The organism is Pseudotabrizicola sp. (genome assembly GCF_030684215.1).
Classification (GTDB): Bacteria; Pseudomonadota; Alphaproteobacteria; order Rhodobacterales; family Rhodobacteraceae; genus Pseudotabrizicola.
Genome location: NZ_JAUXOV010000017.1, coordinates 1 through 53,976 on the forward strand (window position 1 = coordinate 1; position 53,976 = coordinate 53,976).

A 53,976-nucleotide genomic window follows, 5' to 3' on the forward strand; every position below is an offset into this window, starting at 1 on the left:
CACTCAACGCCAGCCGCTTGATCTGTTTGCGTATGACCAGCTGGCCGGCGCGGTCGAACCCGACAAGATGAAACGTGTCCTTGCCGATATCGACACCGACGACGGCAAGGTCTTCGAAGCTTCCTGTCTTCTTTGCACACATGGCTACTTCTCCTTGTTGCACGGTTGATCCCTCTTCAGGGTAACCCAACTGTGGGGAAGCAGCCGACACATCCCATTAGCGGAACATAACCTATCGCCGGCTTTGGGCCGCGACAACGATGTCGAGCCTTGGGACGTTAATACAGGCTGTTGGCGCCGCATGGCTTATGACCACGCTAACCACATCGCAGACGATGGTTTCGCTGGTTCAGGCCTCGAACACGCTGCCGATCATGGCTTTTTCATTGATAGCCGGGGCGCTGGCCGACACTTATAACCGGCGGCGTATCCTGATTTTTGCCCAGATGGCGATGGTTCTGGCCTCGGCCGCATTGGCAGTGACCGCGTGGATGGACGGTTTGACGCCCTGGATGCTGCTTGGCTTTACCTTTTTGATCGGCTGCGGGTCCGCGCTGTACAACCCGTCTTGGCAGGCATCCATGGGCGATATCGTGCCGCGGGACGATCTGCACAATGCGATCAGCCTGAACAGCCTTAGCTTTAACATGATGCGCAGCATTGGCCCGGCGGCGGGTGGGGTGATTGTGGCGGTGGCCGGACCCTCTGCCGCCTTTGTGATCAACATGGTGCTGACGCTGCCGTTGATCCGCGAGCTCACCCGGTGGCGACCTGATTACCCAGGGTCTGACCTCCCGCCAGAAGATATCGGCGCGGCGATCGGGGCGGGGCTGCGCTATATTCTGATGTCGCCAGCGCTGCTGAAAGTGCTGTTGCGTGGCGCGATTTTCGGCACTGGAGCGGTGACCACACTGGCGCTGCTGCCCTTGGTAGCACGCGATACGATGCAAGGCACAGCACTGACCTACGGCGTTTTGCTTGGCACTTTTGGTCTGGGTGCCATCGGGGGCGGTATCGCCAACACGCGGCTAAAGCAGCATCTGTCAAACGAAGCCGTAATCCGCATTGCGTTTACCGGCTATGCGCTGGCGATGCTGGCGCTGGGGTTTGCCAACTCCATGGTACTAGCCTGTCTTGCGTTGCTGGTCGCCGGGGCCTGTTGGGTGATGGCTCTGGCACTGCTGAATGTGACGGTGCAGCTTTCGACGCCGCGCTGGGTTGTGGGGCGGGCGCTGTCTTTTTACCAGACGGCGACGTTTGGCGGTATGGCGCTGGGGTCATGGCTGTGGGGCAGTGTTGCCGAAGCGCACGGCCTGCCGACTGCCTTTGTCGTTGCAGCGGCTTTGTTGACGGTGGGAGGCCTGCTGGGGCTGTGGTTGCCGCTGGCCGCGTTTCCAGAGGATGATCTGGGTCCGCTGGGGCGGTTTCGCCCGCCCACACCAATGATCGACATAAAGCCGCGTTCGGGGCCGATCATGGTAATGATCGACTACGACATCGGGCTAAATGATACTCCGCGCTTTCTGGCCCTGATGCGCGAGAGACGGCGCATTCGCCTGCGCGACGGGGCACGGCAATGGACATTGATGCGCGATATAGAGCGACCGGAGACGTGGATCGAAAGCTATCATGTGCCAACGTGGATCGACTATATGCGGCACAATCAGCGCCGCACTACGGCGGACGCCGACAACCTCAACCAGTTGAACGCCCTGCATAGGGGGCTGCAAGGCCCGCAGCGCGTGCATCGTCTGATCGAGCGGCAGACCGTGCCATTGACCGATGATCTGCCGCCCGTTACCAGCGGGACGATTGATATTTAACGCAGGATATCTGGCGATGCTCGTGAAAGTGAAGGCATCGCGCCGACGGGCCTTCGCATTCTTTCCTGTCGATGCTAGCGTGAAAATCAGTTTGCAGAACGGATGATCCATGGCCCGCGAGCAGCAATTTCTTTCCCGTGTAAGGGCGGCACTGGCGACACTGGGTCCGGCCGAGCGTAAGCTTGGTGATCTGGTCGCAGATTTTCCCGGTGAACTGGCCAGTTACAACGCGTCAGAATTAGCCGCGCTGGCAGGTGTTTCAAATGCCACCGTGACCCGGTTTGTCCGCAGGCTTGGCTATGCGTCTTATGAGGCGGCACGGGTGGATGCCCGGCAAGAGCTTGTGACGGGGTCGCGTCTGTATGCCGTGGCAACCACTGCAGATACCTCGGACACCGCCGCCTATATTAGCCGCGACAGCCACAACATCAGCCAGACGTTGGGCGCTGTCGATATGGCGCAGGTTGACCGTGTGGGCACCGCTCTGCTGGGCGCGCGAAAAGTCTGGGTGGTGGGCTACCGTGCCTCGGCGGCCTTTTCAGCCTATCTGCACTGGCAACTAACGCAGGTTATAGAGTCTATTGTGGCCATTCCCGGCCCCGGACAGACCATGGGCGAACATCTGGCCAGTATGCGAACTGGCGATATGGTGGTGTTCTTTGCGATGCGCAGGCGGACCGCACAGACCGGGGCATTGCTGCGGCAGATGCACAGTCAGGGCGTGCCGGTCATCATCATTTCCGATGAGGGCATGGAAACCGACCCGCAGGCGTTTTGGCATGTGCATTGCCAGACATCATCCCCCGGCCCACTGTTCAGCCATACGGCGGTGATGGGGCTATGCAGCCTGATCGCCAACCGAACGATCCTTGTGGCCGACCGCGCGGGACGGATCCGGCTGGCCGAGATTGAACGTCTGAACGACGTGCTGGACGAACTTTGACCAGCGCCCGAAACGCTCGCACGGCGCCAGATTTTTCGCTCTTTCTGCGGTCACTGCGCGAAGTTTTCTGAAAATTCGTTTTCGAAAGATCAAAAAACTCTGCAGAGTTGTGAAAATATGTTTTCATGATGGCAAGCGAATCGGTCTTCAATGAAAACATAATCAACAGGAGTTATCATGCGACGCTCACTTCGTCTTACGGCCTGTGCTCTGGTGCCTGCGCTTTTCCCTCTTGGTACTTTCGCCGAAACGGTCACGCTTCGGGTGCTTGGCCAGCCCTCTGGTTCCGGCCTGATCGCCCAGCAAAAGGAGATGCCCTATTTTGAGGCGCTGGCCGAAAAGACCGGGCTGGATATCAAGATTGAATATCTGCCGGTGGATGTGGCGGGCATTCCCGACACCGACGGCTTGCGGGTGCTGCGCTCTGGGCTGTTCGACATTGTGTCGATCCGTGGGCCGCAGGTCAGCCGGGATGAGCCTTCGGTTCTGGGGCTTGACCTTGTGGGCCAGAATACCAGCTTTGAGGCCGGGCGCGCCCATGTGGCGGCGTTCCTACCCTATGTGGACAGCCGCTTGCAGACTGCCTTCAACGCCAAGCTGGTCGGCATGTGGCCTGCCGGACCGCAGGTGATTTTCTGCAAGCCCGAGGTGGCATCTTTGGCCGATCTTTCTGGGCACAAGGTTCGCGTGGGCGATCAGTCGGCGGCGAATTTCGTGGCAAAGATGGGTGCGACCGGTATTTCGATGCCGTTTGGCGAGGTCCAGCAATCGCTGGCGCGCGGCGTGGTGGATTGCGCAATCACCGGTCCGGCGTCGGCCAATTCCGGCGGCTGGCCAGAGGCCACAACCACCGTGCTGCCAGTGGCACTGCAACTGGCAATGAACGGCTATGCCATCAATCTGCGCAGCTTGGAAAAGCTGTCGCCCGATGAACAGGCCAAATTGATTGCCGCGTTAGAGGCGTTGACCGCAGAGATCTGGGATTTCTCGGAAGAGCTGTATGATGATGCGATGCGCTGCAACACCGGGGCAGAACCTTGCGAGCGTGGTGTTTCCTATAACCTGACCGCAGCGCCAGTGTCAGACGCCGATCTTGCCGCTGTGTCGGCCGCTGTGACAGAGATCTCATTCCCGGTTTGGGCCGAGCAATGCAACGCCGTCGCCGCTGACTGTGCCGAGACCTGGCAGGCGACAGTCGGTGCACTATTGGCTAAATAGGGGGCAAAGGTGATGGAACGCTATTCCCGCATGCTTGGCATTATCTTCGGGATGCTGATGCTTTTGCTCTCGGTGGCGATCACCGCCGAGACGCTGCTTCGAAAGCTGTTTTCCGTCACCCTTGGCGGGATCGACGAACTGGGCGGCTATGCCATTGCGGTGGCCGCCCCGCTGGCCTTTACCGTGGCGCTGATCGGGCGTGGTCATATCCGTATCAACCAGGTCAGCCGCCTGTTTCCGCGCCGGGTGCAGGCGGTGCTGGATGTGGTGGCGGTAGTGTCATTCGCGGCGCTGTCGCTGTTCTTCTTGCACTTTGCGATACAGACCGTGATTGACACCTATACCTATAAATCCATCGCGCAGACCCAATGGGCCACGCCACTGATCTGGCCACAGACCGTGTGGCTGATCGCAACCGCGACCTTTCCGACTGCCGCCGTGATCTTTGCGTTTCGGGCCGTTGTGCTGCTGGCGCGTGGCGACTGGCAGGGCATTGCGCGCAGCTATGGCACTGTGGGCGCGGCAGAGGAGTTGCAGGAAGAACTGGACGATCTAAGGCGGCGTGAAGTCGAGGCCGGATTGCCAGCACGCGAAAAAGAGGTCTTGTCATGAGCATAGCAATCGTCGGACTTGGCTTTGGCGCCATGCTGCTGTTGATGTTCCTGTCGGTTCCGATTGCGGTTGCGATCATCGCGGTGGGCGGCTTTGGCGGCTGGATGATGTATGGCATGCCGCTGGTCGATATGATGGGCGGGGTGATCTGGTCCAGCCTGAACAGCCATTCGATGCTGGCTATCCCGTTGTTCATGCTGCTGGGTGAATTGCTGCTGCGCGGTGGCATTGCAGACCGGATGTATGATGCGATGGCAGTCTGGCTATCGCGGCTGCCGGGCGGCTTGCTGCATTCCAACATTGCCACTTGCACGCTGTTTTCGGCCACATCTGGGTCTTCGGTTGCGACTGCGGCAACCGTGGGCACCATCGCCCTGCCCGCCTTGCAACAGTATCGCTATCCGGTTGGCCCGTCGCTGGGATCGCTGGCTGCGGGTGGCACGTTGGGCATTCTGATTCCGCCATCGATCAATCTGCAGGTTTATGGGTCCATCGCCAATGCGTCTGTGGGTCAGTTGTTTGCAGCGGGTATTGTGCCGGGCATCATGTTGGCGCTGTTGTTTTCCACCTACATCGCGATTTTCCATGGCAATGCCGGGGAGGAGGCGACCGAGCTGGTGCAGATGCCACTGCGCCAGAAGCTTGCGCTGAGCAAGCATCTGATCCCGCCATTTGTGATCTTTGGCGTGGTCTTGGGGTCGATCTATGGCGGGCTTGCCACGCCGACGGAATCGGCGGCCATCGGTGTGATGATCTCACTTGGGTTTGTGGCGCTTGGCGGGCAGCTCAGCTGGGATCTGCTGGCCAATTGCGCGTATCAGGCCGCGCGGACCAGTGGCATGGTGATGATCGTGCTGGTGGTGGCGCTTTTGCTGAATGTCACAATCTCGATGACCGGGGCGGCGCAGGCGGTAACGTCGTGGATCGCGGCGTTCGATCTGGACCGACTGACGCTTCTGTTGGTGCTGTTGGTGTTCTACGTCATCCTTGGCACCTTCATGGATGCTATGTCGATGATGGTGCTGACAGTGCCGATCATGATGCCGGTAATCCTTGTCGCGGGGATTGATCCGATCTGGTTTGGCATCTTTGTGGTGATCATGTGTGAGATTGCGTTGATCACGCCGCCGGTGGGGATGAACCTGTTTGTCGTGCATGGGGTGCGCACCGATGGCGGCAGTTATGGCGATGTGATCCGTGGGGCGTTTCCCTATGTCATTGTCATGATGGGATTTACCATCGCACTGATCATCTGGCCCGAACTGGTGATGTGGCTGCCCAACATTCTGGCAGGGCGCGGATGAAGGGAGAGATACAGCCTTTGGGCCTTGATCTTGAGGAGGCGCCGCCACGGCGCCTTCTGATTGTGAACCCCAACAGCAGCGTAGAGGTCAGCCGTCTGATCCATAAAACAGCCCTTTCCGTCCTGGCCGATGGGGTGACGATCCGCGTTATCCAGCCCGACACCGGCCCGATGGCCATTCAGACGCTGGCTGATCGTCGCATCGCCGAACCGCTGGCGCTGGACCTGCTGGCGGCCAATGCCGATCATGATGCCTATGTGATGGCCTGTTTCGACGACATCGCGCTGGATCAGGCGCGGCGGTTTCTGCCGGTGCCGGTGGTGGGCGCGGTCGAGGCATCTGTGGCCCTTGCCCGCCTGTTTGCCGCGCGGTTTTCGGTTGTCACGACGGTGCAAAGCGCCATTCCCGGCATTTGCAGCGTGTTGGAAGGGTTAGGTGCGGCCAGCCAATGCAGTGTTCGTGCAGCGGGCATCGGCGTGACCGAGGCCGCCGACGGCGGCGCAACAAGCGAAGCGCGGATCGACGCCGCGATTGAGATGGCGCGCAACATTGATGGCGCGCAGGCAATCATTCTGGGGTCGGCCGGTCTGACCGGGCGCGCCGCTCAGCTAAGTCGCAAGCACCGCATCGTAGTCATCGACGCGATGGAGGCCGCCGTGCGTCTTGCGGTTGCGGCAATCGGCATCAGCGCGCGCCAAAGCCAGATGAAGGCGAGGCGCTGATGTCGGATGTGGCGGCACTCCTGCCGCTAGGTTTCCGATGCGGCAGAGCGTATCCGGTTCCCTGTCTTTGCGTCAAACACATGCAGTTTGCGCCGGTCAAAGCGCAAGTGCAGGTCCATGCCCCGGGCGACCGGAACCTCAGGCGACAGGCGCACCACGGCCATGGTTCCCGCAATCTTGCACGATACCATCGTGTCTGATCCCAGCGGCTCAAAAACCTCTACCCTGGTGGTCAGATCGGCCTGTTCGGCAGAGGTCAGCATGATCGCTTCGGGCCGGGCCCCCAGCCGGACCGGGGCGCCGGGCGTGGCTCTGACCGGAATGGCCAGCCGGATGCCATCCAGTTGAACGCCGCCGCCATCGGCCTCTACGGTGCCGGAAAACATGTTCATCTGAGGCGAGCCGATAAATTCGGCCACAAACAGGTTGGCGGGTTCTTCGTATAGCGTCAGTGGCCGGCCTTCTTGCATGATGCGCCCCTCTTTCAGAATGACCACGCGGTCGGCCAGCGTCAGCGCCTCCACCTGATCATGGGTGACATATACCGTCGTGCGCCCCAACAGCCCGTGCAAACGCTTGATTTCGGTTCGCATTTCTACCCGCAGCTTGGCATCAAGGTTTGACAGCGGCTCGTCAAACAAGAACGCCGATGGGCGCCGCACAATGGCGCGGCCCATGGCAACCCGCTGGCGCTGCCCGCCCGAAAGCTGACCTGGCCTGCGGTCAAGCAGCGGCTCAATCTGCAAAATCTGCGCCGCCTCGACCACACGATTGGCGATATCGGCAGCGTCGGTTTTGCGCATTTTCAAGCCAAAGCCGATGTTCTGCGCCACGGTCATGTGCGGATACAGCGCGTAGTCCTGAAACACCATCGCCACATCCCGATCACGCGGCTCCACCGCGTTCACCACCTTGTCGCCGATCGACAGAAGGCCGCCGCTGATCTCCTCCAGCCCGGCAATCATCCGCAGCAGAGTTGACTTGCCACAGCCAGACGGGCCGACCAAGGCCACGAATTCCCCATCTTCGATGGCCAGATCAATGCCGTGAATCGTCTGCACCGCGCCATAGCTTTTGGCGACTTTTTCCAGCGTGATTGTGGCCATCTGCCCATCCCCTCCGTGACGACAAAGGACTTGTCAGCCCCAATTGTTGCTATTATCAATATTGATAATGATAACGCAGATCAAGTGAGTCGACATGGCTGCCGAGAATTTTTCCCAGATCATGCCCCAACCTGCCGCCGCGCCGCGTGCCTTTGCGTCGCGTCGCAGCCACCTGATTTATCGCAGCCTTCAGCGTGAAATCGTGCTGGGTCTGCTGGCCCCACGCTCTGCCTTGCTGGAACTCGAACTGGCAAACCGGTTTGAGGTCAGTCAGGGCACCGTGCGCGAGGCACTTTTGCTGCTACAAGAAGAAGGTCTGGTGCACCGCATGGCGCATCGCGGCACCGTGATTGCCGATTGCCGGGCTGAGGATGCCGAGGAACTGATCCGCCTGCGCCATGATATCGAATGCCGTGGCGTGCAGCGGGCGATGGCGCGGCAGGGCGCAAAGCTGGCCGATACACTGCGCCGTCACCTTGCAGCCATGCAGGCAGCGGCACAGGCGGGCGATGAATATCTGCTGTCGGTGCATGACCGCGCCTTTCATGCTGACCTGTTTGAACAGGCCGACTTGCCCCCGGTGCAACCCGTACTGGCGCGCTGCCTGATCCACGCGCACCGGTTCAAGATCCTGCATCCCGAACAACAGCGTGATCTGCTGGAAACCGCCAACCGCCATCAGGTGATTATTGAGGCCGTTGCCGCGGGCGATGCCGCCGCCGCCGCCGCCGCCCTGTCGCATCACATCACCACGATTGTTGATTTCGGGCCCAGCGTTCTGGGTGCATCCACGGGTAACGGTCCATGAGCCGGAGCCAGCCCTCGCCAGATATGGCCGCCATTCTGGCACGGCTGGCGGCTGAAGATGCGGGCCTGCCCGACCCGACCCAACTGCTCGCCGCGCAAGGTCGCGCACAGGCCGCACAGGCCAATGCGCGCTGGAACCACGACTTGCCAGATATGGCGCAGGTGTCCGAGGTGCTGGCCCAGGGTCCGGCTGGCCCTTTGCCCTGCCGTGTTCTGGTGCCACATGGCCCGGTGCGCGGCACGATCCTGTATCTGCATGGTGGGGGCTGGGCGTTTTGCGACCGCGATACCCATGACCGCGCAACACGCGTGCTGGCGCAAGAGGCTGGCGCGGTTGTGGTCAGCGCCGATTACAGCCTTGCGCCTGAACACCCGTTTCCCGCCGGGCTGGAGGACGCCCGCGCGATCTGGGCCGCGCTGTGTGCAGGCGATGTCCCCTTTGCAGGGCTGACCCGGCCCTTGGCGATTTCAGGCGACAGTGCGGGCGCGAATATAGCGCTTGCAGTTTTGCTCGACAAAGCTGCGCCGCGCGCGGATTGCGCCTTGTTGTTCTATGGCGTGTATGGGGCTGATTTTACCAGCCCGTCCTACACCGCCTTTGCTGATGGTCCGGGCCTGACGCGGGCCAAGATGCAGCGCTATTGGGATTGGTATGCACCACAAACCCCGCGCCACGATCCGCAGCTTGCGCCCCTGCTCGCGCCTGATGCGGCACTTGCTGATCTGCCCCCGCTGTATCTGAACGCAGCCGAGATTGACCCGCTGCGGTCAGACACCGAACGGCTCTACGCAAGACTTATGGCCCTTGGACGGGCCGACCGGTTTCGCCTGCATGGCGGAGTTGTTCACGGCTTCATGCAGATGAGCCTTGAACTGGAGGAGGCGCGCCGGGCGCTGGCCGATGCAGGGGCAGCGTTTCGCAGCCTGACCAGCCAACCGTCGCGAAACATTACAAAAAGGGAGAGAGACACATGATCACCACCCGTATGACCCGCCGTGTTGCGGCGGCGCTGATGGCCAGCACCCTGCTTGCCGGGGCGGCCAACGCGCAGACCGTGAACTTTTGGTATCACTTCGACAATGCCGACAACCCGATGTCAGACCTTGTTGCCAAGTTTGAGGCGGAGAACCCCGGCATCAAGGTCAATGCAGAGAACATCCCATGGAACAGCTATTACGACCAGCTTTACACCTCGCTTGCCGCTGGCACCGCCCCCGATGCGGCACTGGTCAAGTTGAACGCCCTGCCCCGTCTGCTGGAGATGGAGGCGTTGGAGCCACTGGATGCCCGCCTTGATGCCTGGGAGGGCAAGGCGGAAATTCAGGACAATCTTTTGACCCTGACCGCCGCCGCAGATGGCGGGCATTACTACCTGCCCGTGCAATATGTGGTGCTGTATCTGTATTACCGCACGGATATGTTTGCAGAACTGGGCCTGACCCCGCCGGAAACCTGCGAACAGTTCCGCGATGCCGCCATCGCGCTGACCCGCGACACCAATGGCGACGGGCAGACCGATGTATACGGCTTTGGCTTCCGCGGCGGGCGCGGCGGGCATGACCATTGGGCCAGCTTCGTGCTGTCCCGCGAGGGCGTGGGCTTTGGTCCGGGCGAGCTGACCAGCGCCGCCGGGGTGGAAGGGTCGCAGTTCGTCGTCGATCTGTTCCGCACCGACAAGGTGTTCCCGCCTTCGGCCCCGAATGACGGGTTTCAGGAAATCATCGGCGCGTTCAAGAACGGCACCACGGCGATGACCATTCACCATATCGGGTCGTCTGCCGATATGGTCGCCACGCTGGGCGATAATGTGTCGGCGGTTCCGGTGCCGGAGTGTGGTGGCGGGCGCTGGACCTCCTTTGGCGACGAAAGCACAGCGATCTTCTCGTCGGCGCAAGACAAGGATGCGGCGTGGAAATGGATCAGCTTCCTGTCCAGCCCAGAAAACAACGCGGCCTTTAACGTGGCCACGGGTCAGCTTCCGGTGACAAAGACCGACAGTGCCGCATGGAACCTGCACGCAGAACGCTTTGTCGATGCAACCGTGGCATCCTTGCCCTTTGCCAACTTGCTGCCCAACGTCAGTGAAACGGCAGATTTCGCCAACACCGTCTGGCCCGTTGCCATGCAGCGCGCCCTGATCGGTGAGATCAGCGCCGAGGCGATGAACACCGAGATCGACTCGCTTTACAACAAGTGACCAGGTCACTTTGAAAGAGTGACCCCGATCACCTAAGCGAGCCAAGGGCAGGCCGCACCTCCCCGGCCTGCCCCCCTTTAGCTGCAAGGCAAACTCATGTCCGCACTTCAAGCCCCCCCTGTCCCGCTGTCGCGCCGCGTGCTGCCCTATGCAATGCTGTCGCCCGCCGTTCTGGTTACGCTGGCCATTGTGTTTCTACCGATGATTCAGGCCGTCTGGATGAGTTTGCATGATTATGTGCTGTTCCGTCCGCGCGTGTTTGATTTCGTCTGGTTCAAGAATTTCCAGACCGCACTGGCCGATCCGGTGTTCTGGATATCCCTGCGCCATACCGTGATCTGGATCGCCATCACCGTGCCCGCGCAGATGCTACTGGGGCTGGCCACCGCGCTGCTGCTCAATCAGGAATTTCCGTGGCGGGGTTTGGCACGAGCCTTGGTCATCATCCCTTGGGCGCTGCCCTCGGTGGTGATCGCGCTGATGTGGGTGTGGATTTATGACAGCAATTACGGGGTGTTAAACGATCTTTTGCTGCGGATGAACCTGATAACAGCATCCGTCCCTTGGTTGGCAAATCCCGATACCGCCCTTTACGCCATTATCCTGACACTGACGTGGCAGGGGTTCCCATTTTTTGCGGTGATGATTTTGGCGGGCCTGCAAGGTATCCCGAAAAGCTACTATGAGGCCGCCGCTATTGATGGCGCATCCAACTTTCGCCAGTTCTGGCACATCACCCTGCCGGGTCTGGCCGGGGTATTGATGACCGCGACGCTGCTGCGCATCATCTGGGTGGCCAATTCGATCGACGTGATCTTCGTGATGACAGGCGGCGGCCCCGGCTATTCCACCTATACCCTGCCGCTCTATGCCTTCATCAACGCGCGCACGGGGTTGAACTACGGCTATGGCTCGGCGCTTGCGGTCAGTTTTACGCTGGTGCTGCTGGGCTTTGTCATCCTCTATCTGCGCCGCGCGGGAAGGAACATCGGATGATGGTGCGCAATAGGTCCGTTGTCAGGCGCATCCTCACCGTCGATCTGCCGGTACTGCTGATCCTGTGCTTCACGCTGTCGCCTTATCTGTGGATGGCGCTGACCTCGGTCACTGAAAAATCGAAGCTGTTCACCGAAGGCCCATCGCTGGCCAGGGCCACACTAGAGAACTACAGCCGCTTGTTCAGCACGGTGGGCTTTGGTCGCAATCTCTTGGACAGCTTCATCGTCGCGGGCGGCACGATGGTTGTGGGGCTGGCGCTTGCCGTGCCAGCTGCCTATGCGTTTTCCCGCTTTCGCTTTCGCGGGCGGCGGCTGCTGATGTTGCAATTCCTGCTGATCAACATGTTCCCGCTGGTGCTGCTGATCCTGCCGCTGTTCATCCTGATGCGGTCGCTTGGTCTGGTCGATACCTACCTTGCGCTGATCATCGCCAATTCCACGGTTGCGATCCCGTTTTCGGTCTGGATGATGACCAGCTATATCGACAACATCCCAAGGTCTCTGGACGAGGCGGCGATGACCGATGGCTGCACCCGCTTTGGCGCGCTGTTCAGGGTGGTGCTGCCGCTGTGCACCCCCGGCATCATCGCGACGGGCGTTTATATCTTCATCACCGCATGGAACGAATACCTGTATGCGCTGACCCTTGGTGGGCGCAGCGTCAAGACGATCACCGTCGCCATCCAAACGCTGATCGGAGAGTACCAGATCGAATGGGGCCTGCTGACGGCAGGCGGCATTGTGGGCGCAATGCCGGCCACGCTGCTGTTCCTTTTCGTGCAGAAACGTCTGATCGCCGGGATGACCCAAGGCGCGGTCAAGGGATAAGGAGACCATCGTGAAAAACCCCATTGGCATCATTTCCATGCAATTCGTGCGGCCTTTTGTCGGCACCGATCTGGGGCTGTTTGCGCAGATCCGTGACATGGGCTTTGACTTCATCGAAATGCTGGTGCCCGAACCTGAAGACGGGCTTGATCTGGCCACAACCCGCCGCGCGCTTGATGATGTGGGCCTGTCGGTTGTGTTGGCCGCACGGGTGAACCCGCAACGCTCTATCGCGTCCGACGATGCCGGCGCGCGGCAGGGCGGGTTAGAGTATCTTGCCCGTTGCATCGAGGTGGCCGATGGGTTGGGCGCGCAGATCATTGGTGGGCCGCTTTATGGCGAACCAATGGTGTTTGCGGGTCGCCCCCCCCTCTCCCGGACAAGCGATGAAATGAAGGCGCGCGCCGACCGGATGATCGACGGCTTGCAACGGCTGGCCCCGCAAGCGCGGGCGGCAGGCAAGGTGTTTGCGGTGGAACCCTTGAACAGGTTTGAAACCGATATGCTGAACACCACCCGCCAAGGCATTGTGCTGGTCGATGCAGTGAATGATGCGGGGCTTGGGCTGATGCTGGATACCTTCCACATGAACATGGAAGATCAGTCGATCCCCGATGCCATCCGTCTGGCGGGCAAGCGCACAGTGCATTTTCAGGCCAATGAAAACCATCGTGGCTTTCCCGGCACCGGGAACATGGACTGGCCCGCCATTATGCGCGCGCTGTCGCAGGTCGGCTATACCGGCCCGGTGTCGCTGGAACCCTTCCGCCGCGACGATCAGCGCCTTGCCCTGCCAATCGCCCATTGGCGCGCGCCTGCCGAGGATGAGACGGCGAAACTGAAGGCCGGCCACGCGCTGATCCGTGCCGCCCTTGACTTTGCGGAGTATGCGCAATGACCACTCGCCCGTTGAACATCGGTTGGATCGGCTGCGGCCGCCACGCCCGCTGGATGCTGCTGCCACAACTGGACAAGGCCGGGTTCCGCATCGCCGCATTGTGCGACAGGGACGAGGCGGCAATGCAAGAAACCGCCGCGCATTACGGCGTGACCAAAACCTATACCGACTGGCAGCAGATGCTGGACCAGCCGGGGCTGGACGCCGTTTTCATGGCAGTGGGGCCACAGGTGCATTACGCTGCCACCCTTGCGGCCTTGGCAAAGGGCATTCCGGTGTTCATGGAAAAGCCTCCAGCCGCCAATCACGCACAGGCCCTTGACCTGCAACGCGCGTCAGAAGCGGCAGGAAAACCGGTCTATGTCGGCTTTATGAAGCGCTACTCCACCGGCAACCGTATCGCGGGCAACATTCTACGCGGCCCCGATTTTGGCCCGGTTCTGGGCATCACCGGCACCTATATGACCGCGCCAACCTATTTCGCAGCCGAGGAGGATTACACCGGCTTTTATCTGCATCATTGCGTGCATTACATGGACCTGATGCCATGGCTGGCGGGCAGCCCGCTGGCCGACATCACCCTGCGCCGGATCAGCCCGGCCAAGGGGCGGGTGCTGTTCCACATGGGCTTCACCTGCGAAAACGGCACCATCGGAAATGTGGTGATGGGTACGCTGCAATCACGCGGCACGCCGATGGAGCAGATCACCGTGATGGGCGATCACAACCGCGTGGAAGTGTCGAATGTCATCAACGTATCATGGCACCGCGACCCCCCGTTCAAGGCGGAGGACCCGGCCGCCACACTGGACGGCGCCTGCGACACCCTGACGTGGACCCCGAATTTCACCGCCGCCGCGAATGAGGATCACAAGGGCTATGCCGCGCTGCTGGCTGATGTCGCGGCGGGTCTGGCAGGCCAACCCACCACCGCACCCACCATTGCAGATGGGGTCACAGCCATGGCGATGCTGGACCGGATGATCGCCCTGCTGGAATCAGACGCGGCCCGGAAGACAAGCGCGTAACCGTGCAGGGAGGCACGCAAAAGGCCCGCGCGGGATCCTGTCCTGCCTAAAAGCAACGGCGCGACGCTGGTTTGCCTTGGCCTGATCCCGCCACGCTTAATCGTGATTGGCACGATTAAGCGTGGCCAACGCCGCTGCACAGTTCAGGAAAGCCCCGTGACAGGCCAGCGCAGTTACACTGCGACTGCCTCGTTTGTAAGAAATGCACCCGCACGAACCGGCCCGTCAGTTCTCGCGGCAGGCAAGATCGCGCCGTTGCCGGTGCCATTGTGCAGGTAGCCGCGATACAGCAGCTGCACGCTGGCCGGCCTATGTCCGCTTTGCTCGGATAGACCGCTGTGAAGGACGCCGCGATAGATCAAATCCTGCGGACTACTTACCGCTCGCAGATCAATGCCGTCATGTTCAAAACCACGATAAATCAACCTGGTCATCATTCTGTGTATCCTCCCATGGTGTTCGCGCCCTGCGGCTTTCTGGGTGGCGGCAATGCGCCCTGTCCCGTTTTTGTCGTCTGATATAAATCAGGCCAACGTCAATCAGGCTACATCAGGCGCATCAGGCGGTCTGGACCGGAGACGAAATGACAGGACGGTTTGCGCAGCGTTTTTCCTGTGCCGGATCGCGAAACACCGCACGCAGGCTATCAGACGCGGCGGCCTGCCACGTCTGTGGGCGACTCACCGAATGCCGCCTTGTAGAACCGCGTGAAGCGACCGGGATTGGCAAAACCAAACCGAAGCGCAACCTCGGTAATCGTGGTCCCCGCATTGCCCGAATGCAGCGCCTCTCTGGCTGCTTCAAGCCGGAACTGACGGATGGCCAACAGCGGCGTTGTCTCTCTGAACTTGCGAAACGCCATTTGCAAACTGCGCACGCTGCACCCTGCAGCTTGGGCCACTTCATGCAGCGCAATCGGCTCTTCGACATGCGCGCGCATATATGCCTCTGCCCGTCGCAGGGTTCCTGGCGTTGCAAGAGCGCGAGGCCTGGCGATCTCGTCAGAATAATTATTGGGCAGCGCCCGCAACATCGCGTAGATCAACAGGTCGGAAAAAGACCGGTTCGCGGCTTCGCTTCCCAAGACGGATGGAGCGGGGGATTGAAGCTCGCTCATAAAAAGCTTGATGAGTTGGCGCAGGGCGGCCGACTTAGGTGCCAACCAGTCGAACACTGGCTGAAATCTGACCTCCCCACGGGCAGGGGCACCCATAAGAGCGGCAAGTCTTTGCGCGACGCTTTCACCGGGGATCCAGATGGCCAGTCGTTCCTGAGAGCCGACCGATGCCAAGGTTGTGCCAGGATTTCCCTGATAGACCAAGCCGCAGGTCGGATCGACCGAGGCAGATGAACAGCCTTCCCCCGAATAGACAAGGTTGCCCTGCCCCACCATTGTCAGACAATAGTCGGGCAAACCCGGCCCAGCGATCAACATCTTTGCTGCAAGCCGGTCAGCAACAAAGGCAACGTCAAGTTCGCCTGCCTTGCTTGCGCCACGCAGAGAAACCGGGCCGGTTCCCACATCCGCCTGTGCTGTTTGCCCGAGTATGGTGTAACGGATACGGTGAAATTCAGGACGTTGAAAATACGGGCGAAGCTGCGGCCAGTATGACCCGCTTTCCAGATCACGCAGGTGCTGGATTGGTGCGAGCTTGAACCCCCGTGGCGGACTGCCTTTGAAATCTGATGGAGGTTGCTCCATTTGTTGACGCTCCTCTCATCATTGATCCCTGACTGCTCCACCTCCTACATTGCACCTATTCAGATAAATTCGACCGGCCGTTCCCATTGGATAAGCACCACACAACCGGGCACTGACCAGACCCGATGCTCTGACCCCGCGGGGTTGAACACCAGATCACCTTCGCCAAAGGTGCCGGTGTCATCACTTTGCGTGCCCGTCAGAACCAGTATGGTTTCCAGCCCAAGATGCCGGTGCCGCGGCACAGATGCGCCGGGGGCATAGCGAAGCAGCGCCACATCCGGGATGCCCTGCCACAGATGGCATATCTCGACACCCTCGCGGAAAGGCATGAACTCCATGTCCTGCCAGCCATCCGGCAGCAGTTGCGAAATGCTTTTGGGCTTAGTCATGCAGGGCTTCCAGAATGGTGGCGGTGGGCGCGGCCCAGCCAACGATGCCGCCTTGTGCTACGATCATCTCGATGGCGCTGGCCTTGAAATTGGCAAAGTAGCTTTCTGTGGCATCTGTTGCGATCAACCCATCGTAACCGCGATCATTGGCTTCGCGCATGGTGGTCTGCACGCAGACCTCTGTGGTGACGCCCGCAAAAACCAGTTGGCGCAGGCCAAACCGTTGCAGATGCAGTCCGAAATCTGTGCCATAAAACGCGCCTTTGCCGGGCTTGTCGATGACAAGCTCTCCGGGCAAGGGGGCCAGTTCGGGGATGATGTCAGCGCCGGGCTCCCCCGCAATCAGGATGCGGCCCATCGGGCCCGGATCACCGATGCGCAAGGCGGGGTTGCCCCGGTCGCGCTTGGCAGGAGGCAGGTCGGACAAGTCAGGACGGTGACATTCGCGGGTGTGGATTACCGGCAGGCCCGCAAGACGAAACCCCTCGATCAGGCGACGCGTGGTCGGGATAATGGCCTGCAACAGGCTGACATCATTGCCAAGCGAGGCACCAAAGCCCCCCGGTTCGACAAAATCGCGCTGCATGTCGATGACGACAAGACCGATGGTGGCACGGTCAAAGGTGAAATCGAAAGGGCGGGCGTGAATTACAGGCATCAGGCGTGCCCCGCCATGTAGTGGCCGATTTCGGCGACATTTGCAGTGGCGATGGGGGTCTCGAACGCGATGTGACCTTCGGACATCACGATGATCCGATCTGACAGCTCCATGATTTCATCCAGATCCTCGCTAATCAGCAAGATCGCCACACCCCGGTTGCGCGCCTCGACCAAACGGTCACGGATGGTGGCGACCGCAGAGAAATCCAGCCCGAAACACGGGTTCGACACGATCAACACCTCGACATTTCCGGTCAGTTCCCGCGCCAGCACCGCGCGCTGCACATTCCCGCCCGAAAGCGACGAGATCCGCGCGCTGGGGCTGGATGTCTTGACGTTGAAAGCGGAAATCAGGGAGTCGGCGTTGCGGGCCATCGCGGTGCTGTCTTTCCAGAAGGCCGGCTTTTCCCCGCCATTTTCGTCAAAGCTGCGAAAGGCAAGGTTTTCGGCCACGCTCATGCGCGGGGCGCAGGCGTTGCGCATCGGCTCTTCCGGCAGATACCGCACCTTGTGTTGCTTGGCTTGCGCGCGGGTGGCGGTGTAGGGTGCGCCGTTCAGGATGATCTTGCCAGAGCTCAGATGGCGCTGGCCGGTCAGGATTTCCATCAGCTCCATCTGTCCGTTGCCCGATACCCCTGCCACGCCCAGAATTTCGCCTGCCCGCAACGCAACGCCGTCGATCGCGATCGGCTTGAGACCAGAGCGATCCATCGCCCGCACGCCATCGAGTTGCAGCACAACTTTTCCCGACACCGTTGCGCGCTGGCGGTTCGACGGGGTTGGAGCCTCTCCCATCATCATGGCGGCCATATCGGCCGGGGTCAGGTCGGCCACCTTGCCGCCGCCAACCCTTTTACCACGCCGCAGGACAGTCAGATCATCGGCAAACGCCATCACCTCGCGAAACTTGTGGGTGATCATCAGAACCGTTAACTCGCCTGCACGGGTCAGCGCGCGGACATGGCCAAGCACCTCGTCCGCCTCAGCCGGGGTCAGAACCGACGTCGGCTCGTCAAGGATCAGGAAGCGGTGACCAAGGTAAAGCTGCTTGAGGATTTCAAGCTTTTGCTTTTCCCCGGCAGCCAGTCGGTTGACAGGCTGGTCCAACGGCACGCTAAAAGGCATCCGCGCGAGGAACGCCTCAAGCGCGGCGCGTTCAGTTTTCCAGTTGATGATGGCGGGCGCATCGGCGCGACTGATCACCAGATTCTCCGCCGCAGTCAGCGAGGGGACCAGCGTAAAATGCTGGTAAACCATCCCAAGGCCCAAGCTTTGTGCCACCTTTGGGTCGGTCATCTCGACCTCGCGGTCGGCGACAAGAACGGTGCCCGCTGTCGCACGGTAGAACCCCATGATCGCCTTGACGATGGTGGATTTGCCCGCACCATTCTCGCCCAGAAGGGCATGAAAGCTGCCCGCCTCGATCTTGATCGACACGTCATCAAGGGCTGTGAAATCGCCAAAGCGCATGGTCATGCCCAGCGCCTCGACGCTGAAGGCTCCTTGGGGGGTCTTGAACCGCCGGCTCATGGCAAGACCGCGATCAGCGACGCGCTGTCAGACACCGCACCAAACACGCCGCCCTGCATCAGCACCATCTTCAGCGCCGCATCATGGTTGCCCTTGTCGGTAGCGCCGCAGCAGTCCGACAGGATCACACATTCAAAACCCCGGTCGTTGGCCTCGCGCATTGTGGTGTGCACACAGACATCGGTGGTAATCCCGGTAAGGATGATGTTGGCGACGCCGCGCGTGTGCAGGATCATTTCCAGATCGGTGGCGCAAAACGACCCCTTGCCGGGCTTGTCGATAATGATCTCGCCCGGTGCGGGGTACAGGTCGGGGATGATGTCCCACCCCGGCTCGCCCCGGATCAGAATGCGCCCACAAGGGCCGGGGTCGCCGATCCCAGCGCCAATCTGTTGCGACCGCCAACGCTTGTTCGCGGGCAGGTCGGACAGGTCGGGCCGATGGCCTTCGCGGGTGTGGATTATGGTGTAACCCCCGGCCCGCATCGCCACCAGAACTGCCTTGATCGGTTCAATCGGCGCGCGGGTCAGAGAAAGATCATAGCCCATCGTATCGACATAGCCGCCAGGACCGCAAAAATCGGCCTGCATGTCGATGATGATCAGCGCCGTGTTCTCGGGGCGCAGATCGCCATTCCACGGCCAGGCATAGGGCTGGCTGGCAATCGTGGTCATTCGGCAGCCTCCTGTGTGGTTTGCCCGAACATTCGGGTTGGGGCCGGAAAGCCGCAAGAGGTGCCGTCGGTAACGCGCACGGTGTCTTCCCACGGCAACCGATAAGCTCTGGCGGCAAGGTCGGTCATGTAGGTATAGGGGCAATCTTGCGCGCCGCCCTTGACCGCGACATAGCCGCGATGCCCGAACTGATAGGGGTTGTTTTCCACCCCCCAGCCAGCGCGCGCCTCGCGCACTAAGTCGGGGCGGACCTCGGCGGTGATGATCTCATCCACCCGGCCTGCGGTGCCGTGGGCGATGACCGCGCCGTCAAAGTTGACAATCATGCCTTCGCCCATGGAATCAAAAGTGCCATCCGACCCACACATGCAGACATTGGCGGTGACCATCAGGTTGCAAAAGCTGTTGGACTGGTTGGTGAACCGCCAACTGTCACGGATCGGCGCGGTGTAGCCTGCGGTGCGGATCATGATCTCGGCACCCTTATAGGCGGCTTCGCGCGACATTTCGGGGAACATGCCGTCATGGCAGATGATCAGGCCAATCTTTGCTCCCTTTGGCCCGGTGCAGACAGGGATGCCGATATTGCCCGGCTCCCACGGCTCAACCGGAACCCAAGGGTGCATCTTGCGGTAGTAAAGCTGCACCTTACCCTTGTCGTCGATGATCAGGCCGGTGTTGTAGGGATAGCCACCGGGATTATGCTCCATGATCGAAAAGCAGCCCCAGATCGCATTGTCGATGCAGGCTTGCATCAGGGCGGCAACCTCGGGCCCGTCCATCCGGCACATGATGGCGGGATTGGTGTCCATCGACAGGCCGTGCAGCATGTATTCGGGAAACACGACCAGATCCATCGTGCCCAGATTGCGCCGTGCTTTGGCAACCAGCTCCACCACCCGCGCAGTCTGGCGGGCAAGGTCGGCGGGGGTGATAACCACCGGCAGTTGCAACTGCACAAGGCCGATCACCACGCCATTTTCCGATTTGTTCAGCCCACCCAACCCGTTCATTCCGAACCTCCTATTTCGTGATGCTCAATTCGGCGGGTGCGCCTTGCATGGCACGCTCCGGCGATGAGGTTGCGATCAAAAGCCCCAGCGTCAGCACATAGGGGGCGGCGAAGAACAGATAATAGCCTTGGGTCACCCCCACCGATTGCAGCGCCGGGCCAAGCGCGCCAGCCCCGCCAAACAACAGCGCCGCCCAAAAGCAGTTGATCGGATTCCAGCGGGCAAAGATCACCAGCGCCACAGCCATCAGGCCCTGGCCAGAGGAAATCCCTTCATTCCAGCTGCCGGGATAGTAGAGAGACAGATACGCCCCGGCGACTCCGGCAAAAGCTCCGCCTGCCGCCGTTGACAAAAGGCGCACGCGGTCGGCGTTCAGGCCCATGGCGCGGGCGGCGTCGGTGCTGTCACCAACAACGCGGATCACAAGGCCGACACGGGTAGAGCGGAACATCCACCACAGAAAAACCGCAAGGATAGCGCCCACGAGGAACAGCACATTGACCTGCAAGGCAGATTGCACCTGCGGCACATCCGACCAGCCGCCAAGGGAAATTGATGGCAGCTTTGGTGCGACAGGCTGGATGTAGGGCTTACCAAAAAAGAACGCGAGCCCGGTGCCCAGCAGCATCAGCGCAATGCCGATGGCAATGTCGTTCACGCCTTTGAACTTGCAGATCCAGCCATGGACCAAGCCAAAGACCACCCCGGCCAGTGCCGCCGCACCGACACCCAAAAAGGGCGACCCCGTTTCATAGGCCACTGCATAGCCGGACATCGCGCCAAAGATCAGCGTGCCCTCAAGGCCCAGATTGATGCGACCAGACCTTTCCGTCAGACATTCGCCCAGTGAGACGAACAGAAACGGAGTCGAGACCCGGATCGCTCCGGCAAGGATGGCCAGCGGCACACCCCAAAGGCCAATATCGACCGGGTCCATCAGCGGACCTCCCAATAGGCGGGGGTGAAGATCTTGAATCGGCCATAGACTGTTTCCGACAGCAGGATGGCCACAAAGATCATACCCTGAAACACCAGAATCGTGGCATCCGGCAGGTCCATCCGGCGCTGGATCAAGCCGCTGGACGCGGCAAACCCGCCCAGCAAGATCGCCACCGGGATGATGGCCAGCGGGTTGTGGCGGGCAAGAAAGGCCACAAGGATACCGGTATAGCCATAGCCCGCGATCAGCGACCCATTGGCCGACCCATGCACCGCTGCAACCTCAAAAAACCCGGCCAGCCCGGCAAAGGCCCCGCCAAGCGCAGTGAATCCGACCACCAGCCGCCCGACAGGCAGACCCTGAACCTGCGCCGCACGCAGATTGTCGCCCGCGATGCGCGCGGCGAAACCAAGGGTCGTCCGCTCGATCAGCACCCAGCAGGCAATACAGGCGAGGATGCCGACCAACACGCCCCAATGCGCCGAGATCAACGGCATTTCGCCGATGCGCAAGCCTTCGGTCAGCGGCAGGGTCGAGGGTTTGTTCAGGCTTGCCGGGTCACGGAATGGCCCTTCGACCAGATGATTGAACAGCGCGATCGCGATATAGGCCATGAGGAGCGAGGCAATGGTCTCGTTCACCCCCCGCTTGATACGAAGCGCTCCGATGCTAGCGATCCAACCAACGCCCAAAGCCATCGCGCACAGGGCCATAAAGCCAAGCCCGGCTGCGGGCGGCCAACCGGTGGCCTGCGTACCCGCCACCCCGGCGGCCAGACCCCCAAGCACGATTGCCCCCTCGCCTCCGATCACGACCAGACCCAGACGGGCGGGCAGGGCAACGCAAAGGGCCGCGAACAACAGGGGCGCAACCTGGGAAAGCGTGTTCTGCCAGGAAAATGCCGTGCTGAACCCGGCCATCCACACCAGCCCGAAGAACGTTACCGGCGATTTTCCAACCAGCAGAAGAAACAGACTGAAGGCCAATGACCCCGCCAGCAAGGCCGCAAACGGGATAACCAGACCCTCTGCCCGGGGCATCAGCACCGAAATCGTCGATGCCCCGGACGGATGGGCTACGGGTTGTTCCACGTTGGCCACTGTCAGCTCGTTGAGCCGATGACGCCTTCGACCAGATACCCGATGCTTTCGATTGCCACATCGGTTTCGATCAGGCTGCCACCAGCGGGCACAACTTCGGCCCCGGTGTTGTCCTTCAGCGGGCCTTTGTAGGCGGCAAATCCACCGGCCATGATCTCGGCCTTTGTTGCTTCGAATTGCGCGCGTCCGGCGTCGGACACCGCCGGGCCAAGCGGGCTCATCTTGATGAAGTTCTCGGCCAGACCGCCGCGCACAAAGTTGTCGATGGTGCCGCCGCTTTGCACGGTTTCGATCATACCAGTATAGACACGGGCCCAGTTCCACTCGGCCCCGGTCAGATACTTGTCACCGGCCAGCGCCGTCTGGTCAGCGTGATAGCCGCACACAAAGGCACCGCGTCCGGCGGCGGTTTCACACACCACCTTTGGCCCGTCCACATGGCAGGTGATGACATCGCAGCCCTGATCGCACAGCGCGTTCGTCGCCTCAGCCTCTTTCACGGCCAACGACCACTCACCGGTAAAGATCACCTGACAGGTGATTGATGGATCCACAGACCGCGCGCCCAGCAGGAAGGAGTTGATGTTGTTCACCACCTGCGGAATTGGTTTTGCTGCGACAAAGCCGATCTTTTTCGTCACGCTGGCATGACCGGCCGCCACCCCGTTCAGGTACTGGCCCATGCCGATGTAGCCAAAGTAGGAACCGATGTTTGCCGGGTTGTCAGGCGTCCACAGACCGCCTGCGTGCTGAAAGCGCACATTCGGAAATTTCGGTGCAAGTTCAAGGATGTGAGGGTTAAAATAGCCAAATGACGTCGGGAAGATAAGCGTTGCACTGTCAAAGTTGATCATCGATTCCATCGTGTTCTTAACATCGACAGATTCGGGCACATTTTCTTCTTCCAGAACGGTTACACCCGGCATGGCCTTTACCGCGGCCGCACCTTCGGCATGCGCCTGATTATAGCCAAAATCGCCCTTTGGGCCAACGTAGATGAAGCCGACGGTCAAAGGTGTCTGCGCCAGCGCTGACCCGGCACCAAGCACACCGCCCATCGCAGTCGCGCCAGCCAGCGCAGCCGACGACCCAAGGAATCTGCGGCGAGATATTGCTGAGAAATCAGTCATTGAGTTCGCTCCTGTCGAGGCTGTCTGACCGGCTACGGCCATAGGAATCTGTTCCTGCCTTGAAAGGTAAGGTGATTTATCGCTTCTGACTTCTGCTATTTTTTCGCAAGAGCGGTGCATAAAATGCAGCGGTCAGCGAGGTCTCAGGCTATCGCTTCCAGAGCAAGCCGCAGACTTTGCGCAAACCGCGCCGATGCAACCGGCAGGGTGCGCCCCCGCATCTGGCCAAGCAGAAGATTGCCCGACGGGACGTCCCGGCTCGACAGGGGCAGCGCGACCATGCCCGAGTCGGGCCACAGCCGAAGCCCGATCGGAATCTGGAACGCGATGGCGTTTTCGTGGATTACATAATGGCGCATGAAATCGAACGAGTCCGCCTCGACCACCGGCGCGATGGCCCGTGTTCCGCGCGCGGCGGCAACATCAAGCAGATGACGTACACCATATTGCCGGGTTGGCACGACATGCGGATGGTCAAGGCAATCGCGCAACCGCAGAACACTTTGCCCGGCCAGCGGGTGATCGTCGCGCATCAAAACGCAAATCGTTTGTGGCGCCGACATCAGCACCTCGAAATCGACCAACAGGATCGGCTCGAACACAAGCGCAAGATCGCTTCGAAAGGTGCTCAGATCCCGCTCGGCCGCCTCGCGGTCGCGGACGCTGACCGAGAACGTAACGCCGGGGTGGCTTACGCGGTAGCGGGCAATCTGTTCGGGCATGAAGTAGGGGATCAACGCCTGCGAACAAGCCACCGACACATGACCCCGCCTTATACCCGACAGATCGGCCACCTGGCTTTGCACCCGACGCAAATCTGAGACCTGCGCACGGAAGTGCTGGACCAGCATTTCGCCAGCCGGATTCAGCCGCACGCCACGCGGCAGGCGCTCGAATATCTCCGAACCGAACTCTTCCTCGAACCGCTGGATACGACGGTTCAGCGCCGAGGCGGTGATATTCATGTCATCTGCTGCTTTGCGGATCGACCCGGCCTGCATCACCGCTTCGATATAGGCGAAATCCTGCAAGTGCTTCATCGTGCCCCCACGCCCGCATCCAACAAAAGAAGTGATGCATTTTTTGCACCACTCTAGTAAATTCTTATCATTTAATTTGGGCACGTTGAAGCGTGACCATGTTTCAGCCAGAAGGATGCGCCAAGAAGGCCAGACCGTGACCTAAGGTTTCACACCGGAGCATTGGTATCACCTCCCGAATTGTTGAGTGCACAGTCACATCTCGATGCTATATACCTGCAATAAGTGGAGTGATGCCCGTGACCCAGCCAACCCGAAGGACGTTCCTGTTTGCCATTGCAGCGCTTGCCGTGGCCTCGCCTGTTTTTAGTCAGCGTGATCTGTCAATTCATGTTGTCAAAGATCCGGGGTGCCCGTGCTGCAATGCCTGGATCGGTCACCTTCGTGACAACGGATTTGCTGTCAGCTTTGAAGAGCGGAGCATTGAAGATCTTGCGGCGTTCAAACGGCAGCAAGGTATCCCTGACGCGCTTGTGTCCTGCCATACTGCGACGATCGGCGGATACACGATTGAGGGGCATGTGCCTGCCGCCGATATCCGCAGACTGCTGGAGGAAGCCCCGGATGCCATCGGGCTGACGGTGCCCGGGATGCCCTATGGCTCTCCCGGAATGGGCCCGGAATCCGAGCGAGAGGCGTATGACGTCATACTCATCGCACGGGATGGTGTTGGCTCGACCTTCTCACGGTATGACGCTGCCTGATACGGTCTGTCGGCAACAATTGCCGGATTGGACCGGGCAGGTGAACGCACACCTGCCCGTGCCGATTGCCTTCAGAGGCCGCGCGCAGCGAGCCAGGCATTCATCTGTGCAATCTCGGTTTCCTGTGCGGCGATGACGGCTTCGGACAGCGCGCGGATTTCGGGGTCTGTGCCAAATTCCAACTGTACCTTGGCCATCGCCACCGCTGCCTCGTGGTGCGGGATCATGCCTTTGACAAAGTCAACATCGGCGTCACCGGTGTAGGGGATCATCATATCCGTCATCATGACCTCCATTGCCGCCGCATAGGCCTGAACGGCAGGGTTGTCGGCCAACTCGGGTGGGATTGCGACGGCGTGGTTCATCATGCCCATGCCCTCCATTCCGGCCATGCCAGAGTGGCCCATGGCAGAATGATCCATACCCTCCATCGTGGTCTGGGCGAGTGCCAGCCCGGCCACAATTGCAATTGCGCCAGCGGCCAGCGCGATGTTTTGCTTTTTCATCAACATCTTCCTTTTCTTGATTATCAGTTACGCAGGCGCAAAGCCGGCATCCGCCAGCACGGCGGCCAGCCGCTCACGCGGGGCGGTCGTTGTCACGTCAACCTTGTGGGTCGCGGGGTCGGCTTTCACTTCGGCCGCCGGATCGACGGATTGGATCGCCTTGGTGACACTGCGCGCGCATCCGCCGCAGGTCATGGCTTCGATATGGAACTGCATGAGTAACTCCTTCGAGATTTCGTCTCATGCCATCCCAAATAGGGCTTCCAACGGTTGTAAGGTCAAGAGCACAAGACTGTGAAACTGGCTTTTTTGCCAAACCCCTTGACCTTACCATGATAGGAAGGCCTATCTGCATAAGCGGAACAGAGTCGAAAAGGTGGTCCGCCATGAACAGCAACCCTAAAACCATGCAGCCCGACCTGCCATCAAGGGTCGTCCTTGATATCGAGGGCATGACCTGTGCGTCCTGCGTCGGGCGGGTGGAGCGAGCTTTGAACGCGCTGCCGGGGGTTGATGCTGCGTCTGTCAACCTTGCGACCGAACGCGCAGAGATCCTGGGCCATGATCTGGACCGAGCGGCGCTGGTGAAGGCGGTCGAGGATGTCGGCTATGATGTTGCCTCTCCTCCGATCGATCTGGAGATTGAGGGGATGACCTGTGCGTCCTGTGTCGCGCGGGTGGAACGGGCGCTGAAATCCGTGCCGGGCGTAACAGAAGCCACAGTCAACCTTGCGACCGAGCGCGCGCATGTGACGGGACAGGCCGATGTGGCCAAGCTGATCCGCGCCATCGCCGACGCTGGGTATGACGCGCATCCTGCGATATCGGCCGTGTCAGATGAAACCGCGTCCCGTAAAGCCGTCGAGGAAACCTCTCTCAAGCGCGATCTGTCGATTGCGGCTGTGCTGTCGCTGCCGGTCTTTGTGCTGGAGATGGGGTCGCATCTGTTCATGTGGATGCATATGGCGGTGATGAACACCATCGGCATGCAGAACAGCTGGTATCTGCAATTCTTGCTGACCACGGCGGTGCTGATTGGTCCCGGCCGTCGGTTCTACGCCAAGGGCTTTCCCGCGCTTGCCCGGCTTGCGCCTGACATGAACAGCCTTGTGGCCGTTGGCACATCGGCGGCATACGGTTATTCGCTGGTCGCGACCTTTGCCCCCGGCCTGCTGCCCGCAGGCACGGTGAACGTGTACTACGAAGCTGCAGCGGTGATCGTGACACTCATCCTGCTGGGACGATATCTGGAAAGCCGCGCCAAGGGCCGCACGTCCGAAGCGATCAAGCGGCTGGTGGGTTTGCAGGCCAAGACCGCCCGCGTGATCCGCAAGGGCACCGTCGTTGATCTGCCGATAGCCGAGGTGCGGCCCGGCGACCTTGTCGAGGTCCGCCCCGGCGAGCGGGTTCCCGTAGATGGAGCAGTAACGCAAGGGACCAGCTGGATCGACGAAAGCATGATCTCGGGTGAACCCCTGCCGGTTGAAAAGACCACCGGCAGCGCGGTCACCGGCGGCACGGTCAACCAAACCGGCGCCTTCACCTTCCGCGCCACGGCGGTAGGCGAGGCCACAATGCTGGCGCAGATCATCCGCATGGTCGAGGCGGCGCAGGGCGGCAAGCTGCCTATCCAGACGCTGGTGGACCAGATCACACTATGGTTCGTGCCCGCCGTGATGGCGCTGGCCGCGCTGACCTTTGCCGTCTGGCTGATCTTTGGCCCTGACCCGGCGCTGACCTTTGGCCTTGTGAATGCGGTGGCGGTTCTGATCATCGCCTGCCCCTGTGCCATGGGTCTGGCCACCCCGACCTCGATCATGGTCGGCACCGGGCGGGGGGCGGAACTGGGGGTGCTGTTTCGCAAGGGTGAGGCCTTGCAGGCTTTGCAGGACGTGCGGGTTGTGGCCTTTGACAAGACCGGCACGCTGACCGAAGGAAAGCCCCGCCTGACCGACTTGCACCTTGCCGCCGGCTTTGACCGCGCGCTTGTGCTGGCCGCCGTTGCGGCGGCAGAGGCAAAGTCCGAACACCCGATTGCGCGCGCCATCGTTGCAGCGGCGGTCGAGGAGGGCCTGACGCTGCCAGAGGTGACCGGGTTCGCCTCGCTGACCGGCTATGGCGTCGAGGCGCAGGCGGGCGAAAGCCGGGTCGAAATCGGCGCTGACCGCTATATGACCAAGCTGGGTCTTGATGTGGCCCCCTTTGCCGAGGTCGCGGCCCGACTGGCGGATGAGGGCAAGTCGCCCCTTTATGCTGCTATGGACGGCCAATTGGCTGCTATCCTTGCCGTGGCGGACCCAATCAAGGAAACCACACCACAAGCCATCCGCGCCCTGCATGCGCTTGGCCTGAAGGTGGCGATGATCACCGGCGACAACGCCCGCACGGCGCAGGCCATCGCGCGCCAGCTGAGCATTGACGAGGTGGTGGCAGAAGTGCTGCCCGACGGCAAGGTGCTGGCGGTAAAACGGCTTAAGGCACCGGGACCGCTGGCCTATGTCGGCGACGGCATAAACGATGCCCCGGCACTGGCCGAGGCGGATGTTGGTCTGGCCGTCGGCACCGGCACCGATATCGCGATTGAGGCGGCGGATGTGGTGCTGATGACGGGGCGGCTGACGGCAGTGTCTGACGCCATCGCGCTGTCCAAGGCCACGATGCGCAACATCCGGCAGAACCTGTTCTGGGCCTTTGCCTATAACGCGGCGCTGATCCCTGTGGCGGCGGGTGTCTTGTGGCCCGCCTTTGGCATCCTGCTGTCGCCGGTCTTTGCTGCCGGGGCCATGGCGCTGTCATCGGTCTTTGTCCTTGGCAACGCGCTGCGGCTGCGGCGCTATTCCCCCGCGCAATCCTGAAGGAGACTGGCCCATGAACATCGGTGAAGCGGCCCGCGCCTCGGGCGTGTCAGCCAAGATGATCCGCTACTACGAATCCACGGGCTTGATCCCGGCGGCAGGACGCACCGGCGCGGGGTATCGTGTCTATTCGGACACCGAGGTGCAGATGCTGCGCTTCATCCGCCGGTCGCGGGATCTGGGGTTTCCGGTCGAGAAAATTCAGGAACTGCTGGCGCTATGGCGCGACCGATCCCGCCACAGCGCCGACGTCAAGCGTCTGGCGCAGGAACAGATCGACGGGCTGGAGCGCAAGATCGCCGAGATGCAGGCTATGAAGGAGACCCTCCAGAACCTTGCTGACGCCTGCTGCGGCGATCACCGGCCCGATTGTCCGATCCTTGCGGACCTTGGCAGCGGACCAAGCCTGATGGCGCGCACAGACAGGGCACGGTCGAGTGACCAACAGCGCAGCCAACCAGAACAGCATCGGTCTACGGATTAACCCGGCCCTGATCAGACGGCCTTTGGCCAGCGGCGATGCAGGCCTTCAACGACCGGAGCAAAGGCCTGAACGCCCTACACATCGCCATCCTATACGACGTTCTTCTTTGAACGGCAGTAGCAAGACGAGCGGATTGGCACCTCTGCCCTTGCGACAGCTTGATCCAGTTGAAGTCTGAATGCCGCCGCTAGACAATTTTCCCGCATCTGTGAAGGCATTCGTACAGCCCGTGCAGGCTCCAGACATTGGCAGATGCTGGCACGGGCGCGGCGAAGTCCTGCCGCAAGGGATTCGGCGCAATGTTGAAGGCGTGGTCACTGTCGGTGGTGCGCTTGAACTTCCGGCTGCGGATGACCCGGATGCCGTTCTGGCGCAATGAGGAGGATCAGAAATCAGTCCGGGGGACTGTTTTCCCGATGAACACGACCAACCCGGCCCCTCTCGCGGTTTGCCTGCAAACCGCTGCCGGGCAATGGCTGTCCGACGCGGATGCCCTGCTCGTTCAGCTCCTCGGTCATCCGTGGTCTGCCATAGCTGCCCAAGCTTAACCGGTGCTTATCGCAGATATCGGCCAGGAACACCATGTCACGCCGCTGACGATACGACGGGGGGCGGTGCGTCAAGGCACGGAGCCCGCGCTCCGAAACACCCATCAGGTGGCACAGATGGCCACGGGTCAGGGTGCCGCGATACTCGGCAATATCTTGAAACGTTACGGCTTTTGAGATGCGCAGAACATCGCAGTTTTCTTTTGAACCTCCCTCCATTCGCCGGAAAATCAGTCCCCCGGCCTGTTTCCTTGCGCGGCTCAAAACCGGAGAATGCGGCTCTCTTTGCGAAGTCGTTCGTTCTCGCGCAGAAGCTCAGCATCATGTGCAGGCACTTTGGATTCTTCGGAAAATGCCCGAACCCATTTGCCAAGGGTCGAATGCCCAACCCTCAAATTAGACGCAACCTGATGCCGTGTCAGGCCACTGGTGAGCGCAATGCGAACCGCATCCCGCTTGAATTCGTTGCTGTGTATCGCTGCCATAGCCGGTCTCCTTGATGGCGAGTATGGCTCTCAAAAAAACTGGAACAAAGCCGGTGCAGGTCCTGTCGCCTTGCCACCGGTCCCATAGCCGGTCACCAAAAAGTCCAACCTCTCATCGGCAAAGTCACCGATGATCTCACGAGCGGTGGTCGCCTCATGAATGTCGGCATTGGCAGAGGTCTCAAACTGGCAGACCAGAAGCCAGCTGTGCTTCTCGGCCAATTCAAGGTAGGGCGATTTCGGATGCCAGCATTTCAAGCTGCATCAGGTCAGCGCGACGCGAAGTTGACGACGATGGCGAGGCACATACGATCATCGGGACCATTCATGACCGGTGATTTCGCTTCGTCGCAGATGTCGTGGAGATGCCCCCCGCGCATGCTTTCTTACGAGAGATTTCCCAACCGAAAGGTCCACTGACTGGCAGGCTCTCGATTGCCACCCTCCGTTTCGCCCACTTGCCATGGCCCCCGAACTTGCCATGCTGGCAGAGGCAATCCGTTGTGAGATCACACAAGCGCTGTCGTGCATGCGATGGCTGGCGGTGATCGCAGGCGGATCGTCTTTCCGGTTCCGGCAGGCCGAGCCAAACATTTATCTTGTCGCAACCGCCTTGGGCGCTCCCTATGTCCTGATCGGCATTATCGAGGCGCGCAATCACACCCTGGCTGTCCCGCTTGAACTTTCTGACAGTTGCACGAACGAAGCGATATCAGCTGACAGCCCCTTTCGACAACATCGACGATCTGCGCAGCCAGATCGTCACGCACCTTGTCACCGCACTTGAGGTCTATATTCCGCTGAATGAGGCGCGGGTCGCCCAGATGGCCGGGATCGAAACGCTGGATACCTGGGCGAACTACCATTTAGGGCTGCAGCATCCTTATCGTTTTACCGCTGAAGACAACTTGCGCGCCAAGGGCTGTTTTGAACGGGCAGTGACGCGCTGGACCCACAACTCGTCCACGCCCATGCCGGGCTGTCGTTCACCAGCTTTGTCGAGGCTTTCCTTCAGCTTGGCCCAAATATTCCAGAGGCCGCGCGACGCCATGCCGAGCGCGGACTGGAACTGGACCCGCTGTACCCGTTCGCGAATTTCACCATTGGGCGTTCCTTCTGTCTAACGCAAGACCTAGATGCTACAGTCGTCTGGCTTGACTGGGCCACCACGCTGAACCCGCAATATGCGCAGGGGTTCTATTCTTCGGCCGTCACCTCGATGCTGGTCGGGAATGCTTCGACAACAAAGGCCGGGCTGGATATCGCCATGCAGCTTAGCCCGCTGGGTCTGCTGTTTTACGGGTTTCACGAAGTCCGGGCGCAGATGCTGGTGCAAACCGGCGACTACCAATCTGCCGCCTGCTGGGGGACAGGGCCGCGAGTACACCACGCGCATTGCCTGATCACGATGATAGCGCTTGCGGCCAACTCTCTGGCCGGGAACCACGATCAGGCTGCACAATGGCGGCGAGAGGTGCGGCGGCGCAAGGCTGCTGCAACGACCGCGCATTACACAGCAGCCTTCCCGACCAAAGATACCGCCTTAAGATCGCTTATCATGGCCGAACTGCGCCGCCATGGGTTCTGAGCAGTTCCCGATTCCATTCTCGCATTTACAGCGACTCCTGCATTTGCCCAAGGTTGGGTTGTGCTGCCAATTGCCGGTTGGTGGCTAGACCACGGCGTGCAGAAGACTTTGGCGGGTCAGCCGCGCCTGACTTCGCGGCCACTCACAGAACCTCTGCATTTTTGGCCGGATCGTGCCACCTGCCAAAGCAACCTTCATCACGCGAAAGAAAATTTGGTTATGAGCCTTGGGGGCGCAAGCCTAACCCGCATGCTCAATATCAAATGGGAGCACCTGAGATGACAAGTCTGAAACGCGACATGATCGAGCATGACCTCCCCGGTGTCGGCAAATTCTCCGTCACTTAGCTTTGCTGTGCGGTGCGGGCATCCAATCAGGCGCTCAGCACCATCGGCCCTGCCATCCAGTGGCAGCACAGCTATGTGGCTGGCGACAAGACCTTCTGCATCTATCTTGCTGACGGCGATGCCTCGATCCGCAAACATGCCGAACTCAGCGGGATTCCATTTTCGCGGATCACCAAAGTGTCGCAAATCATCGACCCGCTGACCGCGAACAATTGAGCTTTTCGACAGGCGGGGCGCCTTGCCGCTTAGCGTGACCACGCCACGGTCACGACCATCGTTGCTTTCTGATAGCCTTGCAGACTTTGCAGCACCTTTTGCAGACCCTGCCGGATGCACATCGCTTAGAGGGCTGCGCGATCAGGTCTGGCGGGACCGGTTGCCAGCCATATGTCAACCGAGCCCCGCCCTGCGGTTCCGATGAAGCGCACTCAACCCTTACGTTGTTCGGGCAATCGGCGACTTGCCCGCCTTGCTATGGACCTGCTCGGCCCCAAAGTCGCCAGTACCCGTTCGGGTATGCTGCATATCTGCCCGTGATAGCGCGACGCCCCGGCGCGCAGCGGTGCCCGCCTGTTGCGCCAACGGCCCATACTGGAGCGCAAGCGCTTTGCGGCCCACATTCAGGCAAAATGGTCTGACCAAAAGCACCGGCTCCATGTTTGCCGATCCTCAAGCGTCAGTATCTGAAGCCCCAAAACAATCGGAGAACTCTATGTCGATTCACACCAATATCTCTTCAGCCGTTTCTGCTGTGCCCGACAATGCGCCCCTTTATGAAGAACGTCCCTGGGGTGCTTTCTGGAGCCTTGATCGCGGCGCAACACATCAGGTCAAACGCATTCGTGTCAGCCCAAACGGCCGGTTGTCTCTGCAGTATCATCACCACCGCGCCGAGCGTTGGGTTGTGATCGAAGGAACCGCCACTATCACCGTTAACGAAGAGGTGGCCACGGTACAGCCCGGCAGTGTTGTGATGATTCCCAAAGGGGCTGTTCACAGGCTGGAAAATCTGACCAATGCACCGGTCGAGATTATCGAAGTGCAGATGGGCAATTATCTGGGTGAAGACGATATTGTGCGCGTTGATGATGTCTATGACCGGCCAGCGCGTGAGATGCGGGCCTGACGGTCTTGCAAGAACACCTGCACCAAGGCGGATCAAAGGGCAAAAAACCTTGAACCGTATTGGCTGACAAACCGGCTTGCCCTGTTCTGCAATAACCGCGTTTAATCGAACGAAAGGAGCCCGGACAATTTGTCCACCTGAGACAGCAAGTTCCTATCCAGAGAGCGTGCCGCAGTGTTAGATGGTACAAAAAACAAAGATGCCCTGCAGGCCCGTAAGGCTGATCTCGGCCATGAGGGCCGCAGAGCCAGGCATCCAACAAGATAAGGCGCTGAGGGCGTGCAGGCTGAAGGACAAAATGCCATAAAGGGTATTCCACGGGCTGACGAAAGCCTGAGTGGTATCTTTTTGCTGTGTCTGGCGATCGGGATGGCGGTGATGACGCACGGCGCGTTGCTGCCGTTTACCCATGGCAACACCTATGATGCGTTCATTCACATGTTCTTTGGCGAACACTACGCCCGTAGTTGGTTCGACCCATGGGAGCCGCGCTGGTACACCGGTTTTGCAACGACATCCTACCCGCCGGGCACGCATATGTTGATCGGTGCGCTGTCGAAACTGATGCCTTTGCGCGCGGCCTTTGTTCTGACCATGCTGACCGGCATTTTGCTTCTGACGCTAGGAACCTACCGATTTGCGTTGATGTGGGTGCCGCCAAGAGCGGCAGGCTATGCTGCAATTGCCTTGGTTCTGTCGTCTTCAGTGGCCGAGGCGGTGCATCTTTTTGGGCAACTGCCCACCATCTTTTCGCTGGGTGTGTTTCTGAATGGCCTACCTTGGGTCTATCGGTGGATCGTCGCGGGACATTGGCGCAACTTTTTTGCGGCGGTTGTCTTTGGCGCCGCAACCACGGCCGCGCATCATGTGACAACGTTGTTTGGTGCAATCCTGTTCATCATCCCGCTGGGGCTGCTTGCCTTGCGCACGGCCGCCGAACTGGCGCGGGAAAAGCGCGACGGTGCGCCCTATAGCCGGATGCTTCGGATTTTTCACGGATTTACACCGTTCTTCTGGCCTGTCGCCAGGGGGCTATTGTTGGCTGTGGCACTTGTTGGGGGGATAGTTCTGACCATTCTGCCGCATTGGCTTTGGTCAGTTTCAGACCCGATCACGCAAGTGTCGATCCCACATGGCAGCAGGGAAAGCTTTCTTGACCGGCCTGATCTGGGCCTGATCTTTTTTGTCATTCCGTGGGGGGCAAGCCTGATCGCTTTGCCCTATGCCCTGTATAAAGGCATGACCAGCCGGCTTTGGCCCTTGGCCGGTTCAGTAATGCTGTGTTTTGTCCTTGGCACCGGGGGCACAACGCCGTTTCCAAAGATGCTGCTGCGCGGTGCTTTTGATATTCTGACGCTGGACCGCTTTACCTATTGGGCCACGATCCTGATCCTGCCCTTTGTCGGGTTGATGGTGGATGGCTTGATGCATGGCCGCTCGGGCCAAATGATCCTTTCGGTCTTTGGAATGGTTGCGCGCTATGCCACTGTGGCCGGGCTTTTCGGATTGTATGTGCTGGGTGCTGTTTTCACTGCCGTCTTGCCGACCATCCGCCCGATGCAACCGGCTTTTGTCGATCCGGCCCCCATCGTGGCGTTTCTAGAGCAAGACAATCACGATCGCTGGCGCTATCTGACGCTGGGGTTTGGTGATCAGTTCGCCTATCTGTCGGCTTTGACATCTGCACAATCGGTCGATGGCAATTACCATTCGGCCCGACGCTTGCCAGACCTGACCCGCTATTCCGTCGAACGGTTGGAAAACGCCAAGTACATGGGTGTTCCGGGTCTGGGTTCCTTGCAACAGTTCCTGATCAACGCAGACCGCTATCACCTGAAATACATTTTTTCCAACGATGCATTCTATGATCCGCTTTTAACCTTTACTGGCTGGAACCAGTTGAACCGGTTGCAAAATGGCATCGTGATCTGGGAACGGCCTGATGTCAAACCGCTGCCGCTTTTGCAACCACGCCGTGAGATTCCGCAAAGCCACCGCTTGATGTGGGGCCTTTTGCCGCCCTTTGCCCTGATCCTTGCCGCGCTGGTTCTGGTGGCCGCCATAGGTCGCCGGGGCTTTGGCAAAGCGCATGCAACCGACCGGCCGATCCCAAGATCTGCCTTTCTGCCAGACGACCGTTTTGCCAACCCAAAGCGGGCGCGGCAGGTGGTCTTTGCGCTTGGCATGCTGTGCGTGATTGCCGTTGGCGCAGGTCTGATCCAGGGCTACCGCATTTTGAATAAACCGGCATCGGCCGAAGACGTACTGCGTGAATACTTCAACGACCTTGATTTCCGCCGCTTTACCGATGCCTACAAAAAACTGGACCCGGAAAGCCGCGGCACATTTGAAGAGGCGCGGTTTCCCTGGAACTGGCGCGGCGGGCTTATTGCATCTTATGGCAAGCTGGTGGATTTCTCGGCTCAACCGACCGCCGTTTCAGCAGATGTGATCGACTGGCAGGTCAGTCTGGACTGGTTTTCCTCGCTGGATGTTCAAAAGGAAGATCTGACCCTGCGCACGGTGCGCCGAAACGGGCTGTGGTATGTCGTGCCCGTGTCCCTGCGGCCAGTGCAGACACCGGTGCGCATCAGCCGACAAGACACAGTTGCCTGGAATGTCACAGGCCGCCGACAGCCACGCTTTGAATCGGATTTGCACCGCGACCGGCTGGACCGCCCGCAGATTTTGCTGGGTCCGGCCCGGTTGGTGCGGCATGCGGGGCGCTATTCGGTTGTGGGCAGTGTTTTTGTCAACGATGCCGACCCAGCCCATATCACAGTGACAAGCCAGTTGCTTTCGCCGGGTGGCAAGCCGCTGGCCACCACAACGGGCGGCACCCTGGCCACCCATCGCCTTTTGCCTGGCGAAATGGGTGCTTTTCGGATCGCGTTTGAAGGGATCCTGGCCTTGGATGATGCCGATGTTGCAGGCTCGTTCGATCCAAAGCTTTTCATCCCGCCAATCCTGTCGGAAACCCCGGACGAAGCGCAGGTTTCAGCTCGCGCGCTGGTCGTGGCACAAAACCTGTATCGCGGCATTGCTTTGAACGGAGTCACCTTTGGTCAGACTGAAGGCGGCGGGCTGGAAATTCGCGGAACAGCGGTGAACACAGGCACCGAGATTGCGAGCATTACCCGGCTGCTGGCATCGGTTTTTGAGGGCACGGGCAAGCCAGTCTGGGTCGAGGCGGCCTTTGTTTCCACCAACATTCAGCCCGGACAATCCAGCCCCTTTCACTTTCACCTGCCGCCCAGCGCAACAATCGAGGTGATTTCCGATGTTGATCCGGCAAAGCATGAAGTCAACGGGTCGGGCCTTGCGGCCTTTGGTGCCGATAAGCTTGCCGCGTTGGCCGCTGCCCCGGCGGGTGCAATCGCGTTGAATGGGCTTGGGGGCTATCAGTTCATCAGGCTGGACATTTCATCCATGACCTTTGATCCGGAGTTCTGAGATGCAGCCAATCATAGCCTTTGTTTTCTATCTGGGTCTGTTGGCCCCGGTTCTGGCGCAAGACCTTGTGGGCGATGCCTGGGGATTGGCAGACTCTGCAGACACAGACCGGGCAACCTGGGCTGGTATTCGACTTGCGCCATCCGGGGTGGGCAGCATTGTGGCACCCGAAATGCCGCATGATATCGTGCTTTTTGTCGGGCAAAAGTCCTTGGTCGCGGGTCAGGATATCGGTCAGGCCGCAGCCCTGATTTTGGACCGACACGGAAATCTGGCCCAAGACGGGACAAAGGTCACCATCACGCTGGATGAACGGCCGTTCCCCGTAACCAGCAAGAACGGTCTTGCAGTTCAGCTCGTGGAGAGCACCCGCGCCGGGCATTACCACTCGGGGGCTGCAACAGAGTTTGTGCAGAGCAACCGGGCCGAATATGACGTGATCCCACATTTGCTGTCTGTTGTTCCAATGCTTGCGTCCGACAATGGCCTGGCCTTGGTAGAGGCCTTTCACGACTTTGGAACGCAGCCTTTGACCGACCAATATGGCAACCTTGTTCTGGGCGGCACGTCGGCCAGTTTCATGCTGACAGCGGCGGATGGATCGATCACGCTTTTGCCGGGGCAGGCCCTGGGTGGTGCCGGGACGGCACGGATGCTGGCCCGTGATCTGGGCGAAGAGGTAGCCTTGTCAGGCCAGTACACCGTGCTGGTCGGCAACCGCGTGTCCGTGCCGTTGCCCTATGCTATCCGCCCGATCCGAGCTTCGGCCCCCTTGGCGATCGATCTGACGGCGGTGCCTGATCTGGGTCTGGCCAGAATGACCATCGGGCCGTTCATGACCAACGCCGGGCATTACCTGAACGACGGCGCGCCGATCTTGGCGGTCGCGACACTTGGCAACGGAATAACGCTGACACATGAGGCTTGGGTTCAGGATGGCCGGATCGTGATTGACTGGCTTTTGCCAAAAGCCGGCGTACTGATTTCGGTGGCCATCGATTCACCTTTGGGCAGGGCCGAACAGTCCTTTTCACCAGCCAAAGCGGGGCAACCTTGATGCTGCGGTTTCGCCAGTCGCACCTGTTCATCAGTCTTGTCTTCCTCTCCTTTCTTGGTGGGGCAGTGTTTCTGTCGGCGCTTGGGTTTGCTGCGGCCATGGAGCGAACCACGACGTTTCGCTATTTTGATCAGGCTTTGTCAGGCTTTTCGCAAAGCCCCGATATCGTCGTCTGGCGGCAAAACAGCGATCTTGACCGGCCTGTAACTCCACAGGATGAATACGAAATAGGCAAGGCCGTGGCCGAGGCTTGGGCGCTGTATGCCGCGGCGCTTTCCACCGGAGACCCGCAGTATCTGCCTGACCGCTTTAGCGGCCCAGCCCTGATGCGCACGAAACACGCAAGCCTGACGGCACTGATGAACAAGCCACAACAAGCCCAAGGGTCTTCGGTGGCGATGGCCGTGCTGCATCACAACCCAAGACCGGTGTTTCACCATATGGACGGCTCGGTTCTGGTGCTGGAAGACCGTCGCCTGACTGCGCGCCTTGGCCTTGATGCAGCGCGCAATCTGACTGACCTGCGCCTTAGCCTTGATGACACCCTGACGATTTTGATGAACGAATCGACCGGCTGGCACGTCTTTGCCCATGAAATGCAGGGCAGTACCTTCCTTGCCCCGACGCAGGCCCAGCCATCACCCGCGCGGCCCAGCGTTGATCTACCGCGCCTTGCGGGGCTCAATTATTATCCCGCCGCAACGCCCTGGCGCCAGTTCTGGCCAAGCTACGATGCGGCAATCATTTCAGCCGATCTTGATCTGGTGCACGACCTGGGTGCCAACACGATCCGCATCTTTTTGCCGCGCAGTGATTTTCTGGACCCGGAAGCGCAGCCGACAAACCTTTTGCGACTAGAGGCGCTCCTGTCTCTGGCGCACGAACGGGGCCTGAAAGTGATGCCAACCCTGTTCGATCTGAAAGGCGATTATGCCCAGCATCTGTGGGCGCATGACGATGCGATGCTGCGGGAAGTGATCCCTGTTCTTGCGGCGTCACCGGCTGTTGTTCTGGTTGATCTGAAAAACGAGCCCGATCTGGACTATGAAACCCATGGTCAGGGTCTTGTGCAGGCATGGCTTGCGACAATGGCGGCAACGACGCGGCAAATCGCGCCCGATCTGCCGCTGACAATCGGGTTTTCCGCAGCCGGGCCTTCCGTCGATCTACCAGAACAGGTTCAGGGTTGGCTGGATGTTGTCAGCTATCATGATTATGCGCCCATCGACGGCGCGGCAGAAAGGTTGGCCACCACAATGGCCAAAGCGGAGGGGCGTCCGGTGATGATCACCGAAATCGGAACCAGTTCCTGGACCTTGTTGGCTGGCCTGCCATCATCAGAAGCGGACCAGGCCGAAAAGGTTGGCGCACGGCTGAACGCTTTGGCCAAGGCCGACGGGCTGCTGATCTGGACCCTGCATGATTTCCCGAACCCCGATGCCGTTGCGGTGGGCGCCTCACCCTGGGTGCGAAAGCTGCAATCGCATTTTGGTCTTTATGATTCTGATGGCCGCGAAAAGCCCATCGGAGCCGTTTCGCGCAGCTTTTTTGCCAAGTATCTGTCGGAGTCTTTGGATGAATGAACGTTCCAGCCTGAAAATTGCTTTGGTCAGCGCCTTTCCGCCCGGAATGCTGTCGTTGAACGAATACGGTCTGCACCTTGCCCGCGAACTGGCCGCCCATCCGCAAGTGGCCGAGGTGGTCATTCTTGCAGACAAGCTTCCCTTGGCGCTGGATGAACTGGATCTGGGGCCAAAACTGCGGGTGGAGCGGGTCTGGCGTTTCAACAGTCTGGCGACGCTGCCCGCGCTATTGGCGGCGCTGCGAAAAGAGAAGCCGGATGGCGTGATCTTTAACCTGCAGACCGCGACCTTTGGCGACCGCGAGGCAACGGCAGCCTTGGGTCTGCTGTCCCCTATGGTGTCACGGCTGATCGGATGCCCAAGCGGGGTCATCGCGCATAACATCATTGCCGGAATCGATCTGGATACGACGATCCTCAAAGGGCAAAGGCTTCGGCAAGGCATCGTGCGAGGCGGGGGCCGGATCGTGACGGCCGCGATGTGCAGGGCCAGCTATCTGACCACCACGTTGGCCAGCTATCGTGATCTGCTGGTGGCAGCGCAACCAAAGCGCGACATCAGCCTTGTTCCGCATGGCACCTTTGATTCCACACCCCGCCCATGGCTTGCCTTGGCCAGCCGCCCAAAGCGGATTGTGACCATGGGCAAGTTTGGAACCTACAAACGGCTGGAAACGCTGATCGCCGCCTTTCAGCAGTTGCGGCTTGATCCGCGGCACCAAGACCTTGAACTAGTCATCGGTGGCACCGATCACCCGAACATGGCCGGGTATATGGCGGGTGTTGCAGCCACCCACAGTGCCCAGCCGGGCCTGATTTTTCGCGGCTATGTGGCCGAAGACGATATCGCCACCTTTTTCGAATCGGCCCGTGTCAGCGTTTTCGACTATGATTCCACCACCGGCTCGTCCGGGGTCTTGCATCAGACGGCCTCTTATGGGGCGGTGCCGGTGTTCCCCCATATTGGCGACTTTGTGGATCTCTGCCGCGACGAAGGCCTGAACGGCTACAACTATGAACCCGGTGACGCTGCGGGGATGGCCTCAGCGATCGACCTTGCCCTGTCATCGCCCGAAGCCGAACATCTGGCGCGGGCCAATCGCGATGCGGCCATGGGCATGCCACTGGCTCAGGTGGCCGCCTTTCATGTGGAAAAGATCGCACGGCTTTCGGCTGGCAAAATGCGCTGCTGATCCGCACCCACATCTTTTGCTCGATCAGATGAACGCGCATGGCGATCGCTGTGTGACACTGCCGCGTCACATGGGCCGGTGCGCGAAAGGTCATGACCTGTTCCTGTCAGCAGGCCCGGCGCGAGCAATGGTAAATCAGGATACGGCCCTATCCTGTCGGGTATAAGGGCACCCATTTTGGGGCAAATTGTGAACGATTGTCGGCCGGCCGCTATCCGATTTTGGCGCTGTTAGATGCCGACGCGGATTAGCTTTGAAGGGGGTGGTTAGGGAAAACAGGGTTAACAGAAAGAGGCCCTGCCAATGACCATGCATTCCACAAACCTGATCAACATGATTATACCCGGCCCGGCATCTTCCGCTGCGCCAAAGTCAGGCATCGAGGTCGCCTTGGTCATGCCCTGCTACAACGAGGCCCTGCGCCTTGATTCAGAAACAATCCTGAATTTTTTGCACGGTCATCCGGCTGTTCATCTTATTCTTGTGAACGATGGAAGCACCGACACGACCCTATCACTGCTGGTGTCGATGACCCACGTTCTACCGCGTCAGATCACCGTCGTCGATCTGTCGGTCAACAGTGGAAAGGCCGAAGCGGTGCGCCAGGGCTTATTGCATGCACTGGCAATGGATGCCCCTCTTGTGGCCTATTGGGATGCCGATCTGGCAACCCCACTGGACGCTGTCGAAGACTTTGCCCGCGTCGCCAAACGTCATCCGGAAATCGCAGTCATGTTCGGTTCGCGCCGTCAGATGCTGGGACACCGCATCCGCCGCACATTCATGCGCAAGGTTATTTCCCGCACCTGTGCAACGATGGCCCGCATGGCCCTGTCTCTGGCGATTTCCGATACCCAGTGCGGCGCCAAGTTGTTGCGCGCCAATGATGCGCTACGCGAGGCCGTCGCGACCCCATTCACTGCCGGTTGGCTGTTTGACGTTGAACTGTTCGCGCGTGTCCGCCGTGCCGCTCACCCTGCCGAGAACGGCTTTTACGAATTCCCCCTGCCACAGTGGGACGAAATTCCAGGCTCCAAAGTCTCGGGTCGGGCGGTTATCAAGGCGGCGATCCGCATGTTGGGCCTAATTGGCGAATATCGGCTTGGGCTTAAAGCCAGCCAACAGGCCAAAACTGCCACGACGCCAAGCAGCAGCCCCCGGCTGTTCCGCGGGGGTCGCGCGATCGACCTGCCGTTGGCCTTTGCGGCAATAGAGTGATGCACATGGTTGCCAGCATCACCCAAGGGTCCGGTTCGCGGCGCGGCGCAGGCCTTTTGGCCCTTTTGGCGAGCCCGGCGGTCGCTGTCTTTCTGTCGCACAATATCGCGAATGCTGGAAATCTGTTCTACAACATGCTGTTCAGCCGGTGGTTGGGCCCTGAAACTTTCGGGGTTCTGGCCACCCTTCTGACGCTGAAACTGGCCATTCTGGCGCTGTTGAACGCGTTGCAGATGGCTGTCAGCCAGCAGGTGTCGCGCGGGCACAACCCGGTCCTGACCAAGGCTTTGGCGGTGCTGGATCGCCGCATGATCGTCGGCCTGAGTGTTCTTGCCCTGCTTTTGCTGCCTCTGGCGATCAGTGGTCAGCTGACATCAGCCTTGGGTCTGCCGCAAGGGGCTGCAACTGCCCTTGCCATCTTGTTGCTGGCTGTGCCAATCACGGCGCCTTTGTGCATTTGGCGGGGCATTGCCATGGGGCGGCAGAGAACCGGAATTATTGTCGCCTCTGGTCAGCTTGAAATGGGTGTCAGACTGCTTGGTGGGGCGCTTGCCTGGGTCGCAGGTTGGGGTCTGACGGGCGTTGTCGCGGCGCTGGTGTTGTCATTGGTTGCGGGCTGGCTTCCGGTTCGCCGCCTAGGCCTCGCACATGGCAGCCGCGACGCGCCGACGGCAGATCATAAAGCCGAGATGCGTTTTATCCTGAAGCTGGCCCTGCCATTTGCCGCATTGCAAGCGGCCCAGGTTGCCCTGATGGATGGCGATGTGCTGGCGGCATCGGTCTTGTTGGATCAGCGTGACACCGGCTATGTTGCTGTGCTGGGCCTGCTTCAACGCATTCAGTTTTTCGCCTGTTTCGGGCTGGCGGCAGTTTTGTTGCCCTCCGTCACCGCTGCATCAATGCGCGGCGAAAGTGGCCTGCGTGAAATGCGTCCGATTGCCTTTCTGTTTGGCGCAACCGTGCTGCCGCTGCTGGGTGTGATGTATCTTTTCCCGGCCAAATTGCTGGTGATCGTTGCAGGGCCCGAGTTTGCAGGCGCAGCACCTGCCTTGTTGGCGACGGGTCTGGCGGCTGCGGCCTTTACCGGGTCTTATCTGATGGCAACGATTTTGGCGGCATGGTCTGACCGCCGCGGTCTTGTGCTGTTTGCGCTGGCGGTGCCGGTTCAGTTTGGAAGCTATGCCATACTGTCGAAACTTTGGCCCGATTTTGAGCTGACTCACCTGATGACCACCAAGGCCATTGTCCAAACCTTGCTTGCACTTGGACTGTCGTCGCTTGTCGCGCAAAATATTTACACGCGTTTCGTGTCATTAAAGGCTGGAGTCTGACGTTGATCGGTGTCCCATCGGTATAAGACTTTTCCAGAACCCCCGTTTGGGCACCCGTCAGACCAAGTCTGCCGCAAAATAGCCCTGGGCTATCGGTGTTTGCGGTGCAAACAGCTGCCAGTGGACGCTGGGCACCGACGTCTTGCGCCAATCAGATCATGGTCTTTTCACACTTGATCTCTGTCACCCCCATATTCGCACTGAATGTCACGCTGTGGTCGTCACGCGCCCTTATGCCGTTCATTGCCTGTGCGCTTGGATCGGGATTCCTATCCGTTTGGGACAAAGTAGGGTGCAAAGGGTCGCCCGATGCATCCGGGGGCGCAGTAGCCCTTTTGCCAGATTGCGTGGCACAAAGGATGTAACAAATGAAAGTTTGAAAGGAACACAGCGATGACCCCGATTACCCCTGTTCTGCTTTGTGGCGGTTCTGGCACCCGTCTGTGGCCCATGTCGAGCAAAGACCTGCCCAAGCAATTTGGCCGGCTGTTGGGCGAAGAAACGCTTTACCAGTCGGCTCTGACGCGGCTTTCTGGGCCAGGCTGGGCCGCCCCTGTTGTTGTGACCGCTGACGACTATCTGAACATCGCCCGAGATCAGGCCAAGGCGGTCGGCATTGCTCCATCCTGCCTGATTGTCGAACCCTCCGCCCGCAATACGGCCCCAGCAATTTTGGCCGCAGCAGTCCACTTGTTCAGCATGGACGCCAATGCGCTGGTTCTGGTCGCTCCGTCAGATCACGCCATTCCCGATGCTGCTGCGTTCCGCGCCGCCGTCGAAGCAGGCACGCAATCGGCCCGAAAGGGCCAGATCGTCACCTTTGGCATCCGCCCGACCCGCGCGGAGACCGGTTATGGCTGGCTGGAACTGGGCGAAAGCCCTGAAGATTTCCTTCCACGGCCCCTGTCGCTGAAAGGCTTTGTCGAAAAGCCAAAAACACCGCAGGCCGAGGCGATGCTTGCCTCTGGCAAATATCTTTGGAATTCCGGTATCTTCTTGGCCGAAGCGCGCACGCTGATTGCGGCCTTCTTGGCCCATGCCGAACACATGATGATGCCGGTGATCGATGCGGTCATGGATGCAAAAGAAGCCAAGGATACGCTTCATCTGTCGGCCACATCCTGGAGCAAGGCAGAAGACATCTCGGTTGACGTTGCGGTGATGGAAAAGGCGACGAACCTCTGCGTCGTCCCATTTGCCGCTGGTTGGTCAGACCTAGGCGATTGGGACGCAATCTGGCGCGAAATGACGTCAGAAGCCGGTGGTATGGTGACACATGGGGACGTGACCGTCATCGGCTGCGAGGACAGTCTGCTCAGGTCTGACACGCAGGGTGTTGAATTGGTCGGCATTGGTCTGACGAACATGATCGTTGTGGCGATCGGCGATGCCATTCTTGTGGCCCACAAAAGTCGTGTCCAAGACGTGAAAGAAGCCGTTGCCAGGCTGAGTGCGCGCTCTGTCGGTCAGTCAGAAGGGCTCCGCTCGCGGATCACCAAAGGCGTCGTACCACTTTTCTTCCGGCCGCACAATCACAGACCACCGATTGCCGCCCTTTGCTGATCAACCAACCTACCCGATTGGATAGGTCGGGTGTCCGGTTGCGCGCTATCAAACCGCCCCCACTCTGTTATCGTTCCGCGTGTGAGGGCAGGTATGAAAATTTCGACGGTACAATCAAGCGCAACAAGCGCCTTTAAGGCCATTTCCGAGATCGCACTGCGACTTGACGTTGAGCGTAATGGCAGACCTGATTTTCTGGCTTTGCACTTCGGTGTTGGCAGTTCAGCCAATCAGTTGCGAGCAGAGGCGATGGCGCAGTTTGAGACCGCTGCGCTGCATGGCGGATCTTCTTGTCTTGGGATCATGACGCATGAAGGCGTAAACATTGCCAGTGGTGCCGGGGTGGGTGCTTTTGCGATTTGGGATGACGAAGGCAGTTTCGGCACCGGATCGGCCGATCTGGGCGCAGATGCCTTTGACAGTGCTCAGCGCGCCACAGCGGCGGCGCTTGCCGCAGCAGGGCGTCCGGGGGAAATCCCTGATCTGGTTTGGCTCACCGTGGCGCCCGGCCGCGAAGAACAGGTTCTTGATGGCATCCGTGCCGTGATCGGACATGAAACCCCGATTGTGGGGGGCAGTGCAGCCGACAATGATGTCAGCGGAAGCTGGGTGCAGTTCGGACCTTTGGACAACCACAGCGATGGTGTTGTCGTGTCAGTCCTTTTTCCTTCAACCAGCATCTCGTCAGCCTATCAAAGCGGCTACGCGCCGACCGGCGACAGTGGGTTTGTCACGCGGGTAGATGGGCGCCGCCTTTTTGAAATCGACGGCCAGCCTGCGGCGACCGTTTATCATGGCTGGACACAGGGTGCGGTTCCAGTCGCGACCACAGTGCCGGAAGCAATTCTTTCCTCAGCCACTCTGTGGCCTCTGGGAAGGGTTAGCCGGCAGATAGCAAGTGTACCATTTCACCTTTTGGCCCATCCTTCGGTTGCCAACCCAGACGGATCGCTTGACCTTTTCGCAGACGTGGAACTGGGTGACCAGCTTTGGCAGATGCAGGGTTCTGCAGACAGTCTTGTTGCAAGGGCTGGACGTGTGGCCCGACAAGCCCGTGACGACCTGTCGGTTCCTATGGCCGGTGCATTGGTCGTCTATTGCGGAGGTTGCATGCTGGCTGTCCGCGATCGGATGGACGAAGTTTGCGAAGGCATCAACGAAGCGCTTGGTGAGACACAGTGGATTGGGGTATTCACTTTTGGCGAACAGGGCGTTCCACTTGGTGCCGTCTCCAAACATGGAAACCTGATGATTTCTTGCACCGTTTTTGGGGCGGACACATGAAAGGGATGGTATTTGTCGAGCTTTTGGCCATGGCCGAAGATGCTTTCGGAGAAGCCGCCGTAGACAGCGTTATTGACAGCGCAGATTTGCCTTCCGGCGGGGCCTACACTGCTGTGGGCAACTATTCCTGCGACGAATTGATGGCGTTGGTCCGAGGATTTTCACAGCACAGCGGTATCCCAGCCCCCGAATTGCAGCGTCTTTTTGGCCATTGGATGATGAACAGTTTTGTGCGTCACTATCCCGACTTTTTTGTGGGCAGGAATGGAAGCCTTGATATGCTGGCCGCCATCGAGGATGAGATTCATGTTGAAGTCCGCAAGCTTTACCCGGATGCCGATCTTCCCCATTTCGACATCCATCGCCCTGATGCGCATCAGATGCATATGACCTATCGTTCACCCCGCCCCTTGGCCGATTTCTGCCACGGCCTGATCGAAGGGTGTGTTTCCCAATTTGGCGAGACAGCGGTGATCAGTCGTGAAGATCGCAAAATTGACGATGCAACCGAGGCCGACTTCCAGATCCTTATCAAGAACAAGGCATGACAGAACAGGCGGACGACAAGCCGGTTTCACGGGCACGGTACGAACGGGAAAAAGCCGCGAGAGCCGAAGCCGAAGCCCTGCTTGAACGCAAGAGCCGAGAGCTTTACGAAGCAAACCAGCGCCTGATCCTCGAAACCGAAGCCGTCCGTGCTGCTTTGACGGAAACCGAAGCGATCCGCCTTCGCGAGGCCGCGGCATTGCGGGAGCGGTTTATCCTTTCAGAAGTGCTCGCAGCGCTTTCGGGCAAATCGAGTGCGACAGAGGCCATGCAGACGATGCTGCACGTGCTGCGAACCGAATTCGCAATCTTTGATGCCTGTTTCGTTCAGGCTGCGGGTACCGAGGTTCGTATAATTGCAACGACATTACCTGATCACGCTGGCCTGCTGTTGCCATTGCAGGCAAGTGTTCTGGAACGACCACGTCGATTGACAGGCCTGTCAAAGCTAACGCATGGTAAGGTACTGCCAGGTGAATTCGCCAAATTCGCGTCAGTCATCCTTGCACCTTTGCAAATACCTGACGAAAGCGCGAGTGCGCTCTTGCTGGGCTGTAAGCAAGGCGGGCGCTTTTCATCCGCTGATCTGCGTGTTTTGGAACGGGTTGCAACCGTTGCGGCACAAAGCCTGATTGCCCTGCGTGAAGCGCGCCGCAACGCACTTTTGGTGTCCATGATTGAAGGTCGCCAGATTGACAAGATTGGGCCAGGCGTGTTGGACGCGCCGCTTGAGGCCGTTCACCGCGCCTTTAGCCGTTTGACGGACATGCAAGGCGAAGTTGTCAGCATCCTTGACAGTCTGCTGGGAGCACCCTTGGCCACGGCGGATGCTGCGATTGATACGGCCCTTGCCCGTATGGGCACACTTACCCGAACCGACCGTGTCTATGTCTTTCGCCTCCGTGCCGGTGGTGAATTTATCGACAACACGCATGAATGGTGCAGCAGTGGCATCGAACCGTCCCAAGAAATGCTACAAAACATCCCTGCCGAAATGATCGACCACTGGCGCAAGGAATTTGAAGACGGGCGCGAAGTACTGATTTCAGACGTGCAGGCGATGAATGATGCGGCACCGGAAAAGGCGATTCTGCTGGAACAGGGCATCCGGTCGCTATTGGCGGTCCCGATGTTTCAGGACGGAACCTTTCAAGGTTTTGTCGGCTATGACGCTGTCCACCACCCGCGCAAGTTTCTGCCCGGCGAGGTGCATCTGATTCGTTCGGTTGCCAAGGTCATCGTATCCATTCTGGGGCGGCGTGATGCAGAGGCGGCTTTGGTCGCCGCCCATGCCGAAACAGCCGCACAACGCGCACAGTTGCTATCGGTACTTTCGGCCATGCCTGATCTGGTTGTCGAACTTGATCGTTCCGGTCGCTTCATTGCATGGCATTCCGGGGCGATCATCGTCCCCAAGGTTCTGAGCGAGGCCTTTTCCGGGCGGACCCTTGAAGAGGTCTTGCCGCATGATCTCGCCGTCGCGGGGCGAAAGGTTCTCGCGGAGATTGACAAAGGGATCAGGCCCGGAGCGCGCAGCTTTCCCTTCACGCTGCCGGGGGAATCAGAACGATGGTGGCAACTGTCTGCCTCGGCGATGGGCAACCGCGGATATCTTTTCGTGCTGCGTGACATCACCGTTGCGAGGGCTCAGACAGCCGAAATCGAACGCCTTTCGGAAATCGCCCGCCGTACGACGAATCTTGTCATTGTCACAGATGCCTCGCGTCGGATCGAGTGGGTAAACGACGCCTTTGAAAGAACGACGGGCTGGACGCTGGACGAGGTGAAAGGTCGCAATCCCGCAAGTTTCTTGCAGTGCGATCAGACCGACCCTGAAACCGTACTGAAACTGCGCGCCGCCTTGGATCGGGGTGAAGGGGCGCAAGTCGAAATCCTGAACCAAGATCGCAGGGGTCAGAAGTATTGGCTGGCGCTGGATATCCAGCCCCTGCAAGATCGCTCCGGACACCTACGGGGGTTCATGGCCGTTCAAACGGACATTACGGAAAGGCGCATGCAGTCAGAGGCGCTTCAGCGCTCGGCCAGCGCCGCAGGCCACGCCCGCGCCACCCTGGAGGCCGCTGTCAGCGCCCTGCAGGACGGGTTTGTTCTTTATGACGCCGATGACCGGCTGGTCATTTGCAACGACCGTTACCGTGAAATCTATCCGCGCACTGCGCATGCTATTGTGCCCGGCGCGACCTATCGCGATATCCTGCAAACGGGTCTGATCCATGGCGAATATGCCGATGCGGTTGGCCAAGAAGAGGCCTGGCTTGCCCAGCGCATGCAACTCCACCGCGCCCCCTTTAGCGAATTTGAACAGCAAATGGCAGACGGCAGCTGGCTGAGGGTTTTTGAAAAGGCGACTCCCGATGGCGGCCGTGTCGGTTTGCGCGTCGATATCACCGCGCTGAAGCTGGCTGAACAGCGGGCACTGGCAGACCGTTCCGCAGCGATGGAGGCGAGCCAGGACGGCATTGCCATTACTGATGCCGAGGGCCGCTATCTCTATATGAACCGCGCCCATCTGGCGATGTTCGGATTTTCGACCGAGGCCGAGGTGATCGGCAAACCGTGGACGATTGTCTATGGCCCGGAGGAAGCCGATTGGATGCTCACAAATGCAATGCCGCGTTTCTTGGCCGAAGGTCATTGGGCTGGTGAGATTGCCGGACGGACCCGCGACGGACAGCGGGTGGATCAGGACATATCGCTGACGTTGAAAGACGATGGTGGCATTCTCTGCATCGCGCGGGATGTCAGTATGCGACGGCACGAGGCCGCGGAACGAGAGCGGCTGCGCGAAGAGTTGCACTTAGCACAGCGGCGCGAGGCAGTTGGCCAGATGGCGGCTGGTCTGGCACACGATTTCAACAACCTACTTGCTACGATTGGGGGGAGCGCAGCCCTGATCGAGAGAGCCGCTGAACCTGATGGAATGATTGCTGCGGGGGCCGCCAGAATTGAGGCCGCCACAAATCAGGCGGCCAATCTGGTCAAGCGACTTCTGACGATGGGCGCCCGCCCTGCCGACCGTAAAACACTGGATTTGCGCCAACCCGTGCGGGACGCGGCCGAACTTGCGCGCGCCAGTCTTAAAGCTGCGCATCGCTTAACACTTACGCAACCCGACAGTCCCATCGAGGTTCTGGTCGATGCCACGGATATTCTTCAGGTCGTGCTGAACCTTGTGATCAATGCCCGCGACGCCATGGGCGACCAGCCGGGCGAGATTACGGTAACGGTGACCGAAGCCGCCGAAAGTGACCTGATGGGTCCGTTTGCAGTGGGCACGCTTGATCCAAAGCAGCGACACGTTTGCCTTAGCATCAGCGACACAGGACCGGGCATGGATGCTCAGCTTGCGGCCCGGGTCTTCCAACCCTACGTGTCGACCAAGGGAAACAAGGGGACGGGCCTCGGTCTTGCAATCGTCGCCTCTGTCGTAACGGCAAATGGTGGCGCGGTCCGGTTGGATACGGTGCCAAAGGAAGGCGCGCGTTTTGCCGTATTGTGGCCCGTCCGCGTTGAAACACCCAAACTGGTCAGCGCGCCGATTCAAGGTCTGACCGGCAGACTTGATGGCCGCACAATTCTGGTGGCGGATGACCATCACGACCTGCTTGAGGTGCTGACGGCCCTGCTGGAGGCAGCCGGTGCCGAAGTCGCTCCGTCGACAGACCCCGCCGACATTTTGGCAGCTGTTGCTGGCGACCCTACGGCCTGGGATCTGGTCATCACGGATTTCGATATGCCCGGCATGACGGGGGCCGAGCTTTCCGATGCGGTTCATCTGGTTGCACCACACATGCCAGTCGTTCTTGTCACGGCACTGCCCGGAATTTCTGGCCGCGAGGGTGCAAGATTCGATTCCATCCTTTCAAAGCCTGTGGATCGCGCTGCACTTGTTATGGCGGCGGAAACTGCCATACTGAGATCAAAATCAAAGGTATAGTGCTATGCGCGTCCTGATTGCCGATGACCACGATCTTTTGCGTGACACCCTTGCCCTTTGGTTTCGCCAAGAAAACATAGACGTCACCCTTGCCCGAGACTTGCCCTCGGCGCTTGACGCCGTTGCCAAGGCTGATGCGCCTTTTGATCTGATCCTGCTGGATTACGGCATGTCGGGGATGAATGGTCTGGATGGTTTGGAACTTGCCCTGCGCGAGGTAACCGGGGCTCGTATCGCCCTGATGTCCGGAACTGCGCCGCGCGAAATTGCTGAAAAGGCACTTGAAATGGGGGCTGCTGGCTTTCTGCCCAAGACGCTTTCAGCAAAATCACTGGTCAATGCAGTTCGCTTTATGGCGATGGGGGAACAGTTCGCGCCGATAGATTTCATGACGGCTCCCGCCGAAGTCGCCCCTTTGAATGCTTTGGCCGAAAAACTTTCTCCACGCGAAACGCAGGTCCTGAAAGGTCTGTGCGAAGGCAAAGCAAACAAAGAAATCGCGCGTGACCTTGGGATTCAAGAGCCAACGGTCAAACTGCATATGAAGACTCTGTACCGCAAGATCGGTGCTCACAACCGGACTCAGGCCGCCATGATCGCGAAAGAGGCGGGGTTGTTTTAGGGGGCGTCTGTGCCAGCATTCGAAATACCCTTGAAAAAATCCGGTTGCTGCCCTGCCAATTGAGCCCCCTGCGGAAAAGGGGTTCACGCGGCGCATTCCCTGTTTGAGACTGTCAGACGACCATCGGGGAGAGCGGCTCTTGTGACCGCAACCCGGTAACGACCACATCGTCCCGATGCATTTTACCTACCCGAATGAACGTGCGGTGTTATCCTGCCGTGCTCAGGGTGCATGGCTTGGTCTGTGCGATGAAAGCCTTGAGTATTCATTCCAGATTGACCCTGCGATGATACGCATCAGCGCCGCAAACACCCATTGACCCGCCCTCGTCGGGCTTTGTAAGCGCGGCTGAAGCCGGTCGAAAGCCTCCACCTCTTGTGTGTCGTGGCTCGTATTTGCTTTTTGGTGGCGCTTTATCGCTGATCTCCCCATCTGTCAGCCGCGCTACTGAACGCGCATTTACGTCCAATAATTGCATTTTTCGGTCGCACGCTGGCCGCCGCGCGACCGTGATTGCTCCCTTCGGTCACCGCTCAATCTGTCGAAACTATGCAGAGAGGTTTGGCCATGGTAAAATCGTCCAAAAAGGGTGAGATAGCTCAAATGCGCACGAGAGCCGTGACGATCCTCGTCGGAACCAGCAAGGGTGCTTTTCTGATCTCGGGTGGGCCTGACCGCAACGGATGGGCGGTCACCGGGCCTTTCTGTGGCGGTTGGCCAATCAACCATGTGATCGGGGACCCAGACACCGGCGACCTTTGGGCCGGAGGAGGCGGCGACTGGCACGGCGCAGGGATCTGGCGGTCAACCGATGGCGGTGCTTCATGGTCTGTCATCAGGCTGACCAAAGGCACAATGGACAATTGGGCCGCCAATGACCAGGATTTCGCCAAGATGATCGGTTGGAAGGACGAAGCGCTTCCCTTCACGAATTTCTCGCAGATCTGGTCACTGGGTCTCGCACACGGCACGCTTTACGCTGGCACCAAACCCGCCAATCTACTTGCGAGCCACGACCGCGGCCTGACATGGGAGCGGATGGAGGGCCTTACCAAGCACCCGTCCGCAGGTAGCTGGGACGGCGGCGCTGCAGGCCTTGTCTTGCACAGCATCGTCGCCGATCCGGTAAACCCCAACAAGCTTTGGATCGGCATTTCTGCCGCAGGGGTTTTTGCCTCCGAGGACCGTGGCAAAATCTGGGAACGGCGCAATCGTCTTTCGAACGCCGAGGCCTGTGCGCACCATGATCATCCTGCCGCACCGCGAAATGGCGAAACCGGCCACTGCGTGCACAACATGATGCGCGCGCCGGGCGGAGAGGATGTCCTTTACCAGCAGAACCACCACGGGGTCTGGCGATCCACCAATGGGGGGCGGAGTTGGGACGACATCGGACAGGGTTTGCCGTCGACCTTCGGCTTCCCGATCCGCGTCCATCCCCGTGACCCCAACATGATCTGGACGCTGCCGCTTAACGGCGATAGCGCGGGGCGCTATCCGCCGGATGCCGCCGCAGCAGTCTGGAAATCCTCTGATGGAGGCAAGAGCTGGGCCGACAAGCGCGACGGCCTGCCCCAGACTGCCTGCTTCTTTACTGTCCTGCGCCAAGCTATGGGCGGCGATCGTCAGGATCCTGCGGGCATCTACTTCGGCACCAACAGCGGCTCGATCTTTGCCAGCCTTGATGAGGGAGACAGCTGGAGTGAGGTCGCGCGCCACCTTCCGACCGTCCTTTCAGTCGAAGTGCTGGACCGGAGCTGACCGTCAGCGTGACGCGAAAAGCAATTGAAATAGAAGATAACTTTTAGCAGGGAACGCTAAAGAGCAAGACGCGGCTTTGCTACTGGCTATGGGTGCAGAAGGGGAAGTGGGCTTCGGTCGAAGATACTGCTGGCGTGGCCGCTGAAAGGCTGGACGTCGGCGAGACTATCGATCTGCCGCACTTCCTGATGGCCGAATTGCCGGTCTGCTAGGCGCCAATGATGGCCACGGAGTGAACTGAACCCCTTAGGTCGGGAAAACCCGCCTTCATTCACCTTAAAATGTCATCAACCCTGCAGGTCTTGCCAAACCGGTGCAGGACCAGACGCGCCCCTGCGGCCATAGGTTCAAGCACCGGCATGTCGATGGCATCAGACACCGCACTCGCAGCGCGGGCCAACAGACCACCACCGATCAACACCGACGCAGCGCCATCGGCGGCGCAATCGCGGGCGATGGCGGCAAGGACACGTTGCAGGCTGTCGGGATCGACCATCACCCGATCACGGCGGACAAGCTGCGCGGCCTTCACCCCGGCGGCGGGATGATGGCGACCTACGACCCGGTGGGACGGGGACGTGTGCAATTCCTCGACGTGCCGGGGGATGACGTGGTGCAAGGGGTAGTAGCGGTGGACGAATTGGTCCGGATCTCCCGTCTGGATCCGGATTTCTCTTGGTCGCGCACAACCATCATCTCTCGCGACTGGCGGCGGCTCGGGCCGATGCGGGCCTACGCCGCGAAACTGGGTCTTCAGTTCGAGATGGCCAATGCAAAACTGCCACGCGTCTGGCGGCCGCGCGAGATGCAAAACCTGTTGGCTGGGTGGTGTCAGACCAATGCGAACCAGTCTCCGGTTTCCCTACCCAGCCTTGGCGTCAGGCGGCGAAGAGACCGCGCCACTCGGCGAGAGCGGCGGTGCGGTTGGCCTTGAAGTTGTCCCGACTGTGTAGGGCGCGCTCCTGATTGAAGAGGTTGTGAACAGAGGAATGGACTGCGACAAACTTCTGTAGGGTTCGCATACGCCTGAAGCGCTGCATTGCTCTTTCGCGCCTTCGAAACGGAAGGTCGGAATTTTCCGCCCGATTGTTCTGGCGAT

48 protein-coding genes and 2 pseudogenes are annotated in these 53,976 nt (G+C 59.8%); 33 read left to right on the forward strand and 17 right to left on the reverse strand.

Going from position 1 to position 53,976, the window contains the following annotated elements; genetic code table 11:
* The first annotated feature begins 227 nt into the window (after window positions 1–227).
* The 6 genes from Q8K08_RS01535 to Q8K08_RS01560 all read left to right on the forward strand — a co-directional run bounded on the left by Q8K08_RS01535 (window position 228) and on the right by Q8K08_RS01560 (window position 6,622).
* Window positions 228–1,823: an MFS transporter gene (locus Q8K08_RS01535; protein ID WP_305249011.1), complete on the forward strand. Its 1,596-nt coding sequence runs from the start codon at window positions 228–230 to the stop codon at window positions 1,821–1,823.
* 109 nt (window positions 1,824–1,932) lie between these two features.
* Window positions 1,933–2,766 carry a MurR/RpiR family transcriptional regulator gene (locus Q8K08_RS01540; protein WP_305248985.1) on the forward strand — a complete coding sequence of 278 codons (834 nt, stop codon included), beginning with the start codon at window positions 1,933–1,935 and terminating at the stop codon, window positions 2,764–2,766.
* 177 nt (window positions 2,767–2,943) lie between these two features.
* Window positions 2,944–3,984, forward strand: coding sequence for a TRAP transporter substrate-binding protein (locus Q8K08_RS01545; protein WP_305248986.1), 1,041 nt, complete (start codon window positions 2,944–2,946; stop codon window positions 3,982–3,984).
* A gap of 12 nt (window positions 3,985–3,996) precedes the next feature.
* Window positions 3,997–4,596 carry a TRAP transporter small permease subunit gene (locus Q8K08_RS01550; protein WP_304801625.1) on the forward strand — a complete coding sequence of 200 codons (600 nt, stop codon included), beginning with the start codon at window positions 3,997–3,999 and terminating at the stop codon, window positions 4,594–4,596.
* Window positions 4,593–5,900: a TRAP transporter large permease gene (locus tag Q8K08_RS01555; protein ID WP_305248987.1), complete on the forward strand. Its 1,308-nt coding sequence runs from the start codon at window positions 4,593–4,595 to the stop codon at window positions 5,898–5,900. Before Q8K08_RS01550 ends, Q8K08_RS01555 begins: the two co-directional genes overlap by 4 nt.
* Entirely contained in the window at window positions 5,897–6,622 is a 726-nt protein-coding gene (locus Q8K08_RS01560) for an aspartate/glutamate racemase family protein (protein ID WP_304797116.1), read from the forward strand. Before Q8K08_RS01555 ends, Q8K08_RS01560 begins: the two co-directional genes overlap by 4 nt.
* 26 nt (window positions 6,623–6,648) lie before the next feature.
* Here Q8K08_RS01560 and Q8K08_RS01565 read toward each other — a convergent pair whose 3' ends face one another.
* Complete coding sequence (locus Q8K08_RS01565) at window positions 6,649–7,728, reverse strand: ABC transporter ATP-binding protein (protein ID WP_305248988.1); 1,080 nt, start codon at window positions 7,726–7,728, stop codon at window positions 6,649–6,651.
* Window positions 7,729–7,822: 94 nt separating this feature from the next.
* On the opposite strand from Q8K08_RS01565, the gene Q8K08_RS01570 reads away from it, so the two are divergent.
* From Q8K08_RS01570 to Q8K08_RS01600, 7 genes are all read left to right on the forward strand, one after another.
* Window positions 7,823–8,536, forward strand: coding sequence for a GntR family transcriptional regulator (locus tag Q8K08_RS01570; protein ID WP_305248989.1), 714 nt, complete (start codon window positions 7,823–7,825; stop codon window positions 8,534–8,536).
* Window positions 8,533–9,510 (forward strand): alpha/beta hydrolase, encoded by a 978-nt coding sequence (locus tag Q8K08_RS01575; protein WP_305248990.1) that lies wholly within the window; start codon window positions 8,533–8,535, stop codon window positions 9,508–9,510. The genes Q8K08_RS01570 and Q8K08_RS01575 overlap by 4 nt, the downstream gene beginning before the upstream one ends.
* Window positions 9,507–10,733, forward strand: a complete 1,227-nt coding sequence (locus Q8K08_RS01580) for a sugar ABC transporter substrate-binding protein (protein WP_304802772.1) — start codon at window positions 9,507–9,509, stop codon at window positions 10,731–10,733. The genes Q8K08_RS01575 and Q8K08_RS01580 overlap by 4 nt, the downstream gene beginning before the upstream one ends.
* Window positions 10,734–10,829: 96 nt before the next feature.
* Window positions 10,830–11,729: a carbohydrate ABC transporter permease gene (locus tag Q8K08_RS01585; RefSeq protein ID WP_304802774.1), complete on the forward strand. Its 900-nt coding sequence runs from the start codon at window positions 10,830–10,832 to the stop codon at window positions 11,727–11,729.
* A complete protein-coding gene (locus Q8K08_RS01590; RefSeq protein WP_305248991.1) occupies window positions 11,726–12,559 on the forward strand; it encodes a carbohydrate ABC transporter permease in 834 nt (277 codons plus the stop codon). The genes Q8K08_RS01585 and Q8K08_RS01590 overlap by 4 nt, the downstream gene beginning before the upstream one ends.
* A gap of 10 nt (window positions 12,560–12,569) precedes the next feature.
* Window positions 12,570–13,457, forward strand: a complete 888-nt coding sequence (locus tag Q8K08_RS01595; RefSeq protein ID WP_305248992.1) for a sugar phosphate isomerase/epimerase — start codon at window positions 12,570–12,572, stop codon at window positions 13,455–13,457.
* Window positions 13,454–14,485: a Gfo/Idh/MocA family protein gene (locus Q8K08_RS01600; protein ID WP_304802581.1), complete on the forward strand. Its 1,032-nt coding sequence runs from the start codon at window positions 13,454–13,456 to the stop codon at window positions 14,483–14,485. Before Q8K08_RS01595 ends, Q8K08_RS01600 begins: the two co-directional genes overlap by 4 nt.
* A gap of 173 nt (window positions 14,486–14,658) precedes the next feature.
* Here the strand turns inward: Q8K08_RS01600 and Q8K08_RS01605 are convergent, their stop codons facing one another.
* The 11 genes from Q8K08_RS01605 to Q8K08_RS01655 all read right to left on the reverse strand — a co-directional run bounded on the left by Q8K08_RS01605 (window position 14,659) and on the right by Q8K08_RS01655 (window position 24,666).
* A complete protein-coding gene (locus tag Q8K08_RS01605) occupies window positions 14,659–14,922 on the reverse strand; it encodes a hypothetical protein (RefSeq protein ID WP_305248993.1) in 264 nt (87 codons plus the stop codon).
* Between the two features lie 209 nt (window positions 14,923–15,131).
* Window positions 15,132–16,187 carry an AraC family transcriptional regulator gene (locus Q8K08_RS01610; RefSeq protein WP_305248994.1) on the reverse strand — a complete coding sequence of 352 codons (1,056 nt, stop codon included), beginning with the start codon at window positions 16,185–16,187 and terminating at the stop codon, window positions 15,132–15,134.
* Between the two features lie 59 nt (window positions 16,188–16,246).
* The gene (locus tag Q8K08_RS01615; RefSeq protein ID WP_304798571.1) at window positions 16,247–16,579 is read right to left on the reverse strand and encodes a cupin domain-containing protein; all 333 of its coding nucleotides are present in this window, start codon (window positions 16,577–16,579) and stop codon (window positions 16,247–16,249) included.
* Window positions 16,572–17,237 carry a cysteine hydrolase family protein gene (locus Q8K08_RS01620; RefSeq protein ID WP_304798574.1) on the reverse strand — a complete coding sequence of 222 codons (666 nt, stop codon included), beginning with the start codon at window positions 17,235–17,237 and terminating at the stop codon, window positions 16,572–16,574. Before Q8K08_RS01620 ends, Q8K08_RS01615 begins: the two co-directional genes overlap by 8 nt.
* Entirely contained in the window at window positions 17,237–18,769 is a 1,533-nt protein-coding gene (locus tag Q8K08_RS01625; protein WP_305248995.1) for an ABC transporter ATP-binding protein, read from the reverse strand. Before Q8K08_RS01625 ends, Q8K08_RS01620 begins: the two co-directional genes overlap by 1 nt.
* Window positions 18,766–19,443, reverse strand: a complete 678-nt coding sequence (locus Q8K08_RS01630) for a cysteine hydrolase family protein (protein WP_304798580.1) — start codon at window positions 19,441–19,443, stop codon at window positions 18,766–18,768. Before Q8K08_RS01630 ends, Q8K08_RS01625 begins: the two co-directional genes overlap by 4 nt.
* Window positions 19,440–20,456, reverse strand: a complete 1,017-nt coding sequence (locus tag Q8K08_RS01635) for a formamidase (RefSeq protein ID WP_304798583.1) — start codon at window positions 20,454–20,456, stop codon at window positions 19,440–19,442. Before Q8K08_RS01635 ends, Q8K08_RS01630 begins: the two co-directional genes overlap by 4 nt.
* 10 nt (window positions 20,457–20,466) lie before the next feature.
* The gene (locus Q8K08_RS01640) at window positions 20,467–21,393 is read right to left on the reverse strand and encodes an ABC transporter permease (RefSeq protein ID WP_305248996.1); all 927 of its coding nucleotides are present in this window, start codon (window positions 21,391–21,393) and stop codon (window positions 20,467–20,469) included.
* Window positions 21,393–22,487 carry an ABC transporter permease gene (locus tag Q8K08_RS01645; RefSeq protein ID WP_305248997.1) on the reverse strand — a complete coding sequence of 365 codons (1,095 nt, stop codon included), beginning with the start codon at window positions 22,485–22,487 and terminating at the stop codon, window positions 21,393–21,395. Before Q8K08_RS01645 ends, Q8K08_RS01640 begins: the two co-directional genes overlap by 1 nt.
* Window positions 22,488–22,498: 11 nt before the next feature.
* Window positions 22,499–23,626, reverse strand: a complete 1,128-nt coding sequence (locus Q8K08_RS01650) for a BMP family ABC transporter substrate-binding protein (RefSeq protein ID WP_305248998.1) — start codon at window positions 23,624–23,626, stop codon at window positions 22,499–22,501.
* 143 nt (window positions 23,627–23,769) lie between these two features.
* Entirely contained in the window at window positions 23,770–24,666 is an 897-nt protein-coding gene (locus tag Q8K08_RS01655) for a LysR family transcriptional regulator (RefSeq protein ID WP_304801667.1), read from the reverse strand.
* A 233-nt stretch (window positions 24,667–24,899) separates the two neighbouring features.
* Here Q8K08_RS01655 and Q8K08_RS01660 point away from each other — a divergent pair, with 233 nt between their 5' ends.
* Window positions 24,900–25,370 (forward strand): DUF411 domain-containing protein, encoded by a 471-nt coding sequence (locus Q8K08_RS01660; protein ID WP_305248999.1) that lies wholly within the window; start codon window positions 24,900–24,902, stop codon window positions 25,368–25,370.
* A 71-nt stretch (window positions 25,371–25,441) separates the two neighbouring features.
* Here Q8K08_RS01660 and Q8K08_RS01665 read toward each other — a convergent pair whose 3' ends face one another.
* Both Q8K08_RS01665 and Q8K08_RS01670 read right to left on the reverse strand, forming a co-directional pair.
* Window positions 25,442–25,876, reverse strand: a complete 435-nt coding sequence (locus Q8K08_RS01665; RefSeq protein WP_304801663.1) for a DUF305 domain-containing protein — start codon at window positions 25,874–25,876, stop codon at window positions 25,442–25,444.
* A 27-nt stretch (window positions 25,877–25,903) separates the two neighbouring features.
* The gene (locus Q8K08_RS01670) at window positions 25,904–26,092 is read right to left on the reverse strand and encodes a heavy-metal-associated domain-containing protein (RefSeq protein ID WP_304801661.1); all 189 of its coding nucleotides are present in this window, start codon (window positions 26,090–26,092) and stop codon (window positions 25,904–25,906) included.
* Between the two features lie 170 nt (window positions 26,093–26,262).
* On the opposite strand from Q8K08_RS01670, the gene Q8K08_RS01675 reads away from it, so the two are divergent.
* Both Q8K08_RS01675 and cueR read left to right on the forward strand, forming a co-directional pair.
* On the forward strand, window positions 26,263–28,731 hold the full coding sequence (locus Q8K08_RS01675; RefSeq protein WP_305249000.1) for a heavy metal translocating P-type ATPase: 2,469 nt from the start codon (window positions 26,263–26,265) through the stop codon (window positions 28,729–28,731).
* Window positions 28,732–28,744: 13 nt separating this feature from the next.
* Window positions 28,745–29,215, forward strand: a complete 471-nt coding sequence (gene cueR / locus Q8K08_RS01680; protein WP_305249001.1) for a Cu(I)-responsive transcriptional regulator — start codon at window positions 28,745–28,747, stop codon at window positions 29,213–29,215.
* Window positions 29,216–29,471: 256 nt separating this feature from the next.
* Here cueR and Q8K08_RS01685 read toward each other — a convergent pair.
* Together Q8K08_RS01685 and Q8K08_RS01690 are read right to left on the reverse strand one after the other, a co-directional pair.
* Window positions 29,472–30,248, reverse strand: a pseudogene (locus Q8K08_RS01685) (transposase); the annotation flags it as partial.
* A gap of 45 nt (window positions 30,249–30,293) precedes the next feature.
* A pseudogene (locus Q8K08_RS01690) lies at window positions 30,294–30,473 on the reverse strand (cysteine synthase); the annotation flags it as partial.
* Window positions 30,474–30,925: 452 nt separating this feature from the next.
* On the opposite strand from Q8K08_RS01690, the gene Q8K08_RS01695 reads away from it, so the two are divergent.
* The 17 genes from Q8K08_RS01695 to Q8K08_RS01775 all read left to right on the forward strand — a co-directional run bounded on the left by Q8K08_RS01695 (window position 30,926) and on the right by Q8K08_RS01775 (window position 53,811).
* A complete protein-coding gene (locus tag Q8K08_RS01695; protein ID WP_305249002.1) occupies window positions 30,926–31,372 on the forward strand; it encodes a hypothetical protein in 447 nt (148 codons plus the stop codon).
* A 95-nt stretch (window positions 31,373–31,467) separates the two neighbouring features.
* Window positions 31,468–31,836, forward strand: coding sequence for a hypothetical protein (locus Q8K08_RS01700; RefSeq protein WP_304801922.1), 369 nt, complete (start codon window positions 31,468–31,470; stop codon window positions 31,834–31,836).
* Between the two features lie 359 nt (window positions 31,837–32,195).
* Window positions 32,196–32,399, forward strand: coding sequence for a nickel-binding protein (locus Q8K08_RS01705; RefSeq protein WP_304801920.1), 204 nt, complete (start codon window positions 32,196–32,198; stop codon window positions 32,397–32,399).
* A gap of 439 nt (window positions 32,400–32,838) precedes the next feature.
* Window positions 32,839–33,309, forward strand: a complete 471-nt coding sequence (locus tag Q8K08_RS01710; protein WP_304801918.1) for a phosphomannose isomerase type II C-terminal cupin domain — start codon at window positions 32,839–32,841, stop codon at window positions 33,307–33,309.
* Between the two features lie 279 nt (window positions 33,310–33,588).
* Complete coding sequence (locus Q8K08_RS01715; protein ID WP_305249003.1) at window positions 33,589–36,762, forward strand: hypothetical protein; 3,174 nt, start codon at window positions 33,589–33,591, stop codon at window positions 36,760–36,762.
* 1 nt (window position 36,763) lies between these two features.
* Window positions 36,764–37,819 (forward strand): hypothetical protein, encoded by a 1,056-nt coding sequence (locus Q8K08_RS01720; protein WP_305249004.1) that lies wholly within the window; start codon window positions 36,764–36,766, stop codon window positions 37,817–37,819.
* Entirely contained in the window at window positions 37,819–39,402 is a 1,584-nt protein-coding gene (locus tag Q8K08_RS01725) for a cellulase family glycosylhydrolase (protein ID WP_305249005.1), read from the forward strand. The genes Q8K08_RS01720 and Q8K08_RS01725 overlap by 1 nt, the downstream gene beginning before the upstream one ends.
* Window positions 39,395–40,594, forward strand: a complete 1,200-nt coding sequence (locus tag Q8K08_RS01730; protein ID WP_304802753.1) for a glycosyltransferase — start codon at window positions 39,395–39,397, stop codon at window positions 40,592–40,594. The genes Q8K08_RS01725 and Q8K08_RS01730 overlap by 8 nt, the downstream gene beginning before the upstream one ends.
* A 303-nt stretch (window positions 40,595–40,897) precedes the next feature.
* Window positions 40,898–41,812, forward strand: a complete 915-nt coding sequence (locus Q8K08_RS01735; protein ID WP_304802751.1) for a glycosyltransferase — start codon at window positions 40,898–40,900, stop codon at window positions 41,810–41,812.
* Between the two features lie 5 nt (window positions 41,813–41,817).
* Window positions 41,818–43,143, forward strand: a complete 1,326-nt coding sequence (locus Q8K08_RS01740; protein WP_305249006.1) for a hypothetical protein — start codon at window positions 41,818–41,820, stop codon at window positions 43,141–43,143.
* A gap of 393 nt (window positions 43,144–43,536) precedes the next feature.
* Complete coding sequence (locus Q8K08_RS01745) at window positions 43,537–44,706, forward strand: mannose-1-phosphate guanylyltransferase (RefSeq protein WP_305249007.1); 1,170 nt, start codon at window positions 43,537–43,539, stop codon at window positions 44,704–44,706.
* 93 nt (window positions 44,707–44,799) lie between these two features.
* Window positions 44,800–45,990: an FIST signal transduction protein gene (locus tag Q8K08_RS01750; RefSeq protein WP_305249008.1), complete on the forward strand. Its 1,191-nt coding sequence runs from the start codon at window positions 44,800–44,802 to the stop codon at window positions 45,988–45,990.
* A 5-nt stretch (window positions 45,991–45,995) separates the two neighbouring features.
* Window positions 45,996–46,538 carry a heme NO-binding domain-containing protein gene (locus tag Q8K08_RS01755; protein ID WP_304798873.1) on the forward strand — a complete coding sequence of 181 codons (543 nt, stop codon included), beginning with the start codon at window positions 45,996–45,998 and terminating at the stop codon, window positions 46,536–46,538.
* On the forward strand, window positions 46,535–50,494 hold the full coding sequence (locus Q8K08_RS01760; RefSeq protein WP_305249009.1) for a PAS domain S-box protein: 3,960 nt from the start codon (window positions 46,535–46,537) through the stop codon (window positions 50,492–50,494). The genes Q8K08_RS01755 and Q8K08_RS01760 overlap by 4 nt, the downstream gene beginning before the upstream one ends.
* A 4-nt stretch (window positions 50,495–50,498) precedes the next feature.
* Window positions 50,499–51,116, forward strand: a complete 618-nt coding sequence (locus tag Q8K08_RS01765) for a response regulator transcription factor (protein ID WP_304797665.1) — start codon at window positions 50,499–50,501, stop codon at window positions 51,114–51,116.
* A 603-nt stretch (window positions 51,117–51,719) separates the two neighbouring features.
* Complete coding sequence (locus tag Q8K08_RS01770; protein ID WP_305249010.1) at window positions 51,720–52,877, forward strand: sialidase family protein; 1,158 nt, start codon at window positions 51,720–51,722, stop codon at window positions 52,875–52,877.
* A gap of 313 nt (window positions 52,878–53,190) precedes the next feature.
* Window positions 53,191–53,811 carry a hypothetical protein gene (locus tag Q8K08_RS01775; RefSeq protein ID WP_305249012.1) on the forward strand — a complete coding sequence of 207 codons (621 nt, stop codon included), beginning with the start codon at window positions 53,191–53,193 and terminating at the stop codon, window positions 53,809–53,811.
* Here the strand turns inward: Q8K08_RS01775 and Q8K08_RS01780 are convergent.
* On the reverse strand, window positions 53,756–53,976 hold a 221-nt coding region (locus tag Q8K08_RS01780; protein ID WP_370870479.1), incomplete at its 5' end, for a DDE-type integrase/transposase/recombinase. The genes Q8K08_RS01775 and Q8K08_RS01780 overlap by 56 nt on opposite strands.

Bases quoted from the DNA above. Each gene is read 5' to 3' on its own strand.
- Q8K08_RS01540 (WP_305248985.1), top strand. From the start codon at position 1,933: ATGGCCCGCGAGCAGCAATTTCTTTCCCGTGTAAGGGCGGCACTGGCG.
- Q8K08_RS01545 (WP_305248986.1), top strand. From the start codon at position 2,944: ATGCGACGCTCACTTCGTCTTACGGCCTGTGCTCTGGTGCCTGCGCTT.
- Q8K08_RS01550 (WP_304801625.1), top strand. From the start codon at position 3,997: ATGGAACGCTATTCCCGCATGCTTGGCATTATCTTCGGGATGCTGATG.
- Q8K08_RS01555 (WP_305248987.1), top strand. From the start codon at position 4,593: ATGAGCATAGCAATCGTCGGACTTGGCTTTGGCGCCATGCTGCTGTTG.
- Q8K08_RS01560 (WP_304797116.1), top strand. From the start codon at position 5,897: ATGAAGGGAGAGATACAGCCTTTGGGCCTTGATCTTGAGGAGGCGCCG.
- Q8K08_RS01565 (WP_305248988.1), bottom strand. From the start codon at position 7,728: ATGGCCACAATCACGCTGGAAAAAGTCGCCAAAAGCTATGGCGCGGTG.
- Q8K08_RS01570 (WP_305248989.1), top strand. From the start codon at position 7,823: ATGGCTGCCGAGAATTTTTCCCAGATCATGCCCCAACCTGCCGCCGCG.
- Q8K08_RS01575 (WP_305248990.1), top strand. From the start codon at position 8,533: ATGAGCCGGAGCCAGCCCTCGCCAGATATGGCCGCCATTCTGGCACGG.
- Q8K08_RS01580 (WP_304802772.1), top strand. From the start codon at position 9,507: ATGATCACCACCCGTATGACCCGCCGTGTTGCGGCGGCGCTGATGGCC.
- Q8K08_RS01585 (WP_304802774.1), top strand. From the start codon at position 10,830: ATGTCCGCACTTCAAGCCCCCCCTGTCCCGCTGTCGCGCCGCGTGCTG.
- Q8K08_RS01590 (WP_305248991.1), top strand. From the start codon at position 11,726: ATGATGGTGCGCAATAGGTCCGTTGTCAGGCGCATCCTCACCGTCGAT.
- Q8K08_RS01600 (WP_304802581.1), top strand. From the start codon at position 13,454: ATGACCACTCGCCCGTTGAACATCGGTTGGATCGGCTGCGGCCGCCAC.
- Q8K08_RS01605 (WP_305248993.1), bottom strand. From the start codon at position 14,922: ATGATGACCAGGTTGATTTATCGTGGTTTTGAACATGACGGCATTGAT.
- Q8K08_RS01610 (WP_305248994.1), bottom strand. From the start codon at position 16,187: ATGGAGCAACCTCCATCAGATTTCAAAGGCAGTCCGCCACGGGGGTTC.
- Q8K08_RS01615 (WP_304798571.1), bottom strand. From the start codon at position 16,579: ATGACTAAGCCCAAAAGCATTTCGCAACTGCTGCCGGATGGCTGGCAG.
- Q8K08_RS01620 (WP_304798574.1), bottom strand. From the start codon at position 17,237: ATGCCTGTAATTCACGCCCGCCCTTTCGATTTCACCTTTGACCGTGCC.
- Q8K08_RS01625 (WP_305248995.1), bottom strand. From the start codon at position 18,769: ATGAGCCGGCGGTTCAAGACCCCCCAAGGAGCCTTCAGCGTCGAGGCG.
- Q8K08_RS01630 (WP_304798580.1), bottom strand. From the start codon at position 19,443: ATGACCACGATTGCCAGCCAGCCCTATGCCTGGCCGTGGAATGGCGAT.
- Q8K08_RS01635 (WP_304798583.1), bottom strand. From the start codon at position 20,456: ATGAACGGGTTGGGTGGGCTGAACAAATCGGAAAATGGCGTGGTGATC.
- Q8K08_RS01640 (WP_305248996.1), bottom strand. From the start codon at position 21,393: ATGGACCCGGTCGATATTGGCCTTTGGGGTGTGCCGCTGGCCATCCTT.
- Q8K08_RS01650 (WP_305248998.1), bottom strand. From the start codon at position 23,626: ATGACTGATTTCTCAGCAATATCTCGCCGCAGATTCCTTGGGTCGTCG.
- Q8K08_RS01655 (WP_304801667.1), bottom strand. From the start codon at position 24,666: ATGAAGCACTTGCAGGATTTCGCCTATATCGAAGCGGTGATGCAGGCC.
- Q8K08_RS01660 (WP_305248999.1), top strand. From the start codon at position 24,900: ATGCCCGTGACCCAGCCAACCCGAAGGACGTTCCTGTTTGCCATTGCA.
- Q8K08_RS01665 (WP_304801663.1), bottom strand. From the start codon at position 25,876: ATGAAAAAGCAAAACATCGCGCTGGCCGCTGGCGCAATTGCAATTGTG.
- Q8K08_RS01670 (WP_304801661.1), bottom strand. From the start codon at position 26,092: ATGCAGTTCCATATCGAAGCCATGACCTGCGGCGGATGCGCGCGCAGT.
- Q8K08_RS01675 (WP_305249000.1), top strand. From the start codon at position 26,263: ATGAACAGCAACCCTAAAACCATGCAGCCCGACCTGCCATCAAGGGTC.
- cueR (WP_305249001.1), top strand. From the start codon at position 28,745: ATGAACATCGGTGAAGCGGCCCGCGCCTCGGGCGTGTCAGCCAAGATG.
- Q8K08_RS01700 (WP_304801922.1), top strand. From the start codon at position 31,468: ATGCTGGTCGGGAATGCTTCGACAACAAAGGCCGGGCTGGATATCGCC.
- Q8K08_RS01710 (WP_304801918.1), top strand. From the start codon at position 32,839: ATGTTTGCCGATCCTCAAGCGTCAGTATCTGAAGCCCCAAAACAATCG.
- Q8K08_RS01720 (WP_305249004.1), top strand. From the start codon at position 36,764: ATGCAGCCAATCATAGCCTTTGTTTTCTATCTGGGTCTGTTGGCCCCG.
- Q8K08_RS01725 (WP_305249005.1), top strand. From the start codon at position 37,819: ATGCTGCGGTTTCGCCAGTCGCACCTGTTCATCAGTCTTGTCTTCCTC.
- Q8K08_RS01730 (WP_304802753.1), top strand. From the start codon at position 39,395: ATGAATGAACGTTCCAGCCTGAAAATTGCTTTGGTCAGCGCCTTTCCG.
- Q8K08_RS01735 (WP_304802751.1), top strand. From the start codon at position 40,898: ATGACCATGCATTCCACAAACCTGATCAACATGATTATACCCGGCCCG.
- Q8K08_RS01740 (WP_305249006.1), top strand. From the start codon at position 41,818: ATGGTTGCCAGCATCACCCAAGGGTCCGGTTCGCGGCGCGGCGCAGGC.
- Q8K08_RS01745 (WP_305249007.1), top strand. From the start codon at position 43,537: ATGACCCCGATTACCCCTGTTCTGCTTTGTGGCGGTTCTGGCACCCGT.
- Q8K08_RS01750 (WP_305249008.1), top strand. From the start codon at position 44,800: ATGAAAATTTCGACGGTACAATCAAGCGCAACAAGCGCCTTTAAGGCC.
- Q8K08_RS01755 (WP_304798873.1), top strand. From the start codon at position 45,996: ATGGTATTTGTCGAGCTTTTGGCCATGGCCGAAGATGCTTTCGGAGAA.
- Q8K08_RS01760 (WP_305249009.1), top strand. From the start codon at position 46,535: ATGACAGAACAGGCGGACGACAAGCCGGTTTCACGGGCACGGTACGAA.
- Q8K08_RS01765 (WP_304797665.1), top strand. From the start codon at position 50,499: ATGCGCGTCCTGATTGCCGATGACCACGATCTTTTGCGTGACACCCTT.
- Q8K08_RS01770 (WP_305249010.1), top strand. From the start codon at position 51,720: ATGCGCACGAGAGCCGTGACGATCCTCGTCGGAACCAGCAAGGGTGCT.